The sequence below is a fragment of the Priestia sp. SRI_019 genome (assembly GCF_057586255.1).
The window spans coordinates 57,672-115,342 of sequence record NZ_JBYCZN010000001.1; the positions used below are offsets into that span (position 1 = coordinate 57,672).

58 protein-coding genes and 1 other annotated feature (2 of these 59 cut by a window edge) are annotated in these 57,671 nt (G+C 38.3%); of the genes, 44 read left to right on the forward strand and 14 right to left on the reverse strand.

Translation table 11 applies throughout. The features are described 5' to 3' along the window. Nucleotides 1–79, forward strand: partial view of a pseudouridine synthase gene (locus tag AC2YJL_RS00295; protein WP_114896896.1) — the 3' portion only. 638 nt of this gene lie to the left of the window's left edge; the window shows 79 of its 717 coding nt (coding positions 639–717); the start codon falls outside the window, past its left edge; its stop codon occupies nt 77–79. Nucleotides 80–301: 222 nt separating this feature from the next. On the opposite strand, the gene AC2YJL_RS00300 is transcribed toward AC2YJL_RS00295, so the two are convergent. Then, complete coding sequence (locus tag AC2YJL_RS00300) at nt 302–523, reverse strand: DeoR family transcriptional regulator (protein WP_013059517.1); 222 nt, start codon at nt 521–523, stop codon at nt 302–304. Between the two features lie 407 nt (nt 524–930). Here AC2YJL_RS00300 and pepV point away from each other — a divergent pair, with 407 nt between their 5' ends. Next, on the forward strand, nt 931–2,334 hold the full coding sequence (pepV, locus tag AC2YJL_RS00305; protein ID WP_230933689.1) for a dipeptidase PepV: 1,404 nt from the start codon (nt 931–933) through the stop codon (nt 2,332–2,334). A 31-nt stretch (nt 2,335–2,365) separates the two neighbouring features. Here the strand turns inward: pepV and cysK are convergent, their stop codons facing one another. Then, complete coding sequence (gene cysK, locus AC2YJL_RS00310; RefSeq protein WP_013085245.1) at nt 2,366–3,298, reverse strand: cysteine synthase A; 933 nt, start codon at nt 3,296–3,298, stop codon at nt 2,366–2,368. 190 nt (nt 3,299–3,488) lie between these two features. On the opposite strand from cysK, the gene thpR reads away from it, so the two are divergent. From thpR to AC2YJL_RS00330, 4 genes are all read left to right on the forward strand, one after another. Further along, nucleotides 3,489–4,043 (forward strand): RNA 2',3'-cyclic phosphodiesterase, encoded by a 555-nt coding sequence (thpR, locus tag AC2YJL_RS00315; protein WP_195695788.1) that lies wholly within the window; start codon nt 3,489–3,491, stop codon nt 4,041–4,043. A 135-nt stretch (nt 4,044–4,178) separates the two neighbouring features. Then, entirely contained in the window at nt 4,179–5,105 is a 927-nt protein-coding gene (locus AC2YJL_RS00320; RefSeq protein ID WP_487374609.1) for a hypothetical protein, read from the forward strand. A gap of 92 nt (nt 5,106–5,197) precedes the next feature. Continuing rightward, complete coding sequence (gene pulA / locus AC2YJL_RS00325) at nt 5,198–7,339, forward strand: type I pullulanase (RefSeq protein ID WP_251568899.1); 2,142 nt, start codon at nt 5,198–5,200, stop codon at nt 7,337–7,339. Nucleotides 7,340–7,530: 191 nt separating this feature from the next. Continuing rightward, the gene (locus tag AC2YJL_RS00330; protein WP_195695791.1) at nt 7,531–8,325 is read left to right on the forward strand and encodes a phosphotransferase family protein; all 795 of its coding nucleotides are present in this window, start codon (nt 7,531–7,533) and stop codon (nt 8,323–8,325) included. Between the two features lie 6 nt (nt 8,326–8,331). On the opposite strand, the gene AC2YJL_RS00335 is transcribed toward AC2YJL_RS00330, so the two are convergent. Then, nucleotides 8,332–8,610: a YtzH-like family protein gene (locus AC2YJL_RS00335; RefSeq protein ID WP_013059510.1), complete on the reverse strand. Its 279-nt coding sequence runs from the start codon at nt 8,608–8,610 to the stop codon at nt 8,332–8,334. A gap of 127 nt (nt 8,611–8,737) precedes the next feature. Here AC2YJL_RS00335 and trmB point away from each other — a divergent pair, with 127 nt between their 5' ends. After that, nucleotides 8,738–9,388 carry a tRNA (guanosine(46)-N7)-methyltransferase TrmB gene (trmB, locus tag AC2YJL_RS00340; protein WP_013059509.1) on the forward strand — a complete coding sequence of 217 codons (651 nt, stop codon included), beginning with the start codon at nt 8,738–8,740 and terminating at the stop codon, nt 9,386–9,388. Between the two features lie 75 nt (nt 9,389–9,463). Beyond that, the gene (locus tag AC2YJL_RS00345) at nt 9,464–10,321 is read left to right on the forward strand and encodes a YtnP family quorum-quenching lactonase (RefSeq protein ID WP_251568898.1); all 858 of its coding nucleotides are present in this window, start codon (nt 9,464–9,466) and stop codon (nt 10,319–10,321) included. On the opposite strand, the gene AC2YJL_RS00350 is transcribed toward AC2YJL_RS00345, so the two are convergent. Next, entirely contained in the window at nt 10,290–10,601 is a 312-nt protein-coding gene (locus tag AC2YJL_RS00350; protein WP_025750689.1) for a PepSY domain-containing protein, read from the reverse strand. The genes AC2YJL_RS00345 and AC2YJL_RS00350 overlap by 32 nt on opposite strands. Before the next feature lie 152 nt (nt 10,602–10,753). Here AC2YJL_RS00350 and AC2YJL_RS00355 point away from each other — a divergent pair, with 152 nt between their 5' ends. The 8 genes from AC2YJL_RS00355 (at nt 10,754) to murC (ending at nt 20,388) form a co-directional block, all read left to right on the forward strand. After that, a complete protein-coding gene (locus AC2YJL_RS00355) occupies nt 10,754–11,827 on the forward strand; it encodes a M42 family metallopeptidase (RefSeq protein ID WP_013059506.1) in 1,074 nt (357 codons plus the stop codon). Nucleotides 11,828–11,885: 58 nt separating this feature from the next. Further along, nucleotides 11,886–12,410: a DUF84 family protein gene (locus AC2YJL_RS00360; RefSeq protein WP_195695793.1), complete on the forward strand. Its 525-nt coding sequence runs from the start codon at nt 11,886–11,888 to the stop codon at nt 12,408–12,410. 153 nt (nt 12,411–12,563) lie between these two features. Then, a complete protein-coding gene (locus tag AC2YJL_RS00365; protein WP_013059504.1) occupies nt 12,564–12,881 on the forward strand; it encodes a thioredoxin family protein in 318 nt (105 codons plus the stop codon). 72 nt (nt 12,882–12,953) lie between these two features. Further along, on the forward strand, nt 12,954–13,766 hold the full coding sequence (locus AC2YJL_RS00370) for a DUF1444 domain-containing protein (RefSeq protein WP_251568896.1): 813 nt from the start codon (nt 12,954–12,956) through the stop codon (nt 13,764–13,766). Between the two features lie 2 nt (nt 13,767–13,768). Next, the gene (gene ytpR, locus AC2YJL_RS00375) at nt 13,769–14,368 is read left to right on the forward strand and encodes a YtpR family tRNA-binding protein (protein ID WP_195695794.1); all 600 of its coding nucleotides are present in this window, start codon (nt 13,769–13,771) and stop codon (nt 14,366–14,368) included. Between the two features lie 435 nt (nt 14,369–14,803). After that, nucleotides 14,804–17,908: a DNA translocase FtsK gene (locus AC2YJL_RS00380; RefSeq protein WP_251568895.1), complete on the forward strand. Its 3,105-nt coding sequence runs from the start codon at nt 14,804–14,806 to the stop codon at nt 17,906–17,908. 339 nt (nt 17,909–18,247) lie between these two features. Continuing rightward, the gene (locus tag AC2YJL_RS00385) at nt 18,248–18,901 is read left to right on the forward strand and encodes a hypothetical protein (RefSeq protein WP_013059500.1); all 654 of its coding nucleotides are present in this window, start codon (nt 18,248–18,250) and stop codon (nt 18,899–18,901) included. 185 nt (nt 18,902–19,086) lie between these two features. Further along, a complete protein-coding gene (gene murC, locus AC2YJL_RS00390; RefSeq protein ID WP_013059499.1) occupies nt 19,087–20,388 on the forward strand; it encodes a UDP-N-acetylmuramate--L-alanine ligase in 1,302 nt (433 codons plus the stop codon). A gap of 41 nt (nt 20,389–20,429) precedes the next feature. On the opposite strand, the gene AC2YJL_RS00395 is transcribed toward murC, so the two are convergent. Then, nucleotides 20,430–21,545, reverse strand: coding sequence for an aminopeptidase (locus AC2YJL_RS00395; RefSeq protein ID WP_013085232.1), 1,116 nt, complete (start codon nt 21,543–21,545; stop codon nt 20,430–20,432). Nucleotides 21,546–21,826: 281 nt separating this feature from the next. Between AC2YJL_RS00395 and AC2YJL_RS00400 the strand changes: the two genes are divergently transcribed. From AC2YJL_RS00400 to motS, 8 genes are all read left to right on the forward strand, one after another. Next, complete coding sequence (locus AC2YJL_RS00400; protein ID WP_013085231.1) at nt 21,827–22,312, forward strand: DUF948 domain-containing protein; 486 nt, start codon at nt 21,827–21,829, stop codon at nt 22,310–22,312. A gap of 27 nt (nt 22,313–22,339) precedes the next feature. Then, complete coding sequence (locus AC2YJL_RS00405) at nt 22,340–22,795, forward strand: YtxH domain-containing protein (protein WP_013059496.1); 456 nt, start codon at nt 22,340–22,342, stop codon at nt 22,793–22,795. Nucleotides 22,796–23,008: 213 nt separating this feature from the next. After that, nucleotides 23,009–23,332, forward strand: coding sequence for a bacillithiol system redox-active protein YtxJ (gene ytxJ, locus AC2YJL_RS00410; RefSeq protein WP_251568893.1), 324 nt, complete (start codon nt 23,009–23,011; stop codon nt 23,330–23,332). A 118-nt stretch (nt 23,333–23,450) separates the two neighbouring features. Next, nucleotides 23,451–23,585 carry a hypothetical protein gene (locus AC2YJL_RS00415; RefSeq protein WP_265589370.1) on the forward strand — a complete coding sequence of 45 codons (135 nt, stop codon included), beginning with the start codon at nt 23,451–23,453 and terminating at the stop codon, nt 23,583–23,585. Between the two features lie 240 nt (nt 23,586–23,825). Then, a complete protein-coding gene (locus tag AC2YJL_RS00420) occupies nt 23,826–24,902 on the forward strand; it encodes a bifunctional 3-deoxy-7-phosphoheptulonate synthase/chorismate mutase (protein ID WP_043975954.1) in 1,077 nt (358 codons plus the stop codon). 558 nt (nt 24,903–25,460) lie between these two features. After that, the gene (gene ccpA, locus AC2YJL_RS00425) at nt 25,461–26,459 is read left to right on the forward strand and encodes a catabolite control protein A (protein ID WP_025750682.1); all 999 of its coding nucleotides are present in this window, start codon (nt 25,461–25,463) and stop codon (nt 26,457–26,459) included. A gap of 53 nt (nt 26,460–26,512) precedes the next feature. Further along, complete coding sequence (motP, locus tag AC2YJL_RS00430) at nt 26,513–27,316, forward strand: flagellar motor protein MotP (RefSeq protein ID WP_230933684.1); 804 nt, start codon at nt 26,513–26,515, stop codon at nt 27,314–27,316. A gap of 34 nt (nt 27,317–27,350) precedes the next feature. Next, the gene (gene motS, locus AC2YJL_RS00435; RefSeq protein WP_050688678.1) at nt 27,351–27,962 is read left to right on the forward strand and encodes a flagellar motor protein MotS; all 612 of its coding nucleotides are present in this window, start codon (nt 27,351–27,353) and stop codon (nt 27,960–27,962) included. A gap of 29 nt (nt 27,963–27,991) precedes the next feature. Here the strand turns inward: motS and AC2YJL_RS00440 are convergent, their stop codons facing one another. From AC2YJL_RS00440 to AC2YJL_RS00450, 3 genes are read right to left on the reverse strand one after another with little or no spacing between them, the layout of a single operon-like run. After that, nucleotides 27,992–29,155, reverse strand: coding sequence for an acetoin utilization protein AcuC (locus tag AC2YJL_RS00440; RefSeq protein WP_050688631.1), 1,164 nt, complete (start codon nt 29,153–29,155; stop codon nt 27,992–27,994). After that, the gene (locus tag AC2YJL_RS00445; protein WP_016765739.1) at nt 29,155–29,796 is read right to left on the reverse strand and encodes an acetoin utilization AcuB family protein; all 642 of its coding nucleotides are present in this window, start codon (nt 29,794–29,796) and stop codon (nt 29,155–29,157) included. Before AC2YJL_RS00445 ends, AC2YJL_RS00440 begins: the two co-directional genes overlap by 1 nt. Before the next feature lie 30 nt (nt 29,797–29,826). Next, nucleotides 29,827–30,459 (reverse strand): hypothetical protein, encoded by a 633-nt coding sequence (locus tag AC2YJL_RS00450; RefSeq protein ID WP_028410502.1) that lies wholly within the window; start codon nt 30,457–30,459, stop codon nt 29,827–29,829. A gap of 284 nt (nt 30,460–30,743) precedes the next feature. On the opposite strand from AC2YJL_RS00450, the gene acsA reads away from it, so the two are divergent. Both acsA and tyrS read left to right on the forward strand, forming a co-directional pair. Continuing rightward, complete coding sequence (gene acsA / locus AC2YJL_RS00455) at nt 30,744–32,459, forward strand: acetate--CoA ligase (protein WP_043975961.1); 1,716 nt, start codon at nt 30,744–30,746, stop codon at nt 32,457–32,459. Between the two features lie 139 nt (nt 32,460–32,598). Continuing rightward, nucleotides 32,599–32,809: a binding site (T-box leader), on the forward strand. Nucleotides 32,810–32,884: 75 nt separating this feature from the next. Continuing rightward, nucleotides 32,885–34,144, forward strand: coding sequence for a tyrosine--tRNA ligase (gene tyrS / locus AC2YJL_RS00460; RefSeq protein ID WP_028410504.1), 1,260 nt, complete (start codon nt 32,885–32,887; stop codon nt 34,142–34,144). A 74-nt stretch (nt 34,145–34,218) separates the two neighbouring features. Here the strand turns inward: tyrS and rpsD are convergent, their stop codons facing one another. Next, a complete protein-coding gene (gene rpsD, locus AC2YJL_RS00465) occupies nt 34,219–34,821 on the reverse strand; it encodes a 30S ribosomal protein S4 (protein ID WP_013059485.1) in 603 nt (200 codons plus the stop codon). A gap of 416 nt (nt 34,822–35,237) precedes the next feature. Continuing rightward, a complete protein-coding gene (locus AC2YJL_RS00470; RefSeq protein WP_013085220.1) occupies nt 35,238–35,717 on the reverse strand; it encodes a GAF domain-containing protein in 480 nt (159 codons plus the stop codon). Nucleotides 35,718–35,934: 217 nt separating this feature from the next. On the opposite strand from AC2YJL_RS00470, the gene refZ reads away from it, so the two are divergent. Beyond that, entirely contained in the window at nt 35,935–36,582 is a 648-nt protein-coding gene (refZ, locus tag AC2YJL_RS00475) for a forespore capture DNA-binding protein RefZ (RefSeq protein ID WP_050688629.1), read from the forward strand. Here refZ and hisJ read toward each other — a convergent pair. Beyond that, a complete protein-coding gene (gene hisJ, locus AC2YJL_RS00480) occupies nt 36,574–37,368 on the reverse strand; it encodes a histidinol-phosphatase HisJ (protein WP_230933683.1) in 795 nt (264 codons plus the stop codon). The two genes, refZ and hisJ, sit on opposite strands and share 9 nt — an antisense overlap. Nucleotides 37,369–37,581: 213 nt before the next feature. On the opposite strand from hisJ, the gene ezrA reads away from it, so the two are divergent. Then, the gene (gene ezrA / locus AC2YJL_RS00485; RefSeq protein ID WP_013059480.1) at nt 37,582–39,273 is read left to right on the forward strand and encodes a septation ring formation regulator EzrA; all 1,692 of its coding nucleotides are present in this window, start codon (nt 37,582–37,584) and stop codon (nt 39,271–39,273) included. A 30-nt stretch (nt 39,274–39,303) separates the two neighbouring features. Here the strand turns inward: ezrA and brnQ are convergent, their stop codons facing one another. Next, entirely contained in the window at nt 39,304–40,659 is a 1,356-nt protein-coding gene (brnQ, locus tag AC2YJL_RS00490) for a branched-chain amino acid transport system II carrier protein (protein ID WP_230933681.1), read from the reverse strand. Nucleotides 40,660–40,881: 222 nt separating this feature from the next. Here brnQ and AC2YJL_RS00495 point away from each other — a divergent pair, with 222 nt between their 5' ends. From AC2YJL_RS00495 to AC2YJL_RS00510, 4 genes are all read left to right on the forward strand, one after another. Further along, the gene (locus tag AC2YJL_RS00495) at nt 40,882–42,024 is read left to right on the forward strand and encodes a cysteine desulfurase family protein (protein WP_195695802.1); all 1,143 of its coding nucleotides are present in this window, start codon (nt 40,882–40,884) and stop codon (nt 42,022–42,024) included. Nucleotides 42,025–42,030: 6 nt separating this feature from the next. Then, nucleotides 42,031–43,242: a tRNA uracil 4-sulfurtransferase ThiI gene (gene thiI, locus AC2YJL_RS00500; RefSeq protein WP_487374610.1), complete on the forward strand. Its 1,212-nt coding sequence runs from the start codon at nt 42,031–42,033 to the stop codon at nt 43,240–43,242. 88 nt (nt 43,243–43,330) lie between these two features. Then, nucleotides 43,331–43,519 (forward strand): alpha/beta-type small acid-soluble spore protein, encoded by a 189-nt coding sequence (locus tag AC2YJL_RS00505; protein ID WP_013059477.1) that lies wholly within the window; start codon nt 43,331–43,333, stop codon nt 43,517–43,519. Between the two features lie 123 nt (nt 43,520–43,642). Further along, a complete protein-coding gene (locus AC2YJL_RS00510; protein ID WP_230933680.1) occupies nt 43,643–45,235 on the forward strand; it encodes an amidohydrolase in 1,593 nt (530 codons plus the stop codon). Nucleotides 45,236–45,258: 23 nt separating this feature from the next. Here the strand turns inward: AC2YJL_RS00510 and AC2YJL_RS00515 are convergent, their stop codons facing one another. Then, nucleotides 45,259–46,059: an NAD kinase gene (locus AC2YJL_RS00515; protein WP_050688622.1), complete on the reverse strand. Its 801-nt coding sequence runs from the start codon at nt 46,057–46,059 to the stop codon at nt 45,259–45,261. Between the two features lie 149 nt (nt 46,060–46,208). On the opposite strand from AC2YJL_RS00515, the gene sppA reads away from it, so the two are divergent. The 8 genes from sppA (at nt 46,209) to AC2YJL_RS00555 (ending at nt 53,421) form a co-directional block, all read left to right on the forward strand. Next, nucleotides 46,209–47,219, forward strand: a complete 1,011-nt coding sequence (gene sppA / locus AC2YJL_RS00520) for a signal peptide peptidase SppA (protein ID WP_251568888.1) — start codon at nt 46,209–46,211, stop codon at nt 47,217–47,219. Nucleotides 47,220–47,229: 10 nt separating this feature from the next. Then, complete coding sequence (locus tag AC2YJL_RS00525; RefSeq protein WP_230933679.1) at nt 47,230–47,733, forward strand: RDD family protein; 504 nt, start codon at nt 47,230–47,232, stop codon at nt 47,731–47,733. Nucleotides 47,734–47,969: 236 nt separating this feature from the next. Beyond that, nucleotides 47,970–48,668, forward strand: a complete 699-nt coding sequence (locus AC2YJL_RS00530) for a DUF2953 domain-containing protein (RefSeq protein ID WP_050688620.1) — start codon at nt 47,970–47,972, stop codon at nt 48,666–48,668. A gap of 13 nt (nt 48,669–48,681) precedes the next feature. After that, nucleotides 48,682–49,149: a GerW family sporulation protein gene (gene ytfJ, locus AC2YJL_RS00535; RefSeq protein WP_195695807.1), complete on the forward strand. Its 468-nt coding sequence runs from the start codon at nt 48,682–48,684 to the stop codon at nt 49,147–49,149. 137 nt (nt 49,150–49,286) lie between these two features. Then, nucleotides 49,287–49,820, forward strand: coding sequence for a thiol peroxidase (tpx, locus tag AC2YJL_RS00540; RefSeq protein ID WP_042452765.1), 534 nt, complete (start codon nt 49,287–49,289; stop codon nt 49,818–49,820). 147 nt (nt 49,821–49,967) lie between these two features. Beyond that, complete coding sequence (locus tag AC2YJL_RS00545) at nt 49,968–50,960, forward strand: class I SAM-dependent methyltransferase (protein WP_050688618.1); 993 nt, start codon at nt 49,968–49,970, stop codon at nt 50,958–50,960. A 196-nt stretch (nt 50,961–51,156) separates the two neighbouring features. Next, nucleotides 51,157–52,347: an acetate kinase gene (locus AC2YJL_RS00550; protein WP_050688617.1), complete on the forward strand. Its 1,191-nt coding sequence runs from the start codon at nt 51,157–51,159 to the stop codon at nt 52,345–52,347. Nucleotides 52,348–52,575: 228 nt separating this feature from the next. Next, entirely contained in the window at nt 52,576–53,421 is an 846-nt protein-coding gene (locus AC2YJL_RS00555; protein WP_230933678.1) for an EcsC family protein, read from the forward strand. A 26-nt stretch (nt 53,422–53,447) separates the two neighbouring features. On the opposite strand, the gene AC2YJL_RS00560 is transcribed toward AC2YJL_RS00555, so the two are convergent. Beyond that, nucleotides 53,448–53,762, reverse strand: coding sequence for a hypothetical protein (locus AC2YJL_RS00560; RefSeq protein ID WP_195695809.1), 315 nt, complete (start codon nt 53,760–53,762; stop codon nt 53,448–53,450). Nucleotides 53,763–54,076: 314 nt separating this feature from the next. Here AC2YJL_RS00560 and AC2YJL_RS00565 point away from each other — a divergent pair, with 314 nt between their 5' ends. The 4 genes from AC2YJL_RS00565 to ald form a co-directional block, all read left to right on the forward strand. Then, complete coding sequence (locus AC2YJL_RS00565) at nt 54,077–55,285, forward strand: argininosuccinate synthase (RefSeq protein WP_013059465.1); 1,209 nt, start codon at nt 54,077–54,079, stop codon at nt 55,283–55,285. After that, complete coding sequence (gene argH, locus AC2YJL_RS00570; RefSeq protein WP_195695810.1) at nt 55,282–56,670, forward strand: argininosuccinate lyase; 1,389 nt, start codon at nt 55,282–55,284, stop codon at nt 56,668–56,670. Before AC2YJL_RS00565 ends, argH begins: the two co-directional genes overlap by 4 nt. 164 nt (nt 56,671–56,834) lie before the next feature. Beyond that, nucleotides 56,835–57,002: a hypothetical protein gene (locus AC2YJL_RS00575; protein ID WP_013059463.1), complete on the forward strand. Its 168-nt coding sequence runs from the start codon at nt 56,835–56,837 to the stop codon at nt 57,000–57,002. Nucleotides 57,003–57,152: 150 nt separating this feature from the next. After that, nucleotides 57,153–57,671, forward strand: the 5' end (the start) of a protein-coding gene (gene ald / locus AC2YJL_RS00580; RefSeq protein ID WP_487374611.1) for an alanine dehydrogenase. 603 nt of this gene lie beyond the right edge of the window; only the first 519 of its 1,122 coding nucleotides appear in the window; its start codon is at nt 57,153–57,155; its stop codon lies beyond the right edge, outside the window.

Genomic DNA, 57,671 nt, shown 5'->3' on the forward strand with positions numbered 1-57,671 from the left:
AGACGAGTCGTTAGATTTAGGAGAGTACAGGGAGTTAACCGAAGAAGAACTAGCTTTATTACAAAAATCAAATGCCTAAGAAGAGGCGAAAGAAAAAGGAACCTAAGTCTAAAATGGTTCCTTTTTTTGTCCACTTTATTAGACAAGTGAAACATTTCACGTTAAAGCACTTAAACGAGTACCAACTCTGCTTGACGTGCAAATGGAGCGGGGGACTATGCACTCGTCCAAGTCTTGACTTTCTACTGCGTAGAATTTTATCTCTATATATAAATCACTTACTACCCTTGAAATAAACTTACTAGGATGACATCTTGACCTTCTTTTGCGTAGTCGTCCATGTACCGCGACTTGGGCTGCGAACTAAATCATTATATGCTAACACATTCAAGTCACGCTGAATGGTTCTTGGTGTAATACCAAATTCGTCTACGAGCTCTTGCGTTGTAACTGTTCCATTTTTACAAATGAACATATAGACCGATTTGATACGAGTTAGCATTCGATTAGTTGAAGGTTTCAAAAAACCACTTCCTTATTCGTTTTTCGTAAGGCACAACTTCTTTATAACTCTGAGATGTCAAGCACTATTTCAGTCCTTATCCTTATTGTACACAAAATCGACAGAAAAATAAAAGAGAAAACGCAAATTAACACAATATTTACAAAAAATGATATAAATATGTAATCCTTTCGTAACATCTCCTTCCTCTATTTGCACATTTTTTATAGTATATGTAAACAATAAACAAATAGAATCCGTTTTTATCGATTGTGCCTACAAATTATTTCCCGAAATTTTGACTCTGTAAACCTTTGATATGAAAGGAAAGAGACAATTATTTCTTTCTATATAAAGGTATGATAAAGTTAAATTTACCAATAGTAATGATAGACACAATCTGTAAAGCAGGCAAAGGAGACAAACAGATGACAGCAATTAATTGGCAAGAAGAAGTGCAAAAAAGAGAAGCTGAAATTCTAGCTGAGACGAAGCGTTTTTTGCAAATTAAAAGTGTTTTAACAGAGACAAACAAACCAGAAGAGCCATTTGGACCTGGAATTGCTCAAGCGCTTGACTTTCTTTTAAATAAAGGAAAAAATGACGGGTTTTCCGTCAAGAACGTAGACGGATATGCTGGTCATATTGAAGCAGGAGAAGGGAAAGATCTTCTTGGCATTCTTTGTCACGTAGACGTTGTTCCTGAAGGAGACGGGTGGTCGGTTGATCCATACGGCGGTGAAATAAAAGACGGGAAAATTTTTGCTAGAGGAGCAATCGATGACAAAGGCCCGACGATGGCTGCTTATTATGCGATGAAAATTGTGAAAGATTTAGGGCTTCCTCTATCTAAACGGGTTCGAATAATTATTGGAACGGATGAAGAAAGTGACTGGAGATGTGTGGACCACTACTTCAACCATGAAGAGATGCCAACGATGGGATTTGCGCCGGATGCGGATTTTCCTATCATTTTTGCTGAAAAAGGCATTACAGACGTAGAAATTCGCCAGCAGCCAATTGAAGGAACAAAGGGAAGCGTTCAGCTTACATCATTTGTCTCTGGGCGACGCTACAATATGGTTCCTGATCTTGCAACAGCTGTTCTTGAATTCCATAGTGAAACGGATATTAAAAATAAATATGATCAATTTTTAAAAGATCAGTCTTTAAAAGGTTCAATAACAGAAAAGAGCGGTGTATACACACTTACTTTAGAAGGCGTTTCAGCACATGGCAGTGTGCCTGATAAAGGGAAAAATGCTGGACTTACGCTTCTTCGCTTTTTACACACATTAGAACTTGATGAACAAGCTAATCAGTTTGTAGGTTATGCAAATGCGTATTTAGTCCAAGATGCACTAGGAGAAAAAATGGGTTTAAATCGCAAAGATGAGGTCACGGGTGATTTAACGATAAATGTTGGAATCATGTCTTACAATCAAGAAGAAGCGGGGCACTTTGGTTTAAACATTCGCTATCCTGTATCAGCTCATATTGACGATATTATTGATACGATTAAAGAAAAAAATGAATCTTATCAAATGACCATCAAACATTTTACAGATTCTAAACCACATCACGTCGATCAAAAACATGAGCTTATTCAAACGCTTCAAAAGGTTTACCAAGAACAAACAAATGAAGAACCTACACTTATTTCAATTGGAGGAGGAACATATGCCAGAGCATTAGAAGCAGGCGTGGCATTTGGCCCTCTTTTCCCAGGCCGTGAAGAAGTAGCGCACGAAAAAGATGAGTACATGGTAATCGAGGATTTACTTCGCGCAACAGCTATCTATGCACAGGCTATTTACGAATTAGCTAAATAAAAAAGCGAACGCCTTTGCGTTCGCTTTTTTATTATTCAAATGAGAACAGGTCGCTTGATAAATAACGTTCACCTGTATCGCAAGCGATACATACGACCACTTGGTCAGGAGATAATTTTTTGGCTACCTCGATAGCAGCATAGCACGCAGCGCCAGATGAAGGACCGACTAAAATTCCTTCTTCAGAAGCCAAGCGTCGCGTAATATCGTAGGCTTGTTCATCTTTAATTTTTAAAATTTCGTCGTAAACATCTACATTAAGCGTATCAGGAATAAATCCAGGGCTTGTTCCTACAAGCTTGTGCTTCCCAGGTCTTCCTCCAGATAATACAGGAGACCCAGCTGGTTCCACAACATGAACGGTCATATTTGGGTAGTTTTCTCTTAGGACTTCACCAGTTCCTGTAATCGTTCCGCCTGTTCCAGCAGTAGCAACAAAAGCAGATAGATCTTTGCCTAACTCGTTCATTGCCTCAATAATTTCCTTAGCAGTCGTTTTTCGATGAGCGTCAGGGTTTGCATTATTTTCAAACTGCATAGGCATAAATGCATTTGGAATTTCTTTTGTAAGCTCTTCTGCCTTGCGAATTGCTCCAGGCATTTTCTCATCACCCGGTGTGAGAACAACTTCAGCACCATATGCTTTTAACAAGTTAATTCGTTCTTGAGTCATGGTATCTGGCATGACTAAAATAGAACGATAACCTCTTGCCGCTGCATTCATAGCTAAGCCAATACCTGTATTTCCGCTCGTTGGTTCAATAATAGTAGAATTTTCATTGAGCAAGCCTGCTTTTTCAGCTTCCACGATCATATTAAAAGCAGCACGGTCTTTTACACTACGGCTTGGATTAAAAAACTCCAGTTTTAAGTAAACAGATGCTCCATCTGCAGGTTGAAGACGATTCAACTTAACAAGAGGTGTCTCGCCAATCAAATCAGCCATATTGTTAACAACTTTCATTTTTCTCATCCTTTTCTTATAAAAATTCTCTGTATTGTTTCTATGATAACACAAATTCTTATTTTTTAAGCACATGGCAAATTTTCAGAAAAACCTCTCTATTTCATCCGGAAAAACCTTTAAAATAGATCTAGCTCTTTTTGAACATAACCAATTGGGGAAAGATAATGAAAAGAAAAGGAGAGATTTGATGAAAGGTGATAAACACTATTTTATTGGAATCAATGTGCCTGTATCCATTGCACATCAGGCAGAAAATTGGGCAAAGGAATTAATACCTTTTCCTTTCAAACAATGGACATACCCTGACGATTATCATATAACGCTACATTTTTTAGGGTTTTTAGATGAAAAAAAGGAAAAGCTGATTACCTGCTTAAAAGAAGTAGCCTCCCGTCATTCAAGTTTTTCACTGCAGACAGGTCAGTACGATGTGTTCGGTGCTTATAACAAGCCTAGAGTGCTTTATGTAAGCCTCAGGCCAAGTGATAAGCTTATGAATCTGCAAAGGGATATACAGGCCGTATGGGGAGATCTAAGCGGCTTATACGAAAAACGTCCTTATCGTCCTCATATTACGATTGCAAAGAAGTGGGGAGGGGAAGCCGGACTTTTGAAAGAACAGTTAAAGCAAACGTCAATTGAAGAACAGTTTCAAGTAAGTTCGTTTGCCCTTTTTGAAGTTCATCCTGCTAGCAAACCTAAATATAAAAAAATACTATCTTTTTCCTTGCAGTCACAGTAGCATATGAACATACAAGCATGGAGAGAGGTTATTTAAAAATCACTCTCATCAAAGGAAAGAAAATGCCGATGATAATAGAGAAATCATCGGCGAACAAAGTTTTAGAGGAATTTTAATTAGGGGATTGATGTAAACGTGGCGCAGCTACTTAAGGTGCAAGATTATATTTCCCGTTATGAAAAAGACGTTTATCACTACACGTCTCAGTTTAATCACTTAAAAAAGCATAATTGGAAGAAAGCAAAGCAATTATTTGAAGAAGGGCTATTACATGAGCCGCCTGTACAAGAAGAAACAAAAGATCAACGTTCATTTTTGCAAAAAGCAAAAGAGCGGTTTACAAGAAAAAAAGAAACGTGTGAAGTGGAAGAAGCGTTCTCTAGCGATAGCGTGGAAAATCAAGAGCTATTGAGGTTTACAACTCTTCCACAAACAGCGGAAGACTTAAAAATATTGTTTTTAGAAAATGTATTTGATCTTCAAATGAAATGGGCTACATCCACTTTATTTGAGTTCTCACAAGCAGATCGTAAATATTACCATGATGAAGCTCTCCGTTATTTTATCCAGCGCTTTCCTGATACGTGTCTCGTGATGTACAAACCTGTTTTCCTGATTAATAAAGCTACGGTAGAAGGAGATATCATTATTGTTACTCCAACGGAAACCCTCTGTATTTGTTTAATAGAAACATATAAAAGTGCTGTTTTTCAGTATTCAAAAGAAAATTTTTGGACAGAGTTAAGAGGAAGAGATCAAAAAAAGATATTAAATCCTTTAATTGGGTTAAATCGAACGGAGCAAATTGTCCGAAGCATTTATCGTACTCACGATATTGAACATAACGTAAAGAAAATATTACTGAGCAGAAGTGGATACATTGATTACGCTGCGAAGCCTTATCAGGTTGAATTTGTAGATGCTAGAAAGTATGAAGAATGGTTTTATGAACTTAGGAAATCTAAAGTACCTTTAAAGTTTAAGCAGATGAAAGCAGCTCAAGTATTACTCGAACACAGCCAGAGTATTTATTTTGACCGGGAATTCGAAGCAGGTGAATAATACGAACATTCACGTTATGAAAGTGCTTTCGTTTTTGCGTTTGCTACATATAATGCTACTAAAGAGGTAATTGGCATAAGGAGGAGAAAAGGATGACTGGTGATAATAAGTTTCAGGCTTATTTAGATCAAATAGATCGTATTACTCTTTTAGTTCCAACTTCTTATCATGAAGGTCAAATTGATTTTTTTGTGATTAAAAGTACACAAATGCATGAGACCATCTCTATTGAAAACGTACATGAATTAGAAGGTTTTATCAAATATGAAGGCAAGGTTGAAGGTAGCATAGAAATTGGACAGTCGTACATTATCTGTGATAATTACGGGGAGAAAGTTCCGCTGCAGGTAGGGGCTGTTATACGAACCAAAGAGTTTGATGAGAGATTTTATTATAATCAAAATGATTTGGGTGCAGCATTTTATTCAGATCATATTATGATAAAAATTTGGGCCCCGACTGCATCAGCAGTGGTTTTAAAATTAATACATGCAAACAGCGGGAAAGAAGAACTGTACGTTATGGCTCGTCAAAGAAAAGGCGTATGGGAAAAGGAACTCTCCTTAGATAAAGAAGGGTATTATTATCGATTTTTAATAGATGTAAACGGCCGGACAAATGAAGCGGTGGATCCTTATGCCGTTGCAGCTACAGCAAATAGTGAATACGGAGTTCTGATAAATCTTCATACAGCCTATGTTCATCTCCATGAAAAGCCGCCTTTCCTTCAGCCAACGGATGCCGTTATTTACGAAATGCACGTTCGCGACTTTTCTATTCATCCTTCAAGCGGGATAGAAAAAAAAGGTACGTACCTAGCTGTTACTGAATCAAGCGGGCAGCCAGGCAAAACAACAGGTCTTCATTATTTAAAAGAGCTAGGAGTAACCCACCTTGAATTTCTTCCTATTAACGACTTTGGCGGAGTAGATGAATTAAATCCTCGGGCTTCTTATAATTGGGGGTATAATCCATTGTTGTTTAATGTACCAGAAGGAAGCTACTCCGCTGACCCTTCAAATCCCGCCACTCGTATTGCTGAAGTGAAACAATTAATATCAACACTTCATCAACAGGGATTCCGTGTTATTATAGATGTAGTTTATAATCACGTATTTGTACGAGAGGAATCACCTTTTGAAAAAATTGTTCCTGGCTATTATTTTCGACATGATGAGTTTGGGATGCCTTCGAACGGGACGGGAGTAGGAAATGATTTTGCTTCTGAACGGAAAATGGCGCAAAAGTTTATTATCGATTCAGTATTATTTTGGATAAAAGAGTACGACGTTGATGGGTTTCGCTTTGACCTCATGGGGATTTTAGATATAGAAACGATGAACATCATTCGGGAAAAAATAAATGAAATCGATTCTACTATTTTGGTGTTTGGCGAAGGTTGGGATTTAAATACTCCTCTCCCCTACAATCAAAAAGCAATTATGGCTAATGCCCGCCAAACGCCTCAAATCGGCTATTTTAATGATCGCTTTCGAGATTCTGTAAAAGGAAGCACGTTTGATGTGTATGAAAAAGGTTTTATCAGCGGAAATATTCATCAAAAAGAGACCGTGCAATCCGTTATAGCGGGGAGCATTCTGGATAAAGAAGACAGCCGGGCTTTATTTATAAATCCAGCACAATCAGTTAATTACGTTGAATCACATGATAATCATACGCTGTGGGATAAGTTAATGAGTTCAAACGGAGACGAAGACGAAGACACTCGTAGAAGTCGTCACCGCCTTGCTACTGCTATTGTACTTCTTTCACAAGGCATACCGTTTCTTCATAGTGGTCAAGAGTTTTACCGCACTAAACAAGGCGTAGAGAACAGCTATAATTCACCCGATGATATTAATGCACTTGATTGGAATCGACGAATCAAATTTTCTCCTGATGTGAATTGGGTCCAAGAGCTGATTCGTATTCGCAAACAGCACGGTGCATTTCGCTTGGGAGATGCTTCAGCGATTAGGCAGCATGTCTCTTTCCTAAATACGCCGCAATCCGTTATTGGCTATTGCTTATCAAACGTATTGGCTTACGGTCCGTGGAAGAATATTATTGTGTTTTTTAATCAAGGCCTAATGGAAGAAAAAGTAGTTTTGCCAGAAGGACCATGGAAAATAGCACTTGATCATTGTAAAGTATATAAAAATGGGTATCCTACTATAGAGGATAATGCTATAAACGTTTCAAAGCTTAGCGTTCTTATTTTATTTCAAACGTAATTATTGTCTTCAACCACTTGACGAAAAAAGTATGATGGAGATAATATTTATAAAGGATGGCTATTGATACATATCCTCAATAGCCGTCTTTTTTATTTACTAAGAAAATAACGTCATGATGTCTTAATAGATTGCTTTATTGAGTGAAATTTTTAAACGAAATGTGTGTGTTGAAATTGAAGGTGAATTGGTTGGAAGATATATTAGGAAGCGAATGGGAAATTACTCCTGCTGGCGGAGCGACAGGAGAAGCTTATTTTGCAAAATTTCAAGACCGAAAGCTTTTTTTAAAGCGTAATTCATCACCTTTTTTAGCAGTATTGTCAGCTGAAGGAATTGTACCGAAGCTCGTGTGGACAAGACGAATGGAAAATGGAGATGTGATCACAGCTCAGCACTGGCTAGATGGTCGAGAATTAAAACCAAAAGATATGAATTCGAGTCGAGTGACAGAATTGCTTAGTAAAATTCATCATTCAAACGAGTTATTAGATATGTTGAAAAGGTTGGGGAAAACACCGCTTCTTCCCGAAGACGTGCTAGCCGATATCGTAGAGAATGTGGACGAGCGACTTCAAAAAGAAAGTATTGTAGAGCAGGGAATCAGTTATTTACAAGCAGAGCTTCCGTCCGTTCAGACAGATAAATATGTTGTGTGTCACTGTGATGTGAACCACAATAACTGGATGCTTGGAGAGAATACGCAGCTATATTTAATCGACTGGGACGGAGCGATGATTGCAGATCCTGCTATTGATTTAGGTTTACTGCTTTATTGGTACATCAATCCATCTCAGTGGGAAGAATGGCTTGAGCATTATGGAGTTGAACTAACCGAGAACTTGAAAAAGAGAATGAAGTGGTATGTGATAAGTCAAACCATTTTATTCGTTGAATGGCATCGTTCGAAAAATGAACATTCTGAAATGAATTACTGGCTTGAATATCTTCGGATGTTGCTCGTCAACGACATTCAAGCACAGTAGCAAAGATTATGACAAGGTAGATAGTTCTTGGACCCATTGTGATAAATTTTGTTGATTGGTTTGAATATGTTCGTCTAAATGAGCAGCACTTTTTGCATCTTGCGTGTATTTATACACGTTTTGTAGTGTTGCTTGTACGTCTGTGCTAGCGTATCCTTTTGCTAACATTGATTGAATTAAACGTTCAACCTGTTCACATTCCGCAACCGTTCCGCAGCAATCACTTTGATGATTAGATAAAATATCTTTTAATATATTCATTTGGTGTTCGGCATTTAAAGGCATTAAGCATCATCCTTTCTCGTATGATGCTCTTATTTTTTTCTATCTAAACACAATTATGCATGAGAATGTCGGTTGTTTTGAATAACCGACATTTTCAATGCGTCAAAATACATTAAAGAGGTGCAACATGAGATTACGAAACAAACCTTGGGCAAAAGATAAAATTGCTGAAAATCCTCAATACGTGGTTCCAAATCCAGCAGAGTATAAAGGGAACTGGAAAGAGGTTTTTGGAAACGAAAATCCTCTTCATATTGAAGTAGGAACAGGAAAAGGCCAATTTTTAGTAGGGATGGCTAAACAAAATCCGCATATCAACTATATTGGAATTGAAATGTATGAAAGTGTCATCTTAAGTGCTCTAGAACGATTGATTGAAGAAGAGCTTCCAAATTTAAAGCTGTTGAATGTAGATGCTAACCACCTTAGTGAGTTTTTTGCAAAAAATGACGTGGATCGCGTTTATCTCAATTTCTCTGATCCATGGCCAAAAAAGAGACATGCCAAACGCCGTTTAACATACAAAACGTTCTTAAGCATGTATGAAAACCTGCTGGTTGATGGTGGAGAAATTCACTTTAAAACAGATAATCAAGGGCTATTTGAATATTCATTGACAAGCTTTTCAGAATATGGGCTTCTTCTCAAATACATTAGCTTAGATTTGCATAAAAGCGATTTTGAAGGCAATGTTATGACGGAATATGAAGAGAAATTTTCACAAAAAGGCAGCCGTATTTACCGCTGTGAAGTAAAATACCTGAACGAAAAAGACTGAGTTCCTCAGTCTTTTTTTGTTCAAAAAGAGAAGGAGATAGTGATAAAATAAAAAGGAATATAATGGAGGTGTAAAATGGAAACGTTAACAATAGGCGGATTAAAAGTGACATGGCTTCGTGGAGGGAATAATCATTTAGACGGAGGAGCAATGTTTGGTGTTGTTCCAAAAGAGCTTTGGACAAAAAAATATCCTATCTCAGAAGGAAACCGAATTCCAATGAGGACTGATCCTTTGCTCGTTCAAACTGAAAAACACCTCATGTTAATTGATGCAGGTATAGGGAATGGTATGTTGGATGAGAAAAAAAAGCGTCATTTTGGTGTAACAGAAGAATCATTTATTGCTGAAGATTTACAAAAGTTGGGGTTTACGTGCGAAGATATTACTCATGTCATTATGACGCATCTTCACTTTGATCATGTGTCAGGGTTAACAAAATGCAGCAATGGCCATTTTTCCTCTGCTTTTCCAAATGCAAGAATCTTTGTTAGTGAGATCGAGTGGAATGAAATGAGAAATCCTAATATACGTTCTAAAAATACGTATTGGAAACAAAATTGGGGATTTATTCAGCATCAAGTAATAACATTTAGCGATAAAGAGGAAATTGTGCCTGGAGTAACGGTTCATCATACCGGCGGTCACAGCGATGGTCATGCTGTAGTTGTATTAAAAGGAAACAATGACATCTTAGTGCACATGGGCGATCTTTTGCCAACACATGCACATCAAAATGTCTTATGGGTAATGGCATATGATGATTATCCAATGACTTCGATTGAACAAAAGCAGCAGTGGCTAGCTTATGCCTATGAGAATCATGCTTGGCTAAGTTTTTATCATGATGCTTTTTATCGAGCTGTAAAATGGGATAACAAAGGAGAAATAGTTGACGAAATTAAACGGGTGCATTCAGCGTCAATTCAATAATAGAACCGCTTTTTTTATCAATGAAAAACTCGTAATGTTCCTGTTTTGCATCACGTGTTCTGATAATTCCACCTGTATAACCATAAAAAGAGAGACCATGTTTTTGAATGACTTTAGTCGTTGTTTCAATCCAGGAGCCGTCGATTGCCCCATTTTGTTTAAAAGCGCTTTTAACAATCGTAAGGGCTTCCGATGAGGAAATTGACGACTTTCTTTTTTGAAGAATATAAGCGCTTGCAAATCCGACTGCAGCTCCTGCTATTAGTTGAGTCCATTTCACGTTATTCACCTGCTTTTTAAGGATATGTTTTCATCATTATATCAAATTGTCGAATGCTTTGTTAAGTTGAGTTGTAGAAGAGAAGGACGGAACTAGCAACTATTTCCGGTTTTCGATACAATAAAGAAAATGATACATAAAGGAGAGTATATATGAACAATGAAACGCTATCTCTATTTAAAACATTAACGGAGTTACCAGGTGCCGCTGGAAACGAACATCAAGTACGTTCATTTATGCGCTCGCAAATTGAACCCCTTGTAGATGAAGTCATTCAAGATGGGTTAGGAAGTTTATTCGGCGTTCGCTATAATGAAGAAAAAGGTCCTAAAGTAATGGTAGCGGGACATATGGACGAAGTAGGATTTATGGTTACGTCTGTAACAGATAAAGGAATGCTTCGTTTTCAAACTCTAGGAGGATGGTGGAGTCAAGTACTGCTAGCTCAACGCGTCCATGTTGTTACAAAAAAAGGTCCTATCACCGGCGTAATTGCTTCTATCCCTCCTCATTTATTAGACGAATCACAGCGCAACAAGCCAATGGCCATTAAAAATATGATGATTGATGTGGGCGCAGATAGTAAGCAGGAAGTAGCAGAAATGGGCATTCGTCCTGGCGATCAAATTGTACCGATTTGTCCGTTTACGCCAATGGCAAATGAAAAGAAAATACTGGCGAAAGCATGGGATAACCGCTATGGGTGCGGACTTGCGATTGAATTATTAAAAGAAGTAAAAAATGAAAAATTGCCAAATATCTTATATTCTGGAGCTACTGTGCAAGAAGAAGTAGGACTTCGCGGTGCTCAATCAGCTGCGAATATGATTAAACCGGATTTGTTTTATGCACTAGATGCTAGTCCAGCTAACGATACATCAGGCGATAAAAATGCATTTGGACAATTAGGAAAAGGCGTATTACTTCGTATCTTTGACCGTACGATGGTCACACATAGAGGAATGAGAGAATTTATTTTAGATACAGCTGAGACAAACAGCATCCCTTATCAATACTTTGTTTCTCCAGGAGGTACGGATGCAGGGCGCGTTCATACTTCTAATAATGGAGTTCCTTCTGCGGTCATCGGCGTATGTTCACGTTATATTCATACTCATGCGTCTATGATTCATGTAGATGACTATGCAGCCGCAAAAGAATTACTTGTCAAACTCGTACGTTCTACAGACCAAACAACGCTCGATACGATTAAGCAAAACGGATAAAAAAGAACAAAGCAGCTGCGTTTGCGGTTGCTTTGTTTCATAATGACAGGAGAAAAAAATGAAAATTGCAATCGGAACGAAAAATCCAACGAAAGTAAATGCAGTAAAAAAAGTATTTGGAGATACTTTTACATATGTAGAGGTAGCCGTGCAGTCCGGGGTGTCGCCACAGCCTTTTTCTGACGAAGAAACCATCGAAGGAGCGATTAACCGCGCGCGTGCTGCTGTCAAAGAGACAGGTGCTGATATCGGCATTGGGCTTGAAGGAGGGGTGCAGGAAACACCTCATGGTTTATTCCTTTGCAATTGGGGAAGTCTTGTTACCTCTAAGGACCTTGAACCGATTTTAGGTGGAGGGGCTCGTATTCGGCTTCCTGAAGCGGTAGCCGGTATGCTTCGTCATGATAAAAAAGAATTAGCCGAAGCTATGGAATTGTATACAAACCAAAAGAATATTCGAAAAAAAGAAGGAGCAATCGGTATTTTTACCAATGGAAATTTAGATCGGACGGCTATGTTTTATCAGGTTGTTTTAATGCTAAAAGGACAGCTGGATTTTAGGACAAATCAAGCTGTTCAATAGGAAATTTCTTTGTAACCCTTTATAATAGAAAAGCATCAGTGTATGATAGTTGCAACAACTCATATACTATGTTTTGATGTAGAAGGATTAAATAATGTATAGGGCTTTAGCCGTTTAAATACGAAAGTAAAAGAAAAAGTGGAGGTAAGAAAAATGGAAAAAATGCAAACAATTGAACAATACAAAGAAATCATTAAAGAAGGAAAGCATATCATGATGTTTTCAGCAGACTGGTGCCCAGATTGCCGAGTAATCGAGCCTGTGCTTCCAGAAATTGAGGCGAATCATAGCGAGTATACATTTCACTATGTCGACCGCGACGACTTTATCGATCTTTGTGCAGAATTAAGCATATTTGGAATTCCAAGCTTTGTTGGTTACAGCAACGGAGAAGAGACAGGGCGCTTTGTCAGCAAAGACCGTAAAACAAAAGAAGAAATTGAAGAGTTTATTAACGGCTTAAATGCATAAATCAAGTGAAGACTGATAGCGATCTACAGCTATCAGTCTTCATACATAAAAATGAGAAAAGGAGGCGTAAATATGGCGAAAATGAATAGTCAAAAGATGAGAAAACTACTAGAAGAGCGATTAACGGGTGCGGATTGGTCCTTTTTATTTGATCGTGAAAAAGATACGCTGCGCGTTGAACATCAGGAAACGAAAAAAGGTGTAACTATTTCTTTACCTGGGCTAATTGCAAAATGGGAAGAAAAAAAGGAAGCGGCTCTAGATGAAATGGTATATTATATAAAAGAAGCTCTTCGTGTTATGAACGATGAACAGCAGGTAACGGGAAAAGAAAAGCGCATTTATCCAGTTATTCGCTCAACGTCTTTTCCAGATAAATCGAATGAAGACTTGCCGTTGATTTATGATGAACATACAGCTGAAACACGCATTTATTATGCGCTTGATTTAGGCAATACATATCGTCTATTAGATGAGAAACTAATTCGCAAGGAAAATTTAGATCTATCCGCAGTGCGGGAAATGGCTAAATTTAATCTTCGCTCTTTGCCGATTTCACATAAAAAAGATACGGTAGCAGGCAATGACTTTTATTTTGTCAATCAGAACGATGGATACGATGCAAGCCGAATTCTTAACGAGGCATTTTTGCAAGATTTTGCTTCTAGTGTTTCGGGCACAATGGCTATAGCAGTACCTCATCAAGATGTGCTGATTCTAGCTGATATCCAAAACGAAACGGGTTATGATATTCTTGCGCAAATGACCATGAGCTTTTTTGCAAGTGGACGTGTACCCATCACAGCTCTTTCATTTTTATACGAAAACGGTGAGCTAGAACCTATTTTTATTCTAGGAAAAAATCGCAGTAAAGGACGGGACTAATTATGAATCTTTTTTATAATAAAGAAGGTATCGGCGATACGTTAATCGTCAAGCTAGAAGATATCGCAATTGAAAATCGCACGTTTGAAACAAAAGGCGACGTTGTACGTATCTTTGATCAAAAATCAAATACAACAGCTGGCTATAACATCTTTCATGCTTCTTCTAAGTTAAAAGTAGAGGGAAATGGTTCTCTTGAATTAACAGAAGAAATGGTGGAAGAAGTAAATCGTGTACTTAGCGAAAGCGGTTTTGAAGGTAAACTTGAAGTGGATTTATCTCCTAAATTTGTAGTGGGATATGTTCAAGAGAAAGAAAAGCATCCAAATGCAGATAAGCTGAACATCTGTAAAGTAGATGTTGGCACAGAAACACTTCAAATTGTGTGTGGAGCACCAAATGTAGACGCAGGTCAAAAAGTCGTGGTAGCAAAAGTAGGAGCGGTTATGCCAAGCGGTATGATCATTAAAGATGCAGAGCTACGCGGTGTACCTTCTTCAGGTATGATTTGCTCTGCTAAAGAGCTGGCGCTTCCGAACGCTCCCCAAGAAAAAGGGATTTTAGTACTTGAAGACAAATATGAAGTAGGTCAACCTTTTTAAGCATAAAAGCAGAGTGCCATACTGATTTATAGGGCAAAAGCATGATGTTTTTTTACACGTATATTTCAAAGCGTTACAGTTGCTGAAAAGCAATTGTCAATTCTTAAAAAGGTTTGATAAAATTAAAAGCCACTAGTATATACTAGTGGCTTTTTTCGTGTTTAATTATGAGTGCTAACTAGACGCGAAAAAATATTTTTGTAAAGAGGAATTTTACTGTATAAATAAGGGAAGCAAAATAGTAGATTTTATAGTAAGAGTTCAAGCATACGTGATAGAATGATAAATGAAAAGATAGTATATATATCCATCTCAGAGAATACTTTGAGGCCAAAGGTAAATAAAGGATACATGGATAGCTTTTTGTAGATATCGCAGCACTGCGGTATAAGAGGCTAAACGAAGTAAGATAGTCTGATAGAAAGAGTGATAAAAATGGGTTTTGTACGAAAAGTAATGGATTATTTACTAGGATACGAAGTGAAAGAAATCGTTGTAGACGAACATGGAAATACAACGGAAGAATACCCTTTAAATAGAGAAAAAACAATTCCTAAAAAGAAGACTCCTAAGCCGAAACAAATGCAGTCAGTTCATCAAAAGCCAGTGATGAAAGCAGCGCCAAAACCTTCTGTTCCACACTCGGCCAGAACGCAAAAGCGGAGTTACAGTGAAGAGCAGCAAGATGTTCATACAAAAGTAGCTTATCAATATCCAAAAGGAACGTTTCGTTTTCCTTTAATTGATGATACGGGAGAAGCAAAAAAAGCAGCAGTTCCTAAAAATGAACCAAGGCCTGTAACAAAAAAGGCACCGGCTCCGTTTTATCAAGAGCCTGTTCGCAAGTCGGCGCTAACGCAGCCTAAGTCAGTATCTCAACCGTTAAAAACGGTATCTGAAAAGAAAGAAGCGGTTCCGCAAGTAAGAAAACGTCCGTTTCGTCCGACTGAAATTCCTTCACCTGTTTATGGGTTTAATAAGCGGCCTTCTAATGTTGTACAAAACGGCAGTGAGGAAGTAGTAGAATATGAGCTGCCGAGTACACAGTTATCAAAAGCAGCGTTTGAAGATGAAATTTACCGACGAGCGATGAATACAGCTGTTGTAGAGCCGTTAAGAAAACCAGTTTCTACGCCTATAGCCGAAGAAGCACCGATTCAAGAAACAGAAGAAATGATGCAACTGTCTTCTCAGCGTTTTGCTCAGTGGAAGCAATATGAGGAAAATCAAAAAGAGAAGCTATCATTTCCTGACGAAAAGCCAAGTTCTTCAGCAGCTGTAAAAGAACAGGAAGAGGTGCCAACTTTTGAAGAATCACACGCGGTCGAACCGTTAGTGGGACAAGAGAGAACTCTTGACTGGGATTTAGCGAAAGGTATGACAGCGCCCGAAGAAGTTCAAATTTCAGAGGAAACGCGCCCGTCTGAACCATCAGTTTCTCTCCAACAAGAGATAGGAAATGAGACTGAAGAAGTAGAAGCAGAAACGTTGATGGACGGAAGCGCAGTGTTTTTACAAGCAGAAGAAGAAGTAGAAGCACTAAAGCCTAGAAAGAAAGAAGAAGCTCCAGCTGCTGAGAAAGAAAGTGACGTCATTCTAGAAGAGCCAGCAAACAGTGTTCATATGGAAGCAGAACATGAGCTGAATTCTGAAAGTTTAAATTCATCGCAACCCGCAGCTGATGAGTGGCAACCAGAAGCGGCATCGGCTGTTGTTCACCAAGAGCTTGAAAATTCGGTGATAAAAGAGGAAGAGAGCAGCATGCAGGAAAGTCAAGAGTTACAAGAACAAGTACAGCAAGAGTCAGCTGTAGAACCTCTTGTACCTGCAGAACAGCCAGGAAATGCTGAACGAGCTCGCGGTAAGCGATTAGTGCCTTTTAACGTGATGATGCTGAAAAAAGACCGCACAAAGGTGAATAACAGCGCTCGAGAAAAAAGTCAGCCGTCTCAAGGTTCATACCAAAGGCAGGAGGCAGAAGCTCTGCAAAAAAAAACGGAAGTAAGTAGGCAAGAAGAAGTTCACGGTGAAAAAACCAAAGAAGCGGTTCCGCAGGCTTCGTTAAAAGCTGAAGAACCTGTAAATGTAAAGGCTTCTTCTCCTTATGCATTTCCTGGAATGAACTTGCTTAACATTCCTCCAGCTGCTATTGAAGAAGATAATCAATGGGCGGATGAGCAGCGTGAGCTTTTGGATATGACATTAAAAAACTTTAACGTTCGAGCTAAGGTCGTAAACGTCACGCAAGGTCCTACCGTGACCAGATTTGAAGTACATCCTGAACCCGGTGTGAAAGTGAACAAAATCACGAATTTAACAGATGATATTAAACTGAGCCTAGCCGCGCGTGATATCCGAATTGAAGCGCCGATTCCAGGGAAAAATACGATTGGAATTGAAGTGCCAAATCGTCAAAGTAAGCCGGTGTTAATTCGTGAAATTTTGAGGCATCCTTCTTTTAGAAAAGATAACTCTCCTTTAACGGTGGCGTTAGGATTAGATATTTCAGGAACGCCGGTTGTGACTGACTTGAATAAAATGCCTCACGGTTTGATTGCCGGAGCGACAGGGTCTGGTAAAAGCGTGTGTATTAATACTATTATCGTCAGCTTGCTTTATAAAGCTGCGCCACACGAAGTCAAGCTTATGTTAATTGACCCTAAAATGGTTGAGCTAGCTCCTTACAACGGTATTCCGCATTTAGTCAGCCCGGTTATCACGGATGCTAAAGCAGCTACTACAGCTTTAAAATGGGCAGTAGAGGAAATGGAGCGCCGTTATGAATTGTTTGCACATGCGAGCGTACGTGATATTACAAAATACAACGAACGTGTAAAAGAACATAATGAAAAAAGCGGGGAGCTGCCATATCTAGTTATTATTATTGATGAACTTGCCGACTTAATGATGGTATCTCCTGGGGAAGTAGAGGAAGCTATTTGCCGTATTGCACAAAAGGCAAGAGCATGTGGCATTCACTTATTGCTTGCAACGCAGCGTCCTTCCGTAGATGTAATTACAGGCTTAATTAAAGCGAATGTGCCAACGCGTATTGCATTTTCTGTTTCTTCGCAAGTTGATTCACGTACAATTATCGACACAGGGGGAGCAGAGAAGCTACTAGGTAAAGGTGATATGCTGCTTCTTGAAAACGGCTCTTCTAAAAGCGTTCGAATTCAAGGGAACTTTGTTTCAGATGAAGAAATTGACCGCGTTGTAGATCATGTCAAAAAACAAATGAAGCCAACATACCTATTTGATCAAGAAGATTTGTTGAAAAAGCAGCAAAGCTTTGCTTCAAATGAAGAGGATGAGCTTTTCTATGAAGCATGCGAGTTTGTGCTAGATCAAGGCGGTGCATCTACTTCCAGTCTGCAAAGACGCTTCAGAATGGGGTACAATCGGGCAGCGCGCCTAATTGATATGATGGAGCAGCAAGGAATTATTTCAGAAGCAAGAGGAAGCAAGCCGAGAGATGTGCTCATTACCGAAAACGAGCTTCAGGAAATGGAAAGTCAAACAGCCACTTCTACATTTTAAGCTGTTTTTCTACATGTAGGTTAAAAAAGAGGCTATGCAAAATCAGCAGGATACAGCATGGTGTGAGCTAACGCTCTGTCACTGTATCCATCGCTTCTTTTTTTCCTGCTTTAAGTTTGTTTATACAGAATTTGAGTAGAGATTTTGGAAGAAATCCATCAAGAAAAAAAGGAAAAGGTTTGTCAGAACTAGTAAAATGATTTACTATATGTAAGGATAATGTGTGTGTTGCTTTTTTAGCATGTGATAGTTTGCTATCATTTCTCACCGGCAGAAACATATGAGCTGAAGGCGTATAAAGAGGACAAACTAAAATAATTAGAGTACGAGTGAAGAGTAATGACAGAAGAAAATCATGAACTGATTAACTTTAATGAAATTCGTGAACAAAAGCAGCTTCAGTCTGATAATGCTATTTGCGACTTTTACAATCAATATTTCTTTTTTGTGAACCGCTATACGAATATACGAGAAAAAGTGCGGGCTTCACATTTATTTAAAGAGTTAGTAAACTTGCCTCATGAGGCGCCTCTGTCTGATTCCCATGAACAATTATTTTTTCAGTGGTTTGCATTTGAATATGTAACCATTCAGGGGAAAACCTTGCTGCAGCTTTTTTTAGCTGATCAGGCGAAACAGAAAACAGAGTCGTTTTTGATTCAAGGAGCCTTTTTTTTGACGAGTGTACTAGAGCCAATTATTGTGTCTAAAGTACCTAATTCGTTTTTCTTAAAAGGATATACCCCATTGACAAATGAGCAGGTTATCATCAAAGATGTAAGAGGAAGATTTGCAAATTTAGAGGAACAACAAGTAATTTGGATTCGAAAAATAAAATCAATCGGATATGACGTGTTAATTGACTCTTTCTTTTTAGGACATAAACAACGCATTGAACAGTTAGTAACGCAATATAATGACAAAAAAAATGCAATGACATGGCGCTCGTTTTTAAAACAGCAGGCTATATACTATGTGATGAAGCCAAAATAAAAGGCCGTTTCGCAAGGGAAGAGAGTAGAAATGGAGTCATGGAGTTATGTTATAAGAAGTGATATAATGTACGAATGTTATCGTGAAATCAGCAATCAAACGACATTTATATACGTTTGTAAGAGCAATTCTAGATAACCGTCATATACTGTCTTACAGATAGACGAATGTTGGAGGTTCTTTATATGACAGTTTACCATTTTGTAGGTATTAAAGGAACAGGAATGAGTGCGCTTGCGCAAATCCTAAACGATATGGGCTTTCAAGTTCAAGGATCGGATATTGAAAAAGAAATTTTTACGCAAAAAGCACTAGAGCAGCAGGGAATTCCTGTTTTACCATTTGATAAAAATAATATTAAAGACGGCATGACTGTAATCGCAGGAAATGCTTTTCCTGATACGCATGAAGAAATTGCAGAAGCAGCTTCAAAAGAAGGAGTCAAGCTTGTACGCTATCACCGTTTCTTAGGTGACTTTATGAAACAGTATACGAGTGTAGCCGTAACAGGAGCACACGGAAAAACATCCACAACGGGTATGTTAGCGCATGTGATTCAAGGAGCTGAACCTACTTCATATTTAATTGGAGACGGTACGGGTAAAGGTGTAAAAGACAGCAAGTATTTTGCGTTTGAGGCATGTGAGTATCGCCGCCATTTCTTATCTTATACGCCAGACTATGCAATTATGACGAATATTGATTTTGATCACCCTGATTATTTTGCCAATATCGATGATGTATTCAGCGCGTTCCAAGAGATGGCACTTCAAGTCAAAAAAGGAATTATTGCCTGCGGTGACGATGAACATCTGCAGCAAATTCAAGCGAAGGTACCTGTTCTTTATTACGGATTAGGTGAAGAAAATGATTTCCAAGCACGTAATATCGTAAAAAGCACAACAGGCACAACATTTGATGTGTTCGTTCGTAATACATTCCACGCATCATTTGAAATTCCAGGGTATGGCGACCATAACATCTTAAATGCACTTTCTGTTATTGCACTTTGTCATTATGAAGAAATTGATGTTGCTGTGCTGCAAGAGCGTTTTAAAACATATCAAGGTGTAAAGCGTCGTTTCAGTGAAAAGAACGTTGGCAAACAAGTGCTAATCGATGATTATGCACACCATCCAACGGAAATTAATGCAACGATTTCAGCTGCTCGTCAAAAGTATCCAAACCGTGAAGTTGTGGCTGTTTTCCAACCGCATACGTTTACGCGTACACAAACGTTCTTAGAGGACTTTGCAGCAAGCTTACAGCACGCTGATAAAGTATATCTATGTGACATTTTTGGATCAGCTCGTGAGCATCAAGGTAAATTATCAATTGAAGATTTACGAAGCAAAATCAGCGGAGCTGAATTAATTAATGAAGAAACAATTGAATCGTTAAAAGACCATAATGAAGCTGTATTAGTATTTATGGGTGCTGGAGACATTCAAAAGTTTGAAAAACTATATCAGCAGACCGTATCATAAAAAAGAGGCACTCTCCTGAGTGCCTTTTTTTATTTCAAAACTCATTTTAAATTTTCAGGATTTAACGCTTTTAATTCCTCAATGACAAATAGCCCGTCTTTACGAATCAACACGTCATCGAAATAAATCTCACCGCCACCGTATTCTGGGCGCTGAATCATCACCATATCCCAGTGAATATTTGACTTGTTTCCATTATACGCATCTTCGTAGCACTCGCCAGGAGTGAAGTGGAAGCTTCCGTCAATTTTTTCATCAAATAAAATGTCTTGCATTGGATGTTGAATATACGGATTTACGCCAATCGCAAATTCGCCAACAAAACGAGCGCCTTCATCCGTATCAAAAATGCCGTTGATGCGTTCTGTATCATTAGCGGTTGCTTCAACAATCTTACCGTTTTTAAATGTTAAGGATACATTCTCAAACGTAAAGCCTTGATAGTTAGAAGGAGTGTTGTAAGAAATTGTTCCGTTTACAGAATCACGTACAGGAGCGGTGTATACTTCACCATCCGGAATATTCATTTCTCCGGCACACTTCACTGCAGGAATATCTTTAATAGAGAACGTTAAGTCCGTATTCTCACCTGTTAACCGAACTTTGTCCGTGCGGTTCATGAGCTCAACTAAAGCATCCATCGCTTTGCTCATTTTGCCGTAGTCTAAGTTACATACATCAAAGTAAAAATCTTCAAATGCTTCTGTACTCATTTTAGCAAGCTGCGCCATTGAATCGTTTGGATAGCGAAGAACGACCCATTTTGTTTTTGGAACGCGAATTTCTCTATGTACTTTTTTACCGATCGTATTCCCTTGGATTTTCATTTTATCTGCCGGAACATCTGATTGTTCAAAAATGTTTGAACCAGAACGCAAGCCAATATAAGCATTCATTTCTTTCATCACATTTGCTTCAAAGTCTGCCATCATATTGAACTGCTCTTCTTGTGCACCGTTTAAAAGAGCTCGGTCTACCGAATGATCTTTTAGCAGTACAAATGGATAGCCACCCGCCTTGTACGCTTCATCTACAAGTGCTGTCACAAGTTCGCGCTGAAGTCCAAAGTTTTCGATTAATACTTTTTCTCCTTTTTGAAGGCGAACAGAATAATTAATTAAATTTTTGGCTAATGTCGCAATTCGAGGGTCTTTCATAAATAGTGCCTCCTTAAAATAACAATGATTGGTGATTCACTTTCTATTGTACCCCACTGAGCTTATTTTGTTAGTTTTTATGCTTTAAAATCCTTTTTTTCTTTAGGAAGGGAAATAACTCATATATCGCGAAATAATGTACAATCTTCCCTTTTTCTGAATAAAAGCAGAGAGAATATGGTAAAGTTAAAGAGTCTATAGGGAATAGAAGGTTTAATTGTTTATAAAATTGGGAAAGTAGTTATAACAAGAGAGAAGAAAATAGGAGGTGCCTTGCACAGATGGTTATTATTCTTTATTTAAGCGCTGCTATTGTTGCCATTGCGATTTTTTACCTGGTGGTTTCCGTGTCCAAAACATTGAAATCCGTTCAGCACACATTAAATTCAGTGGCAGGTACTTTAGACGGTGTAGAAAAGCAAATGACAGGAATCACAGCCGAAACAACTGCACTTTTACATAAGACTAATCTGTTAGCTGAAGATATTCAGCGTAAATCCGAAGCGCTGAACACAGTGGTGGATTCTGTTAAAGGCGTAGGTGACTCAATCCAAGACCTAAATAAGTCTATTAAAAGCGTATCATCAAGCGTTTCAGAGAAAGTAGAAGAAAATAAAGAAACTGTTGCTCAAGTCGTTCAATGGAGCAATGTTGCATTAGACGTATGGGAGCGTATAAAATTAAGAAAACAGAAAAAAGTTGAAGCAGAGCCTGTACCTGTTGAAGTAAAAGAAAAAGCGGTTCAACGCTCACGCTCATTTTCATAAGGATGAACTTTAAAGGAGGAGACGCATATGTCAAACAAACCAAATAAACCAAACAACACTTCAAATAAAGGCTTTTTAGTAGGAACAGTGATTGGAGGAGTTGTAGGAGCTGCAACGGCATTACTACTTGCTCCAAAATCAGGTAAAGAGTTCCGTTCTGATTTAAATGAGCAGGCAGCTTACGTTCGTCTAAAAACGGAGCAAGCGAAAAACAGCGCTGTTGAAAAAGGACAAGGGTTTGCTCAAACGGCTAAAGAAAAAACGGCTGGTTTATCACAAACACTGTCTGAGCAATCTTCACAAGTAGTGGACAAGGTGAAAAACTTCCGTAAAGTAGATCCTGAACACGAAGCATTACCGCCAACAAGCTTAGAAGTGCTTGCTGATGAAGTTGAGTCTCAAAGCAACGAAGACGTTCAGCAAAAGCTAACAGAAGCTCAAAAAGCACTAGATGAAGTGGAAAGCACAGTGCCACGACCGTAATAAAGAATCAAAAGCGTTTACCGTATAGGGTGAACGCTTTTTTTGTATGTAATGTAGGTTGGATAACAACAAGTAAATAATCGTTTCATTGCAGAAAAAAACTCCATCTTATAAATGAATTTATGAGCATCATACATAAAGCTGAGCACTCTTTTTGTATGGAAACGCTCAAACCATGTAAACTTAAGAGTAAGTACAGAAAGGGTGAAAAAAATGAAAAAAATTTCAACAGTTGAAGAGTTCGAACAAGTTGTAAAGGAAAACAATCGCTTTTTATTTTTAAAACACAGCACAACGTGTCCAATTAGTGCAGCTGGTCATGAGGCATTTTCAGCGTTTGCTTCTAGTCATGAAGACATTCCTTCTTATTATCTTCATGTGCAAGATTCAGGAGATGTATCTAACTATATTGCTGAAACGTATGAAGTGAAGCATGAATCACCTCAAGCGCTTCTGTTTGAAGATGGAAAAGTGAAGTGGCACGCTTCTCACTGGAACATTAACGAAGAAGAATTAGCCAAAAACGTAGCTCATTAATTGAAAGCGGCTGGGACAAAAGCAGTTTAGGTGAAGGAAGATCCGAACGATTAATCGTTCGGTTTTTTTATTTGTAGGGTGAACGCAGGTTTCATATATATATAGCGGCCTCTAGCTGTTGATTGGAGGGCAAGATGAAGACTCCTGCGGGAAAAGCGGAACAGGTGAGACCCCGCAGGAGCGTAGGCGACGAGGAGGCTCACCGGCCGCCCGCGGAAAGCGAAGTCTTGCACGGAAATCAACCTCTCTGTAACAACCAATCTATAGGAGCTTATTTATCCCATTTGTTACTCTTTAGATTGGAGTGATTTAGCTATGTTTCAAACTCTTTTTTTAATATGCTGATTGCGGTTTCATCCGCTTTTTCGTACAATAGATGTAGTTTAGCACATAAAAGCAGAGAAGCCCCTTACATATATCCTCCATCATCTATCATCTTATGTAGTAACCCTGCTAAACGGATTTTTTAAAATCAGTGAAAGGGTGGACGTACATGACGAATTCAAATCTTCAGCATTTGCGATCTCAAATTGACGAAGTAAATATGAAACTGTTAAAGCTTATTAATGAGCGAGGCGAGCTTGTTCAAGAAATAGGAAAGTTAAAAGGCATGCAGTCAACCAAACGGTTTGATCCCGTTCGTGAACGAGCAATGCTTGATGCGATTTTAAGCAAGAATGAAGGACCGTTTCAAACGTCTACGCTTCAACATATTTTCAAAGAGATTTTCAAAGCTCATTTAGAGCTTCAAGAAGATGATCATCGTAAAGCACTTCTTGTATCTCGTAAAAAGAAGCCGGAAAATACAATTGTTACGGTAAAAGGAGAAACAATTGGTGACGGGCTTCAGCGTTTTGTAGCAGGACCTTGTTCCGTTGAAAGCTATGAGCAAGTAGCAGCCGTAGCAAAAGCGGTGAAGCAGCAGGGCGTGCGGATGCTTAGAGGCGGAGCTTACAAGCCAAGAACATCTCCTTATGATTTTCAAGGCCTTGGTTTAGAAGGATTGCAAATTTTAAAAAGAGTAGCTGACGAATACGATTTAGCCGTTATTAGTGAAATTGTCGATCCCGCTGATATTGAAACAGCTGTAGAATACGTAGATGTGATTCAAATTGGTGCTCGTAATATGCAAAATTTTGAGCTGTTAAAAGAAGCGGGTGCGGTGAAGAAGCCTGTCTTATTAAAGCGAGGCTTAGCCGCTACGATTGATGAGTTTATTAATGCTGCTGAATACATTGTTTCAAAAGGAAATGATCAGCTGATTTTGTGTGAACGAGGAATTCGTACCTATGAGCGAGCAACGCGAAATACGCTGGATATTTCAGCTGTTCCCATTTTAAAACAAGAAACTCATTTACCTGTTTTAGTCGACGTCACGCATTCAACGGGAAGACGAGATTTACTTGTTCCAACGGCTAAAGCGGCTCTTGCCATTGGTGCAGATGGAATTATGGCAGAAGTTCATCCAGATCCTGCGGTAGCACTTTCTGATTCAGCTCAGCAAATGGATATCCCGCAATTTACAGAATTTATGAAGCAGCTAAAACCTATATGTAACTTAAATTTATAAAAAAACGTAAAAATGAAAAATTCGTATACTTTTATGACAAGTTTGAGGCACTTAATGGTTTCAAGCTTGTTTGCCTTTCGTTATAATAAAGATAAGCGAAATTATCACGTATTTTGAAAACAGTCGATAACTTTTGTCAAAATAGGAAAGAATAAGTGCAAATCCAAAAAACAAGAATTTATGAAATTCTCGTGAAACTTGTCGGAAAAAGGCGGTAAATACGTTGCGATGAAGCACATAGTATCGTATAGTAGTTACAGATATTCGCTATCATTCTGTGATTGCATATGATATAAATTCGCGATTCACTTTTTTTATTTACTTAATATACACCGTCTTTTACATTGTTACATATAAACTGGTAAAATTGTCTTTGCCACGTAATAATAAGGGCATAACAGGAATGATTTAGATGCATACAGGGTATCTAAGCTGTATGTAAGAGTGAAGGAGCTAGAAATAGCCATTCTATAAAGGAAGATGGATTTATATACGTAAATACAAGAAATGAAATAAGGATAAAATAAACGAAATGTTTTTCGATAAGGAGTGTTTGTTGTGAACGTAACAATTTATGATGTAGCAAGGGAAGCAAGCGTGTCGATGGCAACGGTTTCTCGTGTGGTAAACGGAAATCCAAATGTAAAACCATCAACTAGAAAAAAAGTATTAGAAACAATTGAAAGACTAGGCTATCGTCCGAACGCAGTAGCGCGTGGATTAGCAAGTAAAAAAACAACGACAGTAGGAGTTATCATTCCTGATATTTCAAATATTTTCTATGCAGAATTAGCGCGTGGAATCGAAGATATTGCAACGATGTACAAATATAATATCATCTTAAGTAACTCCGATCAAAATCAAGATAAAGAACTTCACCTTTTAAATAACATGCTTGGTAAACAAGTAGACGGAATCATCTTCATGAGTGGGAATGTAACGGAAGAACACGTGGAAGAGCTAAAAAAATCACCGGTTCCAGTTGTACTTGCAGCATCAATCGAATCAACTAACCAAATTCCATCTGTAACTATTGATTATGAACAAGCAGCTTTTGATGCAGTGCAATCACTAATTGACAGCGGTCATAAAAATATTGCATTCGTTTCAGGTACGCTAGAAGAACCAATCAATCATGCGAAAAAAGTAAAAGGGTACAAGCGTGCTCTTACTGAAAGCGGATTGCCTGTACGTGATTCTTATATTGTAGAAGGAGACTACACGTACGATTCAGGTATTGAAGCGGTTGAAAAACTATTAGAAGAAGCTGAAAAGCCAACTGCTATTTTCGTTGGAACGGATGAAATGGCATTAGGCGTTATTCATGGGGCACAAGATCGCGGATTGAATGTACCAAACGATCTAGAAGTTATCGGTTTTGATAATACAAGACTTTCAACAATGGTTCGTCCTCAGTTAACATCTGTTGTACAGCCAATGTATGATATTGGTGCAGTAGCGATGCGTCTCTTAACGAAATATATGAACAAAGAAACGGTAGACAGCAGCATTGTACAGCTTCCTCACCGCATCGAGTTCAGACAATCAACTAAATAATACCTGTGAATGAATAAGAACGAATCCAAAGTTCAGACACGGGGAGATAGAATATGAAAAAAATTGATATGCTCACACCTATAGGGATACTAATTGGTATCTCTATGGTTGTGTTTGGGGTTATTTCAAGTGGAGGAATGAGCGGTTTTTTAGCTTTTATTGATGTACCATCGATGTTAATTGTACTCGGAGGCGTTTTTGGTACGCTGTGCGTGAGCTTTCCTTTAAAACAATTAAAAAATATGGGAAGAGTAGGGAAACAAGCGTTTCAATCTAAAGAAATAAACGTAGAAGAAATTGTAGGAACATTTGTACATTTATCGGAAAAAGCGCGTCGAGAAGGACTTCTATCGTTAGAAGCAGAGCTTGAACAAATCGATGATTCATTTGTGAAAAAAGGTATTTTGCTAGCCGTTGATGGAGTAGAACCGGAAATGATTCGAGAGCTGCTTGAAGCTGAAATAGCTGCAGTGGAAGAAAGACATGCGAGAGGTCGAAGTATGTTTGAAAAAGCAGGCGATTATGCCCCCGCTTGGGGAATGATTGGGACGCTCGTTGGGCTAGTGCTAATGCTTAAAAGCCTTAATACCCCTTCATCGCTTGGGCCTAACATGGCAATTGCTCTTTTAACGACTTTCTACGGGGCGCTGCTTTCAAACTTGTTTTTTCAGCCAATCGCAGCTAAATTAGCTGGTAAAACGGAGCATGAGCTTTTTGTTAAAGAAGTGATTATTGAAGGTGTCATAGGCTTGCAGGCAGGTCAAAATTCTCGCTTTGTGCAAGCAAAGCTAAAAGTATTTGCCCCTGTTGAAAAACGAAAGCTGGAAGAAAAGAGTGAACACGTTCGTGAAGCGTAGAAGAAAAAGCGATTCGGCACAGTCGCCAAAATGGATGGTAACATTTGCTGATTTGGTGACGTTAATATTAGTTTTTTTTATTTTACTATTTTCAATGTCTAGCGTTGATAATCAAAAGTTTCAGACCGTTGTCAATTCGCTTACAAGCGGTGGCTCATTAGCTTCTGTAGAAAAGAGCCAGCAGTCTCAAAAGCTGGATAACATTTTAGCAAAAGTGCAGGATTACCTGAAGGAAAATAAGCTTCAGAATGTCATTACCGCTAAGCGAGATGAACGCGGAGTTGTGCTTATTTTACAAGAACAGGTGCTGTTTGAGACAGGACAAGCGGACATTTTGAAAAAAGGTACCCCTTTTCTGGATGAATTAGGAAGGTTATTCAGTACTATTCCAAATGATATTAAAGTAGAAGGTCATACCGACAATCGACCCATTCACACCTATCGTTATCCATCTAATTGGGAACTATCGGCAGCGCGTGCTAGCGGCGTCATACGTTATTTAACGAACCATTTTTCTCTTTCTGCTAACCGCTTTGAAGCACTTGGATACGGAGATACAAAGCCGCTTGTTCCGAACACGTCTAATGGCAATCTACAAAAAAATAGACGCGTCGAAATTATTATTTCAGATCCCGAAGCACAGTGAAAAAGGCCATACGCTTGTATAGCCTTTTTTTAAGAATGAGATGTATGAGAACGAATAGGATAAAGAGCGCGCTCAAGAGTTTGAGCGTTTTTTTCTGTTATTTCTGGTTTTCTTGGAATTGGCTGATAGATATTAGGTTCATCATCCCACTGTGTGCAAACGGGGTGAGGCGATACTTTTGTCCATTTTTCAAGCCATGACAGAGGAAGCATGCCTTCTGCCTTTCGTTCAATCATTTCAAGCCAAATGAATGACCAAGCCCGAGGAACAACCCGCCAAATATCATAACCTCCTCCGCCAACCGCAATCCATCTTCCCTGACAGTATTCATGGGCAATTTCATGAGCAATTTTAGGAATTTCACGGTATATTTTCGTGGTGCCGCATAAATGAGTGAGCGGATCGTAATAATGAGAATCGGCTCCATTTTGTGTCAAGATAACATCTGGTTTAAAAAAAGCAGCTACTTCTTTTAAAGAGGTCTTATAAACGTCGAGCCAAGACTCATCTTCCGTATAAGCATCAACAGGCACATTAAATGAATAACCATAGCCTTCACTGTGCCCGCGTTCGTTAACGTTTCCCGTGCCTGGAAACAAGTAGCGTCCCGTTTCATGAATGGAAAGAGTACAAACGGAAGGGTCGTCATAAAATGTCCATTGCACGCCATCACCGTGGTGAGCATCTGTATCGACATAGAGAACGCGCGCGTTGTACTTTTGCTGCATATATTTGATGGCTACCGCGCTATCGTTATAAATACAGAAGCCGGAAGCTTTTCCTCGAAAGCCGTGGTGCAATCCTCCTCCTAAATTTAGAGCATGCTTAGCTTTTCCAGTCATCACATAATCTACAGCAGTAAGTGTACCCCCAACTAAAAAAGCACTGGCTTCATGCATGTTGGGAAACATAGGTGTATCTTCTGTTCCAAGACCAAAATCTGCTGCTTTTTCAATAGAAAGCTCACCGCTTCCTGCTAATTTTACCGCTTGAATATAGCTAGTATCATGGACAAGCTGAAGTTCTTCATCAGATGCCATCCGCGGTAATACAATATCTTGATTGCCTAAAGCGCCAAATTCCCGTAACAGTTCATATGTTAGTTGAACACGAAGCTGGTTAAACGGATGATTATTGCTGAATTTGTACGAAAGAATATCATCTGAATAAATAAATACAGCATTACTAGTCATTACGTCATCTCCGGTAATTTAGGCCACAACACCTCATAGCCGTTTTCTTTTAATGTATTTATACTAATCAATGGATTAATAGCTTGAATGCGAAGCACAAGGATTTTATATCGTTCATCTACATCAGGGTAGACAAGTACACTTAAGATGTTTGTTCTCGTTGAACCAAAGAGGGATGTAACTTCAGCGAGAACACCAGCCTTATTTTCTACTTTTATTTCAATTTGTGAACCTGGCTTATTAGTGCCGGTAAGCTGAATAAACGTATGTAATAGATCTCTTTCGGTAACAACGCCTACTAACCGCTTGTTTTTTGTGACGGGAATACAACCGATTTGATGTTCATAAAAAATACTTGCAATTTCTTCAACAAAATCAAGAGGGTGAGCTGTAATGACTTCTGTTTGCATAATCATCCGTACGGGTTCAGATAGAAGAGCAGATGTATAAGTATTATCTAAAATAGATGGACTTGCATCTCTTACGTCTCGATCAGAAATGATGCCAACTACGTGATGAAGGTCATTAACGATAGGAATATGTCTAATCTTATGTGTATCTAAAAGTTTCATAGCTTCAGCAATCGTATGGTCGGGGGTTAAGGTAACGAGATCAGTTTTCATCATCTCTTCAACAATCATCAGACACAGCTCCTTTTCTTAAAGGTCAGCTTAATACATAAAGCGATTTCGAAAGCGCAGGCTATCAAATTCTTGTATGCTTTTTTGAGGTACTCTGCTCCCGATTCTTACCATCAAACAATTAGCAGGGTGGGAGCTAATCTCCGGATCATCTGTGGCAAACCACGTCAGTCCGCCTTTATTCATCATTTTCTCCATAATTTTGCGGTAATCCCACACATTTAGCCCTGTTCCTTTTAAATCCCAATGCCAATAGTATTCTGTCGTAATGACAATATAATCTTCCATTGCATCATCCATCATAGATACGATAAGCAAGTTTTTACCAACAGCGTAGCTGCGAAATGGAGCGGCTACCTCTATAGCTCCTAATTCGATTAAATTCTCCATATTTCCTTCTGACCATCGTTCTAGAGGATCGGGATATAAAAAGGTTACATAACCAATGATTGTATGATGATGGCGAGCAATAATGATTCTACCTTCAGGCAAGTTGGCAATCTCGATCAATGCTTCTTTTTGCTGTTCAGGTGGACGAAAGGCCGTTAGTTGCTCATGAAAATCAAGTTGTTGCAAGGTCTTGGAGGAGACAGGTCCTTCAATAACAATTGCTCCAACAGCTGTTTTTAGTTCTTTCATATTGTATGTTTGGGAATGTTTCACATGAATCACCACCTTCAAGCAGTCTTATCTGTATTATAATACAAAAAAAACTCTATATTAAAGCGTTTTCAAAAAATTAAATAAAAGAAAAGGAGTTTTTTAAAAAACATAGAATAGGAAATTAAAAGAGATTCTTGTTAATTCGACACTTCTATAACAGAGGTTGTCATATAACAAGGGAGACTATTATCCCAATTCCGACAAATAATTTTTATAAAATTGTGAAAAGTCTATTTTTGTTATATAATAGGTTTGTAAATTTTATACATAAGGGGGAGTTTGTGATGAAGGTGGAAGCGCTTCCTGTAATTGAAGGGGTATACAACTTACAGGACTATGATAAAACGTATCAAACCTTTGACTGGTCACAAGTGGAGAAGGAATTTTCATGGCATGAAACAGGTAAATTAAATGCAGCTTATGAAGCAATTGATAAGCACGCAAACTCTACGCGTAAAAATAAAGTTGCGCTTTACTATCGAGATGCGCAGCGCAATGAAAAATATACATTCAAAGAAATGAAAGAATGGTCAAACAAAGCCGCAAACGTGCTAAAACAAGCAGACGTAGAGAAGGGAGATCGCGTGTTTATCTTTATGCCTCGCTCTCCGGAACTTTATTTTGCATTGTTAGGCGCGGTGAAGCTTGGCGCTATTGTTGGGCCTTTATTTGAAGCGTTCATGGAAGGTGCAGTAAAAGATCGTTTGCAAGACAGTGATGCAAAAGTGTTAATTACGACGCCTGAATTGCTGAGCCGCGTTCCGGTGAAAGATTTGCCAGCTTTAAAACACATTCTCCTGGTAGGGGAAAATGTAGAAGAAGAAGGCATTCAACTAGATTTTCTGAAGCGATTAGAAGCGGCGAATAAAGAGGTGGAAATTGAGTGGGTAGATAGAACAGATGGTATGCTACTTCATTATACATCAGGTTCAACTGGCAAACCAAAAGGGGTGCTTCACGTTCATAATGCAATGCTTCAGCATTATCAAACTGCTAAGTGGGTGCTCGACTTAAAAGATGACGATGTGTATTGGTGTACAGCAGATCCCGGTTGGGTAACGGGGACTTCCTATGGGATTTTTGGTCCTTGGCTTGCTGGAGCAACCAATGTGATTGTGGGAGGACGATTTAGTCCAGATGCATGGTATCAAGCACTTGAAGATTTTGGCGTAACGGTTTGGTACAGTGCACCTACAGCTTTTCGTATGCTAATGGGTGCTGGTGATGACTTAGTTAAACGCTATGATTTAAGTAATCTCAGACATGTATTAAGTGTGGGAGAACCGTTAAATCCTGAAGTGGTACGCTGGGGAATGAAGGTGTTCCAAAAACGTATTCATGATACGTGGTGGATGACCGAAACTGGAGGTCAGACGATTTGTAATTATCCGTCTATGAAAATTAAGCCAGGATCTATGGGGAAACCAATTCCAGGTGTACAAGCAGCAATCGTTGACGATCAAGGACAAGAGCTTCCACCTTATCGAATGGGTAACTTAGCAATTAAAAAAGGCTGGCCATCTATGATGCATACGATTTGGAACAACAAAGAAAAGTATGAGTCATATTTTATGCCAGGTGATTGGTACGTATCAGGTGATTCGGCGTATATGGATGAAGACGGTTATTTTTGGTTCCAAGGCCGAATCGATGATGTTATTATGACGGCAGGAGAACGCGTGGGTCCATTTGAAGTAGAAAGTAAGCTTGTTGAACACCCTGCTGTAGCAGAAGCGGGTGTTATTGGTAAGCCTGACCCTGTGCGCGGGGAAATTATTAAAGCATTTATCGCACTTAGAGATGGGTATGAATCTTCAGATGAACTGATTGAAGATATTCGTCAATTTGTGAAAAAAGGGTTAGCTGCTCATGCAGCCCCGCGTGAAATCGAGTTTAAAGATAAGCTACCTAAAACACGAAGTGGTAAAATTATGCGTCGCGTTTTAAAAGCTTGGGAATTAGATTTGCCAACGGGAGATTTGTCAACGATGGAAGACTAAGGAGTAAATGTTTCAATCTTTGTAGGAAAAATAAGTGGTTTTTATAAAGTTCAAACAGCCAGCTGTTTGAACTTTTTTTTGGACTTGAATTTTAAAATGAAATCATTCATAATTGTGGGGTGTAAACTTTTAAATAAAATAAACTGCAGTGATAGGAAGAAGTAATACTTGTCTCCCTGTTTAAGAGAGCTGATGGTTGCTGAAAATCAGTACATAGACAAATATGAAATACGTCCTTGAGCATCTTTTGTGAACTTACAGTAGCAAAAGACGGGTAGACCGTTACATCATTTAAGTGGGAAATAATTTATTTCCAAATAGGGTGGTACCGCGATATTTTCGTCCCTTCTTTTTTAAGAAGGGGCGTTTTTTATGTTGTTCAACAAATTGCAACGAGCAATTAGATAAAGGAGAGAATATATAACATGGATATTTTACAAGATCTTGAGTTTCGAGGGCTCATTAACCAACAAACGGATGAAAAAGGTTTAAGTGAACTTTTGAGTAAAGAGTCTGTTCGTTTATACTGCGGATTCGATCCAACAGCCGACAGCCTTCATATCGGCCACATGCTTCCTGTTTTAATTTTGCGTCGCTTTCAACAAGCTGGACACCAACCAATTGCATTAGTTGGTGGAGGTACGGGTCTTATTGGAGATCCAAGCGGTAAAAAAGCAGAGCGTACGTTAAACGAAAAAGAAACGGTTGCTATGTTTAGTGAGCGTATCAAAGGTCAGCTTTCACGCTTCTTAGATTTCGAAGAAGGTGAAAATGCAGCAGTTATTGCGAATAACTATGACTGGATTGGTTCATTAGATGTTATTACATTCCTACGAGATATCGGTAAAAACTTTGGTATTAACTATATGATGGCAAAGGATTCTGTTCAATCTCGTATCGAATCTGGCATTTCATTTACGGAATTTAGCTACATGATTTTACAGTCATACGATTTCTTGAATTTATACCAAACATATAACTGTAAGCTTCAAATTGGCGGCAGCGACCAATGGGGAAATATTACGGCTGGCTTAGAATTAATTCGTAAATCAGAAGAAGATGCAAAAGCATTTGGATTAACAGTTCCGCTTGTAACAAAAGCTGACGGAACGAAGTTCGGTAAAACAGAAGGCGGAGCAATTTGGTTAGACGCTGAAAAAACAAGTCCGTATGAATTCTACCAATTCTGGATTAATACAGATGATCGTGATGTTATAAAATATTTAAAATACTTTACATTCTTATCACACGAAGAAATTAATGAATTAGCAGCTTCTGCAAAAGAAGCTCCTGAAAAACGCGAAGCACAAAAAGCACTAGGGGCAGCGATGACTACGCTTGTACACGGTGAAGAAGCTCTTGAGCAAGCAATTCGTATTTCGCAAGCTTTATTTAGCGGAAGTATCTCAGAGTTAACAGCAGAAGAAATTAAGCAAGGCTTCAAGGATGTTCCTTCTTACACGCATACAGGTGAAGATATTGGTTTAATTGATTTACTTGTAGAAAGTAAAATTTCTCCTTCTAAACGTCAAGCACGTGAAGATATTTCAAACGGGGCTATTTACTTAAATGGTGAGCGCGAGCAAGATTTACAAAAAACAGTAGGTGCAGAAGACCGTATTGAAGGTCAATTCACAGTGATTCGTCGAGGCAAGAAAAAATATACGCTTATTCAATACGCATAAAAAAAGGCCGAAAGGCCTTTTTTTCTATATATAGACAGTAAAAAAGCCGCTCCATAAGGAACGGCTTTTTACTATTAACGAGAGTAGAACTCTACGATTAGTGCTTCGTTGATTTCAGCAGATAATTCAGAACGCTCTGGTAAGCGAGTGAATGTACCTTCTAATTTCTCAGCGTCTACTGTTAAGTAGTCTGGTACGAAGTTGTTAACTTCAAGCGCTTCTTTCACGATTGAAAGGTTGCGAGATTTTTCACGAACACCGATCACTTGACCAGGTTGTACACGGTAAGATGGGATGTCAACGCGTTTACCGTCAACTAAAACGTGACCGTGGTTAACTAATTGACGAGCTTGACGACGAGTGCGTGCAAGACCCATACGGTATACTAAGTTATCAAGACGAGCTTCTAAAAGAATCATGAAGTTCTCACCGTGCTTACCAGTTAATTTACCAGCAGCAACGAATAAGTTACGGAATTGACGCTCAGTTACACCATACATGTGGCGTAATTTTTGCTTTTCTTGTAATTGTAAACCGTACTCAGAAATTTTCTTACGTTGACCTGGGCCGTGTGGACCTGGAGCGTAAGGGCGTTTTTCTAATTCTTTACCTGTACCACTTAGAGAAAGACCTAAGCGACGAGAGATTTTCCAACTTGGACCTGTATAACGAGCCATGATGACTCCTCCTTGTTTGTGTTTTTATTTTATGCAAAACAAAAACAGACACATTCTAGCGATATGCTCATTTTGTTTTCATGTACCATCGCTCTAGCAGCAGAGAGTTACACGATACACCATCTTGTTAAAAGACTTGCTACTTCTGTAAAACAATCTTTTAATGAGGAACAAAATGAAAAAACATAAAGAAGATTGTATAAGCTGCAATATTTCACACAACGAGTATTATAGGTGTTTCCTCGTATAAAGTCAAGGAAGATTGAAGATTAAAAGAATGTAAAAGAAAGGATATATTCTTTTGAAGGATGAAAGGAGAAGAAAGAACATAAGAAAACGGTGATGATGGGCTAATCAAACGTTTGTTTAATAAGCAAAAACCGCTGATGTGCAGCGGTTTTTTTGCTTATTCATATTCAAAGAAAAGAAGTGAGTTCTTTGACGAATTCTTCAAGATACTGTTGATCGATTTCATCAAAGCGATTCTTGATTGGACTGTCAATATCAAGAACACCTAAAAGTTTACCGTCTTTTACCATTGGCACAACGATTTCAGACTGAGAAGCAGCATCACATGCAATGTGGCCAGGGAATGCATGAACATCTTCGATTCGCTCTGTTCTTTGATTTTGAGCTGCTGTACCGCATACGCCTTTTCCAAGTGGAATTCGAACACAAGCCGGCAACCCCTGGAAAGGACCGAGTACTAACTCGCCGTCTTCCATTAAATAAAAACCTACCCAGTTTACTTCATTTAAAAATTGATTTAGTAAAGCTGAAGCATTTGCTAGATTAGCAATGGTATTGCTTTCTCCTTCTAATAGGGCGCGTAATTGCTTAATTACTAATTCATAATCCTTTTGTTTTGAGCCGCTGTAGTTTTCGACATTAAACAATGTATTCTCCTCCATTCAACATAAGATTTAATGAATTTTTATCAGGAAACGTCAGTTTTAACGCTACTTTGTCGATAAAAGATTACAGGAACTAAAAAGCCTATCACGAATTATGTAGAGAGGCTACTAAAATCCTTTTTAAATACTGTAACGATTTCTACACAATTTTGCAATCATATGTGTTTTGTAAAAATAAATCGAAATGAGGTGTAGATAGATGGCTGTACAGTCAAAAACGAAAGAGAAAATTATTGATGCGGCTGTTTCTCTTTTTAACGTAAAAGGTTTTGATGGTACGTCGGTGCGCGAGATTGCTGGGAAAGCGAAAGTGAATGTAGCGAATATTTCATATTATTTTCATAGCAAAGAAGGATTGCTTGAAAGTTTAGTGATTTCTTATTTTGAAGGTTATATTGGGGTGCTGGAGCAAGCATTCCAAGAAATGAAAAAACTGTCTCCAACAGAAAGTATGATCGTGATGATTCGAGCTATCTTACATTACCAGCACGAAAATAGGCACATTGCCCGGCTTGTATATAGAGAAATCTCTCTTGACACGATTTTAATTCGAGAAGTTATGACTACGTATTTAACCAAGGAAAAATACTACTTAAAAACAATCCTTGAAAGAGGGATGAAAGAAAAGGAGTTTCGAAAGCTGCACGTTTCCTTTACAATCATTGAGCTTAAGGGCATGCTGTCTATGCCTTATCTCCATCCTCAGTACCTAAGTGAAGTTCTTCATATATTGCCTCACGAACCGTATTTTGTTCAGCAATATGCGATTGAGCTTGAGCAATGGGTGCACACAACGGTATGTTTGCCATATGAACGGACAAACAAACTGCGCGTTCAATTATCCTAAATGGAGCTCTCCATAGCCTTGGCCTAAATCCTTCGCACAGTGGGCGTCTGACCCATATACGAGAGGGATTTTTTTCTGTTGGGCTGCTTTTACGACAAAGGGAGCTGGATACGCTTCCTTGCACAAAGGCTTAAACAACCCTGCACCATTATAGTCCAAAGCCAGATCTTTCATTTTTATTTCATCGAGTATTGATAAAATAATAGGGGAAAGCGTGTCGTCATATGGAAAGCGAGTTTGAAATTTATGTACGAGTGTCATGTGCCCAATGCGCTTAGGCTTATAAACGCCTAAATCGGCCTGTACAGAGCGTAATACCGTGTTGTAATACTTATCATATACTTTGCTTACGCTGCCAAATTTCTGTACAATATGTGCAAATACGTCAGAGCTAAAATCTAGGCAGTCATATCCTTCTTCATGTTTTAAGAAGTGGACAGAAAGGATACTGTCATCGAGATGAGGACCATACTCGTTTAAGAAATCTGTTGTTTCGTGTTCAAATCCTTCAATAAAATCAACTTCCAATCCGATATTAATGCGAATATCGCGCTCAAATTCTTTTTTAACTTGCTGTACGTTTTGAATGTAGCAATCAAGTTTGTCAGGATCCATTCCGCTGTCGCGATCAGGCGTCGGATCACTGAAGCTTTTTGGTAATGGAGCATGCTCTGTAAACGAAATCTCGTCAAAGTTCAGGGAAATCGCCTGTTCAACATATTGTTGCAATGAATCAGGTGAACCGTGTGGGCAAAATGGAGTATGAATATGTTTGTCAACTTTCATAAAAAATGCCTCCTTTTTTCTTCTTTTTCCATTGTAACGACACAAAGTGACGCCATGCCAATATTTTGTATAAAAAAATTTAATTTTTTGCTCAAAAGTTGGACTTTACATGGTATCATAAAAACATTGACGCAAAAAAATTTAAAGGATTAAATTCACCCTTTTTATAAATAAGAAACTTGTCATGTAGAACGCACTGTAAGGGGGCTTAGTATGGAATTCATTATAGCACTAATCATACTTATTATCGGATTAGTTGTGTACGGAATGTTTTCACGTAAAAAGATTTATCAAGAAATTGATCGCCTGGAAACGATCAAAGTCGAATTAGCAAATACGCCAGTTGCAGAGGAAATTTCAAAAGTAAAAGAATTGAACATGACAGGTCAAACTGAAGAGCTATTTGAACGTTGGCGTGAGCAGTGGGATGAAATTATATCAACTAATCTCCCGAAAATTGATAAAGAACTGTTTGAAACGGAAGAAGCAGCAGATAAATACCGATTTAAAAAAGCGAAGCAGTTGTCTATACATATTGATCAAGCCTTAGAACAAACCAAGATAGATATTGAAAACATACTTACTGAACTTCAAAATTTAATTGGTAGCGAACAAGATAATCGATATGATATTGAGGAATTAAATCAGCTTCACCGCCATGTGAAGAAAAAATTGCTCGCACATCGGTATTCCTATGGAAATGCTGAAAAAACGTTAGAATACGCAATTAATACATCTAAAGAGCAGTTTAAAAAATACGAAGAAGAGACGATTAACGGAAACTATCTTCAAGCACGTGAGATTGTTCTTCAATTAAAAACTGATTTAACAGCTATTGATTCGTATTTAGAACAAATTCCTAAAGTGTTAGTTGAGTGTCAGACCACTCTTCCTGTTCAGTTCAATGAACTGCTTGACGGGTTTCGCGAAATGAGTGAGCAGGGATATGTGTTAGATCATCTGCAAGTAGAAGAAACGGTAGAGCTTTTAAAACAAGAAACTGCTGAAATTATTGCAGATATTGAAGAATTATATGTGGAAGAAGCGATTACAAAACTAGATGATGTGAATGAACGCTTAGAGCAGTTATATGACTCACTTGAGCATGAGGTTTTCTCCTATCATAAAATGAACCGTGAATCTCATACGGTATCTAACTTCCTTCGTATGCTTCAAGAACGAAACCGTGAACTTCGTGAAGAAACGCTATTTGTACAGCAAAGCTATCATTTTAAAGAGCGCGATTTAGACGTATATTATAAAATGGACCGCGAACTAAAACGATTGACTAACTTGTACTATAATATTTCGGACAAGGTGGCGGAGCACAATTTAGCCTACAGTGTGATCCAAGAAGAACTCGAAGACGTTTCCAAACAGCTTAACCAATTAAAAGAATCTCAGGAATCCTATAGCGATATGCTACAAGCTCTTCGCAAAGATGAGCTCTCAGCTAAGGACAAAATAGAAGAACTGAAATCTCAGTTGATTGAAGCACGACGCCTTATTCAAAAAAGCAACCTTCCTGGTGTTCCTGAAGAATATAAAGTGCAGCTTGAAAAAACGGTTCATATCTTAAATGAAGTAACCGCTAAGCTGAAAGAAAAACCGCTTAATATTCAAGCTGTTCAATCTTTACTTGAAGATGCTGTTGGTTTTGTTCAGGATACATTTGATGAAACAGAGGCAATGTTAGAAGAAGCGCGACTCGTTGAAAGAGTGATTCAATATGGTAACCGTTATAGAAGTACTCATCATTCGATTGCACAGTCTTTAGAAGAAGCAGAAGAAGCATTTCGTCATTACGAATACAAAGAAGCATTAAAACAAGCATCTGCAGCTATTGAGCAAGTAGATCCTGGTGCGCTGGATCGTATACAGCGTATTGTATCTTCACAGAGTTAAAAAGCTCGTGTCCAAAGGACACGAGCTTTTTTATGACGCTTTTCTTTGTATACGATCTGTGTGATGTGTACCTCTTGCAATACTAATAATATAGCCTATGAAGGCGGCAATGACTGTTGGAATGAGCCATCCAAGGCCTTGGTTATAAAGCGGCAAATAGTTTTTGAAAAAGTCGTCTATGCCTGTTAGGATAATTCCTGCTGCTTTTAACCCGTCAAAAATGCTAAGAATCGAGCTAATGATTACGGCTGTCACATATACTTCTCGACCAAACGAAATGGCTCTTTCAATTAACGATAAAGCAATTAGCGTAATGGCAATAGGGTATACAAAGGTCAAAATAGGTATGGAAATAGAAATTAATTGAGTAAGACCTACATTTGAAATAACAGCACTAAACAGCATTAAAATGACAACAAATGTTTTATATGACATGCTCGGCACCAGCTGCGTGAAAAATCGTGCGCAAGCAGAAGTTAATCCGATGGCTGTCGTTAAACAAGCAAATGTAATAGCAAGTCCTAAAATAATGGTTCCAAACGAACCGAATAATGTTGTAGCTACAGCTGTTAAAATAGCTCCTCCATTTTCTTTCATACCAATTGCTTCTACGCTTGAAGCACCGATGTAAGCGAGAGAGAGATAAACGAGAGCTAACCCAGCAGCAGCAATCAATCCCGCTTTTATACATATCGAAGCAAGTGTTTGTTCGTCTGTGACGCCTTTTTCTTTAATACTGTTGATAACAACGATGCCAAATACGAGAGCTGCGATTGTATCCATTGTCAAATATCCATCAATAAAGCCGCCCGTAAATGGAGAGGCTATATATTTGGCGTGAGGTTCTTGAAAAGAACCCATAGGGGTCATTAAACTTTTGATAGCTAAAAGAGCTAATACTGCCAGCAGCAAAGGAGTTAGGATTTTTCCTATGCGATCAACAATTTTAGTTGGATTCAATGATAAATAAAGTGTTAGGCCAAAGAAAATAACGGTATAGACAAGTAAAGGAATCTTGCTTGCAGCCGCATTTTCTGATAAAAATGGTGTTACGCCGATTTCAAACGCTACCGTATCTGTTCTTGGTATACCGAAAAAAGGACCGATTGCTAAGTAAAGCAGTATAGTAAATGAAATTCCGAAAATAGGGTGAACTTTTTTAGCTACTTCGGTAAAGTTTCCGTTACTTTTAGAAACAGCAATTATACCCATAAGCGGAAGTCCTACACCTGTAATGAGAAAACCGATGATGGAGCTCCAAGTGTGTGTTCCTGCTTGCTGTCCAAGTAAAGGAGGAAAAATCATATTTCCTGCTCCAAAAAAGAGAGCGAACAGCATAAGGCCGATGGCAAATATTTCTTTGTTAGTAAGTGCTTTGGTTTTCATAATGCCTCCTAGTGTATCTTATGATGTTAATTAAATTTTCTGACTTTTTAAAAACTAAAAGTACGTGATACATACTATCATATTTATGAAATCATATATAGGTTTTTTTGAAAAAATCTAAATAGTTTATCAATAATATAAGTAACGTCCAATTTAAAAAAGTATCAAGGTATGTTATGATAATACGTTGTTCCGAAAAAATGAAGAAGGGGGCGCGCATCCTTGATTTATTTAGATAATAGCGCTACAACAAAACCCTATAATGAAGTCATACAATCTTTTACTAAAGTAGCTACAACTTATTATGGCAATCCATCCTCCCTCCATCAATTTGGCGTACAGGCGGAGAATTTGTTGAGCCGTTCGCGTGAGCAAGTAGCAGAATTGCTGCACGTATCGTCAAATGAAATTATTTTTACATCTGGAGGAACGGAAGGGAATAATTTGGCTATTAAAGGCGTAGCGATGCAATATAAAAGCCGAGGTCAGCATATCATTACGACAAATATTGAACATGATTCTGTTCATGAACCATTCAAGCAGTTAGAAGCACTAGGATTTAACGTTACGTATGTTCCGGTAGATTCCAGTGGATTTGTATCACCTGCGGCTATTGAATCAGCTATTACGGATGAAACCATTTTAGTATCTGTTATGCATGTAAATAATGAAATTGGCACCATTCAGCCAATTGAAGAAATTGGACAGATGCTGACGAACTATTCGAAGGTGCTTTTTCATGTCGATCATGTGCAGGGGATTGGAAAAGTTCCGCTTTCTTTAGCGGATCATAAAATTGATTTATGCACATTATCAGGACACAAAATTCACGGCTTAAAAGGGACAGGAGTTTTATATAAACGAAATGGAGTTCAGCTTCATCCGTTGCTTAGCGGAGGCTCTCAGGAAATGCAGCATCGATCAGGCACGGAAAATGTCCCGGGAATCGTAGCATTTGCTAAAGCACTGCGTTTAACACTTGAACATGCTGCTCAAAATCAGCAAAAAATGCGGAAAATAAAAGCAGAACTGATGGACAAACTTTCTGCTCACGAAAGAATCACGATGAATACGCCGAATGAGCATTCGGCACCTCATATTATAAATTTTACAGCACAAGGTATTAAAGGTGAGGTTTTTGTTCACGCTCTTGAAGAAAAAGGAGTGTTTGTATCCACTACATCTGCTTGCTCATCAAAGCGAAAAAAGCCAAGCAAAACGCTTTTAGCTATCGGTAAAAATTACGAAGAAGCCGATCAGTCCATTCGATTGAGCTTGTCAGGCTTAAATGATTATAATGAAGTAACGCCCATTGTAAATGCTATTTTCACAGTAATTGAAGATCTAAAGAAAGTAATGAGGTAAAAGATTATGATATATAACCATATTTTAATTCGGTACGGAGAAATCTCAACCAAAGGACAAAATAGAAAAAAATTTGTTGCCCAGCTAAGAAAAAATATTGTAACGGCTCTTAGTGCATTCCAAAATATTCACGTAAAATACACAAGAGACCGCATGTATATTCACTTAAACGGTGAAAATCACGAGCCTATCATCGAACGTCTTCAGCAAATCTTTGGTATTCAAAGCTTTAGTTTAGCATTAAAAGTTGAAAATGAGCTTGAAGCGATTCAAGAAGCAGCGTTAGAAGCAATGAAAGAATTTGATATAGAAGGAAAAACATTCAAAGTATCTACTCGAAGAGCGTATAAACAATTTCCTCTTGATACAAACGAATTAAATTATGCAGTAGGAAGTCATATTCTACGAAATACAGAGCATCTACAGGTAAACGTAAAAGAACCAAGCGTAAATGTACGAGTAGAAGTGAGAAGTGAAGCAACGTATATTACATGCTTTGATTATCGCGGAGCCGGAGGTCTTCCAGTTGGTACGAGTGGAAAAGCGATGCTGATGCTTTCTGGAGGAATTGACAGCCCGGTTGCAGGATACTTAGCTATGAAGCGCGGTTTAGAAATAGAGGCGGTTCATTTTTACAGTCCGCCTTTTACAAGTGAACGTTCTAAGCAAAAAGTCATCGATTTAACGCAAAAATTAACGGCTTATCACGAAAAAGTAAAGCTTCACATTGTACCGTTTACAGCTGTACAGCAAGCGATTCAAAAGCAAATTCCAGAGAATTATACCATGACCTCTACACGCCGTATGATGCTTCGAATTACGGACCTTATTCGTGAAAAAAATGAATCGTTAGCTATCGTAACTGGCGACAGCTTAGGGCAAGTAGCTAGTCAAACGGTTGAGAGCATGTATGTGATTAATGAAGTGACTAATACGCCAATTTTGCGTCCGCTTGTAACAATGGATAAAACGGAGATTGTTGAAATTGCCCGCAAAATTGATACACATGAAATTTCGAATCGACCGTATGAAGACTGCTGTACAATCTTTACGCCAAGCTCACCAAAAACGAAGCCAAAGCGTGAAAAAATAAATCGATACGAACAATTTTATGATTTTGAAACATTAATTCAAGAAGCGGTAAATAATGTAGAAACGCTTGAGATGACAGCTTCTTCGGCTACAAATACCCAAGACAGCGTAGAAGATTTGTTTTAAAAGTTAAATTTCATAAAATTACCAAAAAAATAATGTATGATGCCATGTGTTTTGACACAATCTATATTCAACAAGGAGGTGAAAACACATGGCAAACACAAACAAATTAGTAGCTCCTGGTTCAGCAGCTGCTATCGACCAAATGAAATACGAAATCGCTTCTGAATTCGGTGTAAATCTTGGACCAGAAGCAACAGCTCGCGCTAACGGATCTGTTGGTGGAGAAATCACTAAACGCTTAGTTCAAATGGCTGAGCAACAACTTGGTGGTAAATAAGTCATATTAATTAAATAATGATGGCTAAAAAGAGTGGGGGAAACCTCACTCTTTTGTCTTGTTTGTTTTGTCACGTATAATAGAGACAAGATCAAGCTTTATAAAGTAAAGGAGATGTTGGCGATGGGGACTTTATTTTACGGCGGCAAAATATATACGATGCTAAAAGAGGGTAAACATGTAGAAAGCGTATATGTAAAAAAAGGATTCATTGAAGATATAGGCGCAGAAAAAGATCTAAGAATTAAATGGGGTGCTGAGATTGACAAAGAAGTACACCTCAAAGGATATCCAATGTATCCGGGCTTTGTAGATAGCCATCTTCATTTAATTGGTCACGGTGAAAAGCTCCTTAGGCTTGATTTGTCTCAAGCTACTTCTAGGGAAGACGTGCTGATGCGCGTTCGGCAAAAAGTAGAGAGTACACCAAAAGGAGAATGGGTAATTGGAGAAGGGTGGGATGAAAATCAGTGGGAAGATTCCTCTTTGATTCAGTATCAAGATCTTGATCAACTTTCAACTGAACATCCGATTATGTTGAAGCGAGTCTGTCGTCACGGATTAGTAGTAAACGGGACTGCTCTTAAAATAGCCGGGATTACAGCTGAAACACGTGACCCGGAAGGAGGTATTATCCAGAGGGATGAAGCAGGAAATCCTACCGGTTTTTTGGCTGATCAAGCGCAAGAATTAGTAACGGGTCATATTCCTCAAGTATCAGAAGCATACATTCGACAAGCTCTTTCAGTAGCCATTAAAGATTGTGTTCAGCACGGATTGACGGGTGGACATACGGAAGATTTAAATTATTATGGAGGCTTTTTGCGTGCATATCAAGCATTTCAAGACGTTATTCATAAAGAAAAGCAGCTGTTTCGTGCTCATTTACTTGTTCATCATGAAGCTGTAGATGATATGTATACATACCTTGAAAAAAAGAAAGACACATCCGCTTTTATTGAAATAGGTCCAATGAAGATTTTTGCTGATGGTTCTCTCGGCAGTCAATCTGCTCTTTTAAGCTTTCCATACAAAAGCGACCCATCTACAAGAGGTGTAGCTATTCAATCACTAGATGAATTAAAACAGCTAGTGAGAAAAGCAAGAGAATTGGGCATGACGGTTGCAATTCATGCGATTGGTGATTTAGCGTTTCAATATGTAGTAGAAAGCATCGAGCAATATCCTCCTCAAACAGGGCAAAGAGATCGTATTATTCATGCGCAAATTCTACGAAAAGATTTAGTTGAGCGTGTAAAAAAGCTCCCGGTTGTATTGGATATTCAGCCTCGGTTTTTAGCCAGTGATTTTCCATGGGTCATTGAAAAAATTGGAGAAGAGCATTTAGACTATTGCTATGCGTGGAAAACGTTATTGGACGAGGGCGTTATGTGTGCAGGGGGATCGGATGCGCCTATTGAACCTATCAATCCCATGTTAACAATTCATGCAGCAGTTTCTAGAAAAACTTCTCCAAATAGCTCGGTCGTTTACATACCATCTGAGCGACTTACAGTATTTGAAGCTGTTCAGCTGTTTACTTTAGGAAGCGCGCAGGCCATTCATCAAGAGGACAAAAAAGGATATGTTCAAAAGGGCTATGTAGCTGATTTTACCGTGTTAGAAAGAGATCTGTTTGAGATACATGTAGATGATATCCCATCGGTACAGGTGCAGATGACTGCTATTAATGGAGAAATTGTATATCAAAAATAAAAAGCGCCCAAGGGCGCTTTTTATTATAGAAATGTACGCTTAACTCGTTGCCAGAAGGAGTTATCTTTAAGTTTAACCGTTTTAATTTGACGGTCGCTTAAACGAATTTGAACTTGATCAACTTGGCGTGCATTTAATGCTTCGTTATCTATTCCAATAATTGGACTGTGGTTGTTGTCATTGGATAGTTTTAAAGTGAGCGTATGCTCAGCGCTTAGGATGAATGAAGATCCTAATGTACGATAGTTATTATTATTTAACGATGCCAATTCGCTGACTTGCATACAAGGAATTAACGGATCAACTACGGCTCCACTTACCGATTTATTATAAGCCGTACTGCCTGTTGGTGTTGAAATAATCATCCCATCCCCACGGAATGTTTCAAAGTGATTTTCATTAATAAAAACATCTAGACTGAGTGTTTTTATCACACCTGATCGAATCGAACATTCATTTAAGCAATAAAAAGAAGTTCCTTGATCAATTTGAGTTTGTAAAACGGGAAATCGACGTACTTCTATATTTTCTGTCGTAATAGCTTCAATCATTTTATCCGTTTCATCGATATGAAAATCGCAGTAAAAGCTTAGTTGATCTGAAGTTGTGACACCAGCATATAAGCAGTCATCTCGAAAGCCAGATTGACGGACAGCCTGTAAGAAAGCTCCGTCACCGCCAATACTTACAATGATGTTAGCGCTGTCGAAATGATCTACTATTTGAAAGTCATATTGTTTTGCAAGTTCAATAAGTGGACTTACAAGCGCCTTTGTTTCCTGATTTTTTGGATGAAAGAAATAAACGTTGCGACGATTTGGCATAGATAGTTCCCCCTTGTTTGTCTGATATGTAAAATATTAGCGATAAAGTAAACTTTTTAAAAAAAGTTTGTTACAATAATTATAGCATTATTGCTTTAAGAATTAAAAGAATAATCTTTTAATTCTGACACCTAAAAAGGAGGATTTTCATGAACAAAAAAAGGTGGATTGCTCTTTTAATTGCGGCCTGCTTATTCATTTTTTCTACGATTGTTAATATTGGTTTTTCAGTCAAAGAAGAAAAAGATGACGGTCTGGCAGGAATATTTGGAGGAGACGACAGTGAACTATCAGAAACAGTTATCGAAAAAGGGAATGCAGCTAAGAAAATTGCAGTGCTAGAGGTCAATGGAACGATTCAAGATACAGGGAGCGGTTCCTCTCCGCTTATGTCCCAAAATGGTTATAACCACCAAGCATTTTTAAAGCAGCTAGAGGCTGCAAAAAATGATAAGGCAGTTAAAGGAGTCATTATTAAGGTGAATTCACCGGGCGGCGGCGTCGTTGAAAGTGCTGAAATACATAAAAAAATTGAAGAGCTGAAGAAAGAAACGAAAAAGCCAGTGTATATTTCAATGGGATCAATGGCTGCTTCAGGAGGCTATTACATTTCAACAGCTGCTAATAAAATCTATGCAATCCCGGACACTTTAACAGGTTCACTAGGTGTAATTATGCAAAGCGTTAACTACGGCAAGCTGGCTGATAAACTAGGAGTAGAATCTGTTGTGATTAAAAGCGGGGCTCATAAAGATATTATGTCTCCAACAAGAGAAATGACCGGAGAAGAAAAAGAAATTATGCAAACACTTGTAGACAACTCGTACGATGGTTTCGTCAATGTTATCTCTGAGGGACGTCACTTGTCTAAAGAAAAAGTGCGTTCTATCGCAGATGGAAGAGTGTACGATGGACGTCAGGCTAAAGAGCTGAAGCTGGTCGATCAACTAGGCTATTTTGAAGATGCGGTAACAGGAATGGAGAAAGATTATAAGTTAAAAGGTGCACAAGTAATTCAATACAATCAAGGATTCGGACTGCCTTCTTGGCTTTCAATGAGCATGCAAAAAGTAATAGGTGGAGATGAACAAGTTACTGCAATGTTAAAAATATTTGCGCAGCCAAGCTCTCCGCGTCTGATGTATTTATATGCAGAATAGAGGTGGGAACATGGAAAATCAGTCTCATTCAACCGAATCAAACGACAATATAAAACATGACCCAGCGGTAAGTACTCCAATAGGTAGTGAATTCCATTATGCAGGCTTTTGGATGCGCTTTTGGGCATACCTTTTAGATCTAGCTGTAGTAGCTAGCTTGAACTCTCTGCTGATCAAGCCCATTTTCCATTTAGCAGGTATTTCTCGAGGAGATGGATTTTTTTCTCCCTATACGATTGTAACGGTTATTATCTTTTATGGTTATTTTGTTTTAATGACCAAGTATTTTGGACAAACGCTTGGAAAGATGGTGTTTGGGCTTAAAGTAGTATCGCTGAAAGACTCCACTTTAACTTGGCCTGTTGTGCTGTTTCGTGAAGGAGTTGGGCGCTATATTTCTAAAACAGTTTTTTTACTTGGCTATTTATTAGTTGCGTTTTTACCTAAGAAGCAAGGAGCCCATGATTACTACGCAGATACAACTGTCATACATGAAGGTACAATCAGCAGATAATAAAAAGAGGCTGGGACAAAAGGGTTTTAGACGAAGTGAAAAACGTACCACTGATCAAGATTTTGATTAGTGGTGCGTTTTTTTTTTGTTATGGTAAACGAAGGTTTCATTTGTTTAGATTCTTCTAGCAGTTGATTGGATTCATTTCGTTATGTCTCAACCTCTTTTTATTGTTTTCATAAGGTTTAATATTCTGTGTTTTGGAGATAATGTGAAGCTAAGAAGGAGTGAAGGATGTGCTATGGCTTTTATGGATATTGCTAGCACTTTTAATTGTTATTGTACTTATTGTATGGACAAAAATCACACTATTTGTAGATCTTCACCATGTCCGAGATAACGATTATTACAGAGTGAGGCTCAGGGCTTGGTTTGGTCTTATTCGCTATACATATGAAATTCCGGTAGTGAAAGTGAAAAAAGATTCTCCTCGTTTGCTTGTTGAAAAGAAGAAAGGAATGGGGGATCAAGGAAAAGAAGACGAGAATTCATGGAATGATTATTCTGTAGAAGACGGGTTAAGCATGTTAGAAAATGCGAAGCAATTCCTTGAACAGGTAGTCGGTTTTCATAAAATTTTTCGTCGTTTCTTACAGAAAGTGACGGTAAGTGATATTAGATGGCATAGCCGTTTCGGCTTAGGTGATGCTGCGTTAACAGGCGTACTTACCGGGGCTGTATGGTCTGCAAAGGGGGGCATAGTTGGTATAATCAGCCGTTATATGAAACTAAAAGATATGCCTGTCATGAGCGTTACTCCTGTATTTCAACATCTTTGGTCAGAAACGGTATTTGAGTGCATAATTTCTTTTCGAGTTGGTCAAGCTATTCTAGTAGGTTTACGGACCTTGAGATACTGGCGGCATACGTCCAAAAAGCGTCGCAAAAGATGGAAGTCGTCAAATAAGAACAAGACACACTCTGTGAAAACATAAGGAGGTTATCTTAATGGCAGAACATCCAATTAAAAGTTTAATGTCGACAGCTATGGAAAATTTAAAGGAAATGATTGATGTTAATACAATCATTGGGGATCCTGTAGAAACACCTGATGGCAGTGTTATTTTAACTGTCTCAAAAGTAGGTTTTGGTTTTGCAGCGGGCGGAAGCGAGTTTGGAGTAGAAGGGCATGCACCATCTTCTCCGGGACAGCATCAGCAAGAATCAGCTCATCCATTCGGCGGAGGTAGCGGTGGCGGTGTATCGATTACGCCAATTGCCTTTTTAATTGTAAGTGGAAGCGGAATTAAAATGCTTCACCTTAACGAAAGTACACATTTATATGAAAAGATTCTAGATACAGCACCTCAAGCAATTGAACGCGTGCAGCAAATGTTCAAGCGCAACAATCATCAGCAGGATCAGCACAATCAACAAAATCAGCATCATGATAGTGCAAACGATTTTAATTTGTAGGTATAAAATAAAGCTTTGCTTGCTTCTTTGAATAGTAAAAGAAGCAAGCAAAGCTTATTTTGTTTGGTTTGTTTTCTAGCTTGGAGTGCCATGTTTTGTATGTCATTTAATTGCAATATAGAGACAGACAAGCTAATATGAACAGTGTACATACTTATTTAAAGGAGGAATTATTCGTGACTAAATTTAAAGGTAACGATGTAACATTATTAGGAAATCAAGTGAAGGTTGGAGACAAGGCTCCAAACTTTACTGTTTTAGCAAATGATTTATCAGAAGTAACGCTTGACAGCACAAAGGGTTCTGTTCGCCTAATCAGTGTAGTTCCTTCTATTGATACTGGAGTTTGTGATGCGCAAACTCGCCGCTTCAACGAAGAAGCAGCTAAATTAGATAACGTAAAAGTATTAACAGTAAGCGTAGATTTACCGTTTGCTCAAAAGCGCTGGTGTGGTGCTAATGGCATTGATAATGTTCAAACTTTATCTGACCACCGCGACTTATCTTTCGGAGAAGCATATGGTGTAGCCATTCAAGAATTACGCTTATTAGCTCGTTCAATCTTTGTAGTAGACTCAAATGACAACGTAACGTATGTTGAGTACTTACCAGAAGTAACTGAGCATCCGAACTACGAAGCAGCAATCGAAGCAGCTAAAACAGCTAAGTAAGATTGTCAGTGGCGTTCGGCAGAAGGCGGAAAACAATGTTTTTCGCCTTCTTTGTGTTTTAAGAAGTTTTTATGATAAAATATGATGTTCCAAATAGGACGTTTACTCATTTATATAGATATTATTTCATTACACAGGAGGCAGAATATGAGTCAGTTAGCTAGTATGGAAAAGCTATTTGGTGTAATTGATCAAACAGCTATTATTTTAAGAAAAGAACTAAACTGCGTATATTTAGAAGCAGTAGCTGAAACGGGAGAAAATTTGTTTCAAGGAACTATTTTACAAGAAGAGCTAGATGAGGTAACTAAAAAACGTTTAAAAAAAGAGTACGATTCAATCACGCTTGATCATTTTGAAAAAGAAACGATTCGAAAAGCGTATCAGCTAGCTATTTTAAAAGGCATGAAAGAAGCAGTTCAGCCTAACCATCAAATGACGCCTGATGCTGTAGGACTATTTGTCAGCTACCTAGTTGGAAAGTTCATGGCAGGAAAAGATAAATATACGCTTTTAGATCCAGCAGTAGGAGCAGGGAACTTATTAACAACCATTTTAAATACACACGCTGCGTCAATTGAACACGTATACGGTGTAGACGTGGATGATTTATTACTTCAATTGACATATGTAAATGCAAATTTACAGAAGCACGGCGTTCAATTATTCAATCAAGACAGCTTACAGCCGCTTTTTATTGATCCTGTTGATTTAGTTGTCTGTGACCTGCCGGTTGGTTATTATCCAAACGACGAAGGGGCAAAAGAGTATAAAGTAAGAGCTGAAGAAGGTCACACTTATGCTCATCACTTATTTATTGAACAAAGCTTGCGTCATGTAAAAGACGGAGGATACGTAGTGGCTCTTATTCCAAATAACTTGTTTGAATCTGAACAGTCTCATTTATTACAGCCGCTTTTAAAAGAGGAAGCAATCGTTCAAGGAATCGTTCAGCTGCCGCTTTCAATGTTCAAACAAGAGCAGGCTGCTAAAAGTATTATGGTTCTTCAAAAGCAGGGAGAAGGAGTAACAGCACCTGAAAACGCGCTGCTTGTGAATTTACCGAAGTTCAGCAATCGGGAAGCAATGAGTGATATTATGGCTCAAATGGACCAATGGTTCCGAGTGAATAAAAAGTAAGTCTTTTTCGAAAATAATGAATATTTGTCGGTAGCGTTTTCATGATGTATAGCTCTTGAAATCTATTGTCGTGAATGATTAAATGAATAAGGATAGAAATCGTGTCGAAATGCATAGAATATTGTAGAGATTACACTTTTATGTTCTGTTCGTTATGTTTATGATGCACGTATAATAAAGAAGGAGCTGTTTTTTTATGTCAAAAATCATGGCAATCAACGCCGGCAGTTCTTCACTTAAGTTTCAATTATTTGAAATGCCAAGTGAGACGGTATTAACAAAAGGTTTAGTAGAACGAATTGGTTTAGATAACGCTGTTTTCACGATCTCGGTAAATGGTGAAAAACAAACGGATATTACAGAAATCCCTGACCATGCTGTTGCAGTTAAAATTTTAGTTGAAAAGTTACTTTCTCAAAACATCATTCAATCATACGATGAAATCACTGGTGTAGGTCACCGTGTAGTACACGGCGGAGAGAAGTTTGCTGATTCTGTTTTAATCACAGATGAAACACTAGCGGAAATTGAAGCTTTATCTGATTTAGCACCGCTTCACAATCCAGCAAACATTGTGGGAATTAAAGCGTTCCAAGATATTCTTCCAAATGTTCCAGCTGTAGCAGTCTTCGATACAGCATTCCATCAAACAATGCCAGAAAAATCATTCTTGTACAGCTTACCGTACGAGTACTATGAACAGTATGGCGTTCGTAAATACGGTTTCCACGGCACATCTCATAAATATGTTTCTGAGCGTGCAGCTGAGCTTCTTGGCCGTCCAATCGAACAATTGCGCTTAATTTCTTGTCACTTAGGTAACGGTGCAAGTATTGCTGCAATTGAAGGCGGCAAGTCAATTGATACATCAATGGGCTTCACACCATTAGCTGGTGTAGCAATGGGAACTCGTTCAGGTAACATTGACCCTGCATTAATTCCATTTATTATGGAGAAAACAGGAAAAACTGCTGACGAAGTATTAAATGTATTAAATAAAGAAAGTGGTCTTTTAGGTGTATCTGGTATTTCTAGTGACCTACGCGATCTAATCAAAGCAAGCGCTGAAGGCAATGAACGCGCTGAAACAGCACTTGAAGTATTTGCTAGCCGTATTCATAAATATATCGGTTCTTATGCTGCTCGTATGTCTGGTGTAGATGCAATCATCTTTACAGCAGGTATTGGAGAAAACAGTGATGTTGTACGTGCTCGCGTTCTTCGCGGTTTAGAGTTCATGGGCGTTTATTGGGATCCAGCTTTAAATAGTGTACAAGGAGAAGAAGCATTTATTAGCTACCCTCATTCTCCAGTTAAAGTTATGGTTATTCCTACAGACGAAGAAGTTATGATTGCACGTGACGTTACTCGTTTAGCGAATATTTAAGTTCATAAAGTGCCTCTTCAATGCATGAATTCTCATAAATTGTCAGGCAAACTAACGAAAAGCTGATTTCCTTGTTAGGAAATCAGCTTTTTTATATAGCGTCAGTAGCTGACGGTTGAAAGAAGGTTTACAACGTATAGAAGAAAGAAATAATATAGGAAGCAAAATGTAACGGATGCATTATTTGTTATAATAAAAATAAAACTACTTATTTCTTGAAAGGGTGACATGATGATACTAACGAATCGCGAAGAACAGCTTTTAGAAGAAATCTATAAATGGGAAGAGAGCTTACAGAGTGTAGAAGCAACTGAGATGGAGTTATTATACGAAGAGTGGTTAGAAAAAGGGCTTAACTTAATTCCAGCTTCTGTTCGTGAGACCTATTTACATAAAATTGATGAGGGACTCTTTCAGTTAACTGCATTAATTCAAGGTACGGAAATGCAAACTCAAGCGACAAAACGAATTATTGAAACCGCTCGTGTATTCAAAGAGGATATCACAGATCTCTCAGAAATGAATTCCCTTCAAGTAGATCAGCTTTCTTATATATGCGAACAGCAAATGGCCAAGCTTCGGTTGTATGCGCTGAGTCAAGGAGCACTTTCAGGAACCGGACAATCGCTGCTAGTCGGTATTGATATACCTGCTGTTTTATGCATGAATATTCAAGCGGTGCAACAGGCAGCAATGAGCTACGGCTATCATATCCAGACTCCTTCAGAGCTGATGCTAACGCTAAAAGTTTTCCATGCAGCAACGCTACCTAGACACCTTCAGGCTGAGGGGTGGCATCAATTAAAGAGTGAGTTAAGCCAAGAATTTGACCCGTATTTTTATGAAGGTGTTGATCAAATTGTAGATAAAACGTGGCTGCAAAAAATCGTTGTGCAAATCGGGAAAACGCTAGCTATATTTGCTGCAAAAAGAAAAGTTTACAATCGTTTGCCAGTGGTGAGTATGATGGTTGGCGGAGGGATGAATTACCGAATGGCCAAGCAAGTGACAGATTATGCAAAGCGCTTTTATCAATACCGCTATTTGCTGGATAAGAAAAACGAGTCTCATTAATTTTTCATGAGACTCGTTTTTTTTGTCTATCCGTGAACTTTCTTTGATATTTCCTCATTTGTTCGATACCAAATCCACAAATCATTAATAATAGAAGCAAGTTCTCCTATCTCGCTATTTAATTCACAGGAGCGGATAAAATTAGTCTCGTCTTCTAACGCCGCTTGTTTTTGATTAATACTCTTTTCTAAAGATTGAATTTTGTCTGGAATATCCCCCCGAATGGATTCCCATGTTAGGAGAATATCCTGCTGAACTTTTTCAGAATAGAATGTCCATTCTCTTTCAAGAACAGGAATTTTTATACCGAGTCTGTTGTCATAAGTAAAAAAGCGCTCCATTTTTTCACCTCTTCCCTTCCATTTTATACAATGACAAAAGCCAGAGCTACTGTAAGTGAAAAATAAATCATTTATACTTGATTTATGCATATAAATATACACAGTATGTAAGAAAAGAATATTCATTCATGTTTATTTTTACAGTATTTTAAGAGATTTCACCCTGTTAAATTAAAATAAATGTGAATTTATATACTTTTTTTTGAATAACTATTGAAAATAGATTAAAAAGTTGTTAAAGTAATAGTAGATTAAATGAATAAAAATTAAAACGGTTGTATTAATATATATATAATTTGTAGGAGGAATAGATAATGAGTAATCCAAAAGTTGTTTTAGCATATTCCGGAGGTTTAGATACGTCAGTTGCAATTAAATGGTTACAGGAAAAAGGGTACGATGTAGTAGCTTGCTGTTTAGATGTAGGCGAAGGAAAAGATTTAAAATTCGTTAAAGAAAAAGCCTTAACAGTTGGAGCGGTATCATCATATGTGATTGATGCAAAAGAAGAGTATGCCAATACATTTGCGTTAGCAGCACTTCAAGCACACACATTATATGAAGGAAAATATCCATTAGTATCTGCACTATCTAGACCGCTAATCGCTAAAAAGCTTGTAGAAGTAGCAGAACAAGAAAATGCAGTAGCTGTCGCACATGGATGTACGGGAAAAGGAAATGACCAAGTGCGTTTCGAAGTATCAATTAAAGCATTAAATCCACACTTAGAAGTTTTAGCTCCTGTTCGTGACTGGAAATGGTCTCGTGAAGAAGAAATCGAGTATGCAAAAGAAAAGAATATTCCAATTCCAATTAACTTAGACAGCCCATTTTCAATTGACCAAAACTTATGGGGAAGAAGTAATGAGTGTGGTGTTCTTGAAGATCCTTGGGCAGCTCCACCTGAAGAAGCATATGACCTAACGGCTTCTCTTGAAAACACTCCGGACACAGCCGATGTAGTGGAAATTGAATTCGTTGAAGGTGTTCCCGTATCATTAAACGGTCAATCGTACACGCTAGCTCAGTTAATTCTAGAATTGAACGAAATTGCAGGTAAGCACGGAGTCGGACGTATTGACCATGTAGAAAACCGTCTTGTGGGAATTAAATCACGTGAAGTATATGAGTGTCCAGCTGCTATGACATTAATTAAAGCGCACAAAGAGCTTGAAGATTTAACATTAGTAAAAGAAGTAGCGCACTTCAAACCAGTAATTGAGAAAAAATTAACAGAAGTTATCTATGAAGGTTTATGGTTCTCTCCATTAACGAATTCACTGCTTGCATTCTTAAAAGATACGCAGCAATATGTGAACGGAACAGTGAGAGTAAAACTATTTAAAGGGCATGCTATCGTAGAGGGACGTAAATCTCCTAATTCTTTATACAATGAAAAACTTGCAACATATACAAAAGAAGATGAATTTGATCACAATGCAGCAGTTGGTTTCATCTCATTATGGGGACTTCCAACACAAGTGAGCAGCATGGTAAATCAAAAGAAGGTGACAACGGTATGACCAAACTTTGGGGAGGGCGTTTTACGAAACGCCCTGAACAATGGATTGACGAGTTCGGTGCGTCGATTTCATTTGATCAGCATCTTGTAGAAGAAGATATTGAAGGCAGTTTAGCACATGTAAAAATGCTGGAGAAATGCAGTATTCTTTCTGGAGATGAAGCGTCACAAATTAAAAAGGGCCTTCAAACACTGCTTGAAAAAGCTAAGAAGAAAGAATTAACATTTTCTGCTCAATATGAAGATATTCATTTGAATTTAGAAAAGTTATTAATTGATGAAATTGGTCCGGTTGGAGGAAAGCTTCATACGGGTCGAAGCCGTAATGATCAAGTTGCTACAGATATGCACTTATATTTAAAAAAGCATGTTCAGCAAATTGTAGGGTTGATTGAAAATCTAGAAGATGTACTACTTACAAAAGCAGATCAGCATGTTGAAACCATTTTTCCAGGCTACACACATTTACAGCGCGCGCAGCCGGTTTCTTTTGCTCATCATTTAATGGCTTATGTTTCAATGTTCAAGCGCGATGCTGAACGTTATGCGGAATCACTGAAGCGTATTGATTTATCTCCTTTAGGAGCAGGAGCTTTAGCTGGTACGACATTCCCAATTGATCGTCACTATAGCGCGGAACTTCTAGGCTTTAATGGGATTTATCAAAACAGTATGGATGCTGTCAGCGATCGTGACTTTATTTTAGAGTTTTTAAGCAACAGTTCTATTTTAATGATGCATTTATCTCGTTTTTGTGAAGAGTTAATTTTATGGTCTAGTCAAGAATTTCAATTTATTGAAATGGATGATACGTACGCAACGGGCAGCAGTATTATGCCTCAGAAGAAAAATCCTGATATGGCGGAGTTAATTCGTGGTAAAACAGGACGAGTATATGGTCATTTATTTAGCTTATTGACTGTGTTAAAAGGCACGCCTTTAACATACAACAAAGACTTGCAAGAAGATAAAGAAGGCATGTTCGATACGGTTACAACGATTGAAGGATGTTTGACCATTTTTGCTGGCATGATTGAAACAATGACAGTAAAAACAAATGTTATGGAAAAAGCTACGAAACAAGATTTTTCAAATGCAACGGAGTTAGCTGACTATCTTGCTTCAAAAGGTATGCCGTTTCGTGAAGCACATGAAGTGGTTGGGAAACTGGTTCTCGTTTGTATTCAGAAAAATATCTACCTAATGGATTTGCCGCTTGAGCAATATAAGGAAGCGTCAGATTTATTCGAGGAAGACATCTATCATGTATTAAGTCCAAAAACAGCTGTTAATCGCCGCAATAGCGCGGGAGGAACAGGATTTGAACAAGTAAAAAAAGCAATTCAGCTAGCTAAAGATGAATTGCATGAAAAAACATCAATATAAAAAAGTTATCAAAACGTCCGCAGAAAAATCTGCGGGCGTTTTTTGATGTGAGATAAATGGTATAACTAGAGCATTTAAGAAGAAAATAGAAAAGATTATGTAAGGGATTATGAAGTAAAGTTCACATTCTTAAAGAAAATAAAGTGAAAAAGGAGAAGTGACATATGAAAGACAAAAAACATCCGCAGCATGTATATGAATATGATTTCGAAGGAGAAAAAGAGACATCAAGACAGCTAATGGATTCTTATTCAAGCGGCGTCATTGGCGATGCTATGGCTTCTGTAGTCGAAAATCCAGAAGCACAGAGTGATAACGAACTATATGAATAACTAGATGCATATACTGTATATAGACTAAGAAAAGCAGGATTATGCTGAGCTCTATCGAAAGGTAACGTCATAGTAAATCCGGTTTTCTAAAGGATTTGGTGTGGCGTTCTTTTTTCAGTTAATCACTGATATAAGAAAAGAGGGATAAAGGTGAAAATTGGAGTGCCGAAAGAAGTAAAAAACAATGAAAATCGCGTGGCTATTACTCCAGCTGGTGTTACAGCTTTAGTTAACGGTGGGCATGATGTATATATTGAAACACAGGCAGGAGAAGGCTCTGGATTCCATGATGAAGATTACACAAATGCAGGAGCTTCTATTGTAAATACTGCAAAAGAAGCATGGGATGCTGAAATGGTTATGAAAGTAAAAGAACCGATTTCAGAAGAATACGGATATTTTCGTGAAGGACTTATTTTGTTTACCTATTTACATTTGGCAGCTGAAGAAGCATTAACGAAAGCATTGATTGATAAAAAGGTGGTAGGCATCGCTTATGAAACTGTACAGCTTCCAAACAAAAGCTTGCCTCTGTTAACTCCGATGAGCGAAGTTGCAGGAAGAATGTCTTCTCAGATTGGAGCTCAATTTTTGGAGAAAACCAAAGGTGGCAAAGGGATTTTATTAAGTGGAGCTCCAGGCGTGCAAAGAGGAAAAGTAACAATTATT

Excerpts from the sequence above, each read along its gene's own strand:
- pepV (WP_230933689.1), top strand. The coding sequence starts at position 931 with ATGACAGCAATTAATTGGCAAGAAGAAGTGCAAAAAAGAGAAGCTGAA.
- cysK (WP_013085245.1), bottom strand. The coding sequence starts at position 3,298 with ATGAAAGTTGTTAACAATATGGCTGATTTGATTGGCGAGACACCTCTT.
- thpR (WP_195695788.1), top strand. The coding sequence starts at position 3,489 with ATGAAAGGTGATAAACACTATTTTATTGGAATCAATGTGCCTGTATCC.
- pulA (WP_251568899.1), top strand. The coding sequence starts at position 5,198 with ATGACTGGTGATAATAAGTTTCAGGCTTATTTAGATCAAATAGATCGT.
- AC2YJL_RS00335 (WP_013059510.1), bottom strand. The coding sequence starts at position 8,610 with ATGCCTTTAAATGCCGAACACCAAATGAATATATTAAAAGATATTTTA.
- trmB (WP_013059509.1), top strand. The coding sequence starts at position 8,738 with ATGAGATTACGAAACAAACCTTGGGCAAAAGATAAAATTGCTGAAAAT.
- AC2YJL_RS00345 (WP_251568898.1), top strand. The coding sequence starts at position 9,464 with ATGGAAACGTTAACAATAGGCGGATTAAAAGTGACATGGCTTCGTGGA.
- AC2YJL_RS00355 (WP_013059506.1), top strand. The coding sequence starts at position 10,754 with ATGAACAATGAAACGCTATCTCTATTTAAAACATTAACGGAGTTACCA.
- AC2YJL_RS00360 (WP_195695793.1), top strand. The coding sequence starts at position 11,886 with ATGAAAATTGCAATCGGAACGAAAAATCCAACGAAAGTAAATGCAGTA.
- AC2YJL_RS00365 (WP_013059504.1), top strand. The coding sequence starts at position 12,564 with ATGGAAAAAATGCAAACAATTGAACAATACAAAGAAATCATTAAAGAA.
- AC2YJL_RS00370 (WP_251568896.1), top strand. The coding sequence starts at position 12,954 with ATGGCGAAAATGAATAGTCAAAAGATGAGAAAACTACTAGAAGAGCGA.
- ytpR (WP_195695794.1), top strand. The coding sequence starts at position 13,769 with ATGAATCTTTTTTATAATAAAGAAGGTATCGGCGATACGTTAATCGTC.
- AC2YJL_RS00380 (WP_251568895.1), top strand. The coding sequence starts at position 14,804 with ATGGGTTTTGTACGAAAAGTAATGGATTATTTACTAGGATACGAAGTG.
- AC2YJL_RS00385 (WP_013059500.1), top strand. The coding sequence starts at position 18,248 with ATGACAGAAGAAAATCATGAACTGATTAACTTTAATGAAATTCGTGAA.
- murC (WP_013059499.1), top strand. The coding sequence starts at position 19,087 with ATGACAGTTTACCATTTTGTAGGTATTAAAGGAACAGGAATGAGTGCG.
- AC2YJL_RS00395 (WP_013085232.1), bottom strand. The coding sequence starts at position 21,545 with ATGAAAGACCCTCGAATTGCGACATTAGCCAAAAATTTAATTAATTAT.
- AC2YJL_RS00400 (WP_013085231.1), top strand. The coding sequence starts at position 21,827 with ATGGTTATTATTCTTTATTTAAGCGCTGCTATTGTTGCCATTGCGATT.
- AC2YJL_RS00405 (WP_013059496.1), top strand. The coding sequence starts at position 22,340 with ATGTCAAACAAACCAAATAAACCAAACAACACTTCAAATAAAGGCTTT.
- ytxJ (WP_251568893.1), top strand. The coding sequence starts at position 23,009 with ATGAAAAAAATTTCAACAGTTGAAGAGTTCGAACAAGTTGTAAAGGAA.
- AC2YJL_RS00420 (WP_043975954.1), top strand. The coding sequence starts at position 23,826 with ATGACGAATTCAAATCTTCAGCATTTGCGATCTCAAATTGACGAAGTA.
- motP (WP_230933684.1), top strand. The coding sequence starts at position 26,513 with ATGAAAAAAATTGATATGCTCACACCTATAGGGATACTAATTGGTATC.
- motS (WP_050688678.1), top strand. The coding sequence starts at position 27,351 with ATGGTAACATTTGCTGATTTGGTGACGTTAATATTAGTTTTTTTTATT.
- AC2YJL_RS00440 (WP_050688631.1), bottom strand. The coding sequence starts at position 29,155 with ATGACTAGTAATGCTGTATTTATTTATTCAGATGATATTCTTTCGTAC.
- AC2YJL_RS00445 (WP_016765739.1), bottom strand. The coding sequence starts at position 29,796 with ATGATTGTTGAAGAGATGATGAAAACTGATCTCGTTACCTTAACCCCC.
- acsA (WP_043975961.1), top strand. The coding sequence starts at position 30,744 with ATGAAGGTGGAAGCGCTTCCTGTAATTGAAGGGGTATACAACTTACAG.
- tyrS (WP_028410504.1), top strand. The coding sequence starts at position 32,885 with ATGGATATTTTACAAGATCTTGAGTTTCGAGGGCTCATTAACCAACAA.
- rpsD (WP_013059485.1), bottom strand. The coding sequence starts at position 34,821 with ATGGCTCGTTATACAGGTCCAAGTTGGAAAATCTCTCGTCGCTTAGGT.
- refZ (WP_050688629.1), top strand. The coding sequence starts at position 35,935 with ATGGCTGTACAGTCAAAAACGAAAGAGAAAATTATTGATGCGGCTGTT.
- hisJ (WP_230933683.1), bottom strand. The coding sequence starts at position 37,368 with ATGAAAGTTGACAAACATATTCATACTCCATTTTGCCCACACGGTTCA.
- ezrA (WP_013059480.1), top strand. The coding sequence starts at position 37,582 with ATGGAATTCATTATAGCACTAATCATACTTATTATCGGATTAGTTGTG.
- brnQ (WP_230933681.1), bottom strand. The coding sequence starts at position 40,659 with ATGAAAACCAAAGCACTTACTAACAAAGAAATATTTGCCATCGGCCTT.
- thiI (WP_487374610.1), top strand. The coding sequence starts at position 42,031 with ATGATATATAACCATATTTTAATTCGGTACGGAGAAATCTCAACCAAA.
- AC2YJL_RS00505 (WP_013059477.1), top strand. The coding sequence starts at position 43,331 with ATGGCAAACACAAACAAATTAGTAGCTCCTGGTTCAGCAGCTGCTATC.
- AC2YJL_RS00510 (WP_230933680.1), top strand. The coding sequence starts at position 43,643 with ATGGGGACTTTATTTTACGGCGGCAAAATATATACGATGCTAAAAGAG.
- AC2YJL_RS00515 (WP_050688622.1), bottom strand. The coding sequence starts at position 46,059 with ATGCCAAATCGTCGCAACGTTTATTTCTTTCATCCAAAAAATCAGGAA.
- sppA (WP_251568888.1), top strand. The coding sequence starts at position 46,209 with ATGAACAAAAAAAGGTGGATTGCTCTTTTAATTGCGGCCTGCTTATTC.
- AC2YJL_RS00525 (WP_230933679.1), top strand. The coding sequence starts at position 47,230 with ATGGAAAATCAGTCTCATTCAACCGAATCAAACGACAATATAAAACAT.
- ytfJ (WP_195695807.1), top strand. The coding sequence starts at position 48,682 with ATGGCAGAACATCCAATTAAAAGTTTAATGTCGACAGCTATGGAAAAT.
- tpx (WP_042452765.1), top strand. The coding sequence starts at position 49,287 with ATGAACAGTGTACATACTTATTTAAAGGAGGAATTATTCGTGACTAAA.
- AC2YJL_RS00545 (WP_050688618.1), top strand. The coding sequence starts at position 49,968 with ATGAGTCAGTTAGCTAGTATGGAAAAGCTATTTGGTGTAATTGATCAA.
- AC2YJL_RS00550 (WP_050688617.1), top strand. The coding sequence starts at position 51,157 with ATGTCAAAAATCATGGCAATCAACGCCGGCAGTTCTTCACTTAAGTTT.
- AC2YJL_RS00555 (WP_230933678.1), top strand. The coding sequence starts at position 52,576 with ATGATGATACTAACGAATCGCGAAGAACAGCTTTTAGAAGAAATCTAT.
- AC2YJL_RS00560 (WP_195695809.1), bottom strand. The coding sequence starts at position 53,762 with ATGGAGCGCTTTTTTACTTATGACAACAGACTCGGTATAAAAATTCCT.
- AC2YJL_RS00565 (WP_013059465.1), top strand. The coding sequence starts at position 54,077 with ATGAGTAATCCAAAAGTTGTTTTAGCATATTCCGGAGGTTTAGATACG.
- argH (WP_195695810.1), top strand. The coding sequence starts at position 55,282 with ATGACCAAACTTTGGGGAGGGCGTTTTACGAAACGCCCTGAACAATGG.
- AC2YJL_RS00575 (WP_013059463.1), top strand. The coding sequence starts at position 56,835 with ATGAAAGACAAAAAACATCCGCAGCATGTATATGAATATGATTTCGAA.